Here is a 43,477-nt window from a genome sequence, read left to right as displayed (position 1 = left end):
GGGATCAGCCAAAGGTTTTTACCTTGTGGCTTCAGACCGGTGCCAGGCACCCATCTGTTACTGAAAAATGGCGCAGCGGACGGGACTCGAACCCGCGACCCCCGGCGTGACAGGCCGGTATTCTAACCGACTGAACTACCGCTGCGCAGTGCGCTCCTCTCTGGCTTTCGGTTTCTTGCGAAACCTGAAGCGTCAGGAACATCTCAGGAAGTGGTGGGTGATGACGGGATCGAACCGCCGACCCTCTGCTTGTAAGGCAGATGCTCTCCCGGCTGAGCTAATCACCCTCGCGATGTTGCTTGTTGCGTTTGCTTCGCTGAGGCCGCGAAATTTACGCAGATGGCGAAGCTAAGTCAATAGCCCCATTGAATTTTTTTTCAAAGCAGCTGCAAGCCTCAAGCTTCAAGCCGCAAGAAAAAGTCAGCTGTGGTCTGTTCGATTTTGGAACCTTCAAAATGACGAAGGGGCCTCGCGGTCCCTTCTTGCAGCTTGCAGCTTGCAGCTAGAAGCTTGCCGCTCAGGTGTAGATCATCTTGCGAGTCATGCCGCCATGGACCACAAACTCCTGGCCGGTGACGAAGGCAGCCTGACGCGACAGCAGCCAAGCCACCATCGCCGCCACATCCTCCACCGTCCCTACCCTGCCCGTCGGGTGCTGGGCATGGTCGGCTTCGGTCAGCGGTTCGGCACGGCGCTGCGACGGGTCACGGGCATCGATCCAGCCCGGGCTCACCGCATTGACGCGAATCTCCGGGCCCAGGCTCATCGCCAGGGCATGGGTCAAGGCCACCAGGCCACCCTTGCTCGCGGCGTAGGCCTCGGTATCGGGCTCGGACTGCCGCGCCCGGGTAGAGGTGAGGTTGACGATCGCTCCATTGTGCGCACGCAAGTACGGCGCGCAATGCTTGGCCAGCAGCATCGGCCCGTTGAGGTTGACCGCCAGTACCCGATTCCACTGCGCCAGGCTCAGGCTTTCCAGCGTCTGGTTGTGCGGATTGGCAATCGCCGCATTGCACACCAACGCGTCCAGCCGACCAAACTGCCCCAACACCTCGGACACCCCGGCACTGACCTGAGCCTCGTCGGCAACGTCCATGGTGATGAACCAGGCGTTGTCACCCAGGGCCTTGGCCACCTTTGCACCGCGCTGGCGGTCAAGGTCGCTGAGTACCACCTGCCAACCTTCGCAGATCAGCCAGGCGGCAATGCCCAGGCCGATGCCGCGCGCGGCACCGGTTACCAGGGCTACCCGGCCGTTGTGGCCTGGCACACTGCCGCCGATTTCGATCACAGTGCCGCCAGCCCGCGTGCCAGGTCTGCCTGCAGGTCGGCCACGTCTTCCAGGCCCACGGCAACGCGGATCAGGCTGTCGCGGATGCCTGCAGCTTCACGCTCCTGCGGCGACAGGCGGCCGTGGGAGGTGGTGGCCGGATGGGCGATGGTGGTCTTGCTGTCCCCCAGGTTGGTGGTGATGGAAATCACCCGGGTCGCATCGATGAAGCGCCAAGCGCCCTCTTTGCCGCCCTTGACCTCGAAGCTGACCACCGCACCAAAGCCGCTCATCTGACGCTTGGCCAGTGCGTGCTGCGGGTGGCTAGGCAGACCGGCGTAATGCACCTTCTCCACGCCATCCTGCTGCTCCAGCCACTCGGCCAGGGCCTGGGCGCTTTCACAGTGCGCACGCATACGCAGGCGCAGCGTTTCCAGGCCCTTGGTGAAGATCCAGGCGTTGAACGGGCTGAGGGTCGGGCCTGCGGTCCGCAGGAAGCCCACCACTTCCTTCATCTGCTCGGCACGGCCGGCAACCACGCCGCCCATGCAGCGGCCCTGGCCGTCGATGAACTTGGTGGCCGAGTGGAACACGATGTCGGCACCCAGCTTCAGCGGCTGCTGCAGCGCGGGTGTGCTGAAGCAGTTGTCCACCACCAGCATGGCACCGTGGGCATGGGCGATTTCACTGAGCGCAGTGATGTCGACCAGCTCGGCCAGCGGGTTGGACGGCGACTCGACGATCAGCAGCTTGGTGTTGGCCTTGATGGCCTTTTCCCAGCCAGCAAGGTCGACCAGTGGCACGTAGTCCACCTGCACGCCAAAGCGTTTGAAGTACTTCTCGAACAAGCTGATGGTCGAGCCGAATACGCTCTGCGACACCAGCACATGGTCACCGGCGCTGCACAGCGACATCACCACGGCCAGGATCGCCGCCATGCCGGTGGACGTGCCCACGGCCTGCTCGGCACCTTCCATCGCCGCCAGGCGCTCCTCGAAGGCACGTACCGACGGGTTGGTGTAGCGCGAGTAAACGTTACCCGGCGTTTCACCGGCAAAGCGCGCAGCAGCATCGGCCGCCGTGCGGAACACGTAGCTGGAGGTCAGGAACAGCGCTTCGCTGTGCTCGCCCTCGGGTGTACGGTGTTGACCGGCGCGCACCGCCAGGGTGTCGAAACCGACACCCTCGAGGTCACTGTCCAGTCGTCCGGCATCCCATTGATCCGTCATGCCGTCGCTCCCGAAATCAGTTGTTGTAGAGGTCGATGATCGCGCTGACGGCCTGGTTCTTGACCTTGGCCAGGTCGTTACGGGCCTGCTCGATGCGGTCGAGGTAGGCTTCGTCGATATCCCCGGTGACGTACTCACCGTTGAATACCGCGCAATCGAAGTGGTCGATCTTGATCTTGCCGCCACCGACCGAGTCGATCAGGTCCGGCAGGTCCTGGTAGACCAGCCAGTCGGCGCCAATCAACTCGGCCACTTGTTCGGTGGTACGGTTGTGGGCGATCAGTTCGTGAACACTCGGCATGTCGATGCCGTAGACGTTGGGGTAGCGCACCGCAGGGGCTGCGGAGCAGAAGTAGACGTTCTTGGCGCCGGCTTCGCGGGCCATCTGGATGATCTGCTTGCAGGTGGTGCCGCGCACGATCGAGTCGTCCACCAGCATCACGTTCTTGCCGCGGAACTCCAGCTCGATGGCATTGAGCTTTTGGCGTACCGATTTCTTGCGCGCGGCCTGGCCGGGCATGATGAAGGTACGGCCGATGTAGCGGTTCTTGACGAAACCTTCGCGGAACTTGACGCCCAGGCGGTTGGCCAGTTCCAGGGCCGCGGTGCGGCTGGTGTCCGGGATCGGGATGACCACGTCGATGTCGTGCTCGGGGCGCTCGCGCATGATCTTGTCGGCCAGTTTTTCACCCATGCGCAGACGGGCCTTGTACACCGACACGCCATCCATGATCGAGTCCGGGCGGGCCAGGTAGACATGCTCGAAGATGCACGGTTGCAACTTCGGTGCTTCGGCGCACTGCTTGGTGTACAGCTGGCCTTCTTCGGTGATGTATACCGCTTCACCCGGCGCCAGGTCGCGGATCAGGGTAAAGCCTAGCACGTCCAGGGCCACGCTTTCCGAGGCGATCATGTATTCCACGCCTTCGTCGGTGTGACGCTGGCCGAATACCACCGGGCGGATGCCATGGGGGTCGCGGAAGCCGACGATACCGTAGCCGGTGATCATCGCCACCACGGCATAACCGCCGACACAGCGACTGTGCACGTGGGAAACCGCAGCGAACACGTCTTCTTCGGTCGGTTGCAGCTTGCCGCGTACCGCCAGCTCATGGGCGAAGACGTTCAGCAGCACTTCCGAGTCGGAGTTGGTGTTGACGTGGCGCAGGTCAGACTCGTAGATCTCCTTGGCCAGCTGCTCGACGTTGGTCAGGTTGCCGTTGTGTGCCAGGGTGATGCCATACGGCGAGTTGACGTAGAACGGCTGGGCCTCGGCCGAGGTCGAGCTGCCCGCTGTCGGGTAACGCACGTGGCCAATGCCGATGCTGCCCACCAGGCGCTGCATGTGGCGCTGCTGGAACACATCGCGCACCAGGCCATTATCCTTGCGCAGGAACAACCGGCCGTCATGGCTGGTCACGATACCGGCAGCGTCCTGGCCGCGGTGCTGGAGGACCGTAAGCGCGTCATACAGCGCCTGATTGACGTTCGACTTACCGACGATACCGACGATGCCACACATGCGACGCAACCCCTACTTTGACGAAACTTGAGTGAATAGCGCTCAGGGCTTGGACGGCCTGAGCAACTGTTCCTTGAACGGAAGATCAGCCGGAGCGCTGATCAGCCCACTGGGCGTCCACTGGCCGGTGAAACCCAGAATCAGGTTTTTCGACCAGTCGGCGACCAAGAGAAATTGTGGTATCAGGCGTGATTCCTGCCACCAGGTGTCTTGTTGAACCGGCCCCAGGCTGATCAGGCCTATGGCCACCACTACCAGCAAGGCCCCGCGCGCGGCCCCGAAGGCCATGCCCAGGAAACGATCGGTGCCGGACAGCCCGGTGACACGGATCAGCTCGCCGACCAGGAAGTTGACCATGGCCCCCACCAGCAAGGTGGCGACGAAAAGAATGGCGCAGCCCGCAATGACGCGCATCGATGGCGTCTGGATATAGCTTTCAAGATACACCGAGAGCGAACCGCCGAACATCCAGGCAACCGCACCGGCAATGATCCAGATGAGCAAGGACAAGGCTTCCTTGACGAAGCCGCGCTTGAGACTGATCAGTGTGGAGACGGCGATGATCGCGATGATCGCCCAATCAACCAAGGTAAATGCCACGGTGCTGCCTGCAGACGTTTGAGGCGGCGCATTTTACCAGAGCGGCGGGCTGGGAGTAAGCGGAATGTCAGGTGGATTAGCGTTAAGCCATTCGCGGGCAAGCCCGCTCCCACAGGGACTGCGCCACGGCATGGGTCACGCTTCACTGTGGGAGCGGGCTTGCCCGCGAATGGCTTGTTCAGCTGCGTTCTGGCTGGAAACGCACCACAAAGCCCTTGAGGCTGTTCTGGCGATTGATAGCATCACGCGTGCGCTCGGCTTCGGCCCGCTCGATCAGCGGCCCCACGTACACCCGGTTCATCCCACCCGCCGAACGGATATAGGCGTTATAGCCCTGGCTACGCAGGGTTTGCTGCAACTTCTCGGCACCCGCGCGGTTGGACAGGCTGGCCAACTGGATCGACCAGCTAACTGGCAGGCCATTGACGTCGATTTTCGATGGCGCAGCAGGCTTGGCCACCGGTGCGGCCGGCTCAGGGGTAGCGGCAGGCTTCGGTTCGACCTTGGGCGCCTGTGGCTTGACAGGCTGAACCTGCGCCTGGGTCTGCGGCGATGGCGTGATCGGCTGGCTTGGCGTGCTGGCTGGCGCCGTGGACTCGTCAACCACCACCGGTGGTTGCTGCGGGTCTTCCGGGATGGCCTGCGGCTCCGGCACGGCGACAGGCTCCACTTTCACTTCCGGCAGGCTTGGCATGGCCGGTGCCTGCGGGGCTTCTACATGCACCTGGCGCATCTCGTCCTCGCGGGTGAACAGCATCGGCAGGAAAATCACCGCCAACGCCACCAGCACCAGCGCACCCACCATGCGCTGTTTAATCCCTTTATCCAGCACTGCCATCTACTTCACCCTCCTGGGTGTGCCGCTGCAGCCATTCCAGCGCCTGGGCGACACAGAAAAACGAACCGAACAGCAGGATCTGGTCATCCGCCGTCGCCTGCGCGCATTGCCCCTCAAGGGCCGCGTCGACGCTGGCATAAGACTTCACCGCAGCGCCGAGGTTCGTCAAGGCCGTGGCCAGTTCTGCAGCCGGGCGGCTACGTGGCGTATCCAACGGCGCCACGGCCCAGTCATCGACCAAGCCCTTCAGCGGCGCGACAACGCCGTCTAGGTCCTTGTCGGCGAGCAGGCCGAACACTGCCAGACGGCGCCCCTTGAGCGGGCGAGCCGCCAGCCGACGGGCCAGATACTCTGCTGCATGGGGGTTATGACCGACATCCAGCAGCAGTTCTACCGACTTACCCTGCCACTGCAGCACACGGCGGTCGAGACGGCCAGTGATGCGGGTCGCCAGCAACGCCTGGCGCACCTGCCCTGCATCCCAGGGCAGGCCCATCAGCAGGTAGGCCTGCAGGGCCAGCGTGGCGTTCTCCATGGGCAGGTCGAGCAATGGCAAGTCACGCAACTCTACCTGCGCGCCATCTGCTGCGGTACCCCGCCAGTTCCACGCGCTATCGGTAGTGGTCAGGTCGAAATCACGACCGCGCAGGAACAGAGGCGCAGCCAATTCGGCGGCCTTGTCCAGCAATGGCTGTGGCGGATCCACGTCGCCGCACAGAGCCGGCTTGCCCGGGCGGAAGATGCCGGCCTTTTCGAAAGCCACCAACTCACGGGTATCACCCAGGTAGTCGACATGGTCGACACCGATGCTGGTCACCAGGGCCAGGTCGGCATCTACCACGTTCACGGTGTCCAGGCGGCCACCAAGGCCCACTTCCAGCACCACGGCATCCAGTTGCGACTGGTAGAACAACCAGAACGCAGCCAGCGTGCCCATCTCGAAGTAGGTCAGGGAAATGTCGCCCCGCGCCGCCTCGACGGAGGCGAAGGCGTCGCACAGGCGCTCATCGCTGGCCTCTTGGCCGTCGATCAGCACCCGCTCGTTGTAACGCAACAGGTGCGGCGAGCTGTACACGCCGACCTTGAGCCCCTGGGCGCGCAGCAGCGAGGCCACGAAGGCGCAGGTGGAACCCTTGCCGTTGGTGCCGGTTACCGTCACCACGCGTGGCGCCAGCTTGCCCAGCGCCAGCCGGGCAAGCACCTTCTGCGACCGCTCCAGGCCCATGTCGATGGCCGAGGGGTGCAACTGCTCGAGGTAGGCGAGCCACTCGCCCAGGGATCGCTGTTTCATCACGCGACGGCTGCCGCCTCACGCGCTTGCTCCGGGGTGTCCTGGCCGGTCATCTGCGCCAGCAGGCGGGCCAGACGCGGGCGCAGTTCGCCACGGGAGATGATCAGGTCGATGGCACCGTGTTCCAGCAGGAACTCGCTGCGCTGGAAGCCTTCTGGCAGCTTCTCGCGTACGGTCTGCTCGATCACGCGTGGGCCGGCGAAGCCGATCAGGGCTTTTGGCTCACCGACAATGACGTCGCCGAGCATCGCCAGGCTGGCGGAAACGCCGCCGTACACCGGGTCGGTCAGTACCGAGATGAACGGGATGCCTTCTTCGCGCAGGCGCGCCAGCACGGCCGAGGTCTTGGCCATCTGCATCAGCGAGATCAGCGCTTCCTGCATACGTGCACCGCCCGAAGCGGAGAAGCAGACCATCGGGCAGCGGTGCTCCAGGGCGTAGTTGGCCGCACGCACGAAGCGTTCGCCGACGATGGCACCCATGGAACCGCCCATGAACGAGAACTCGAAGGCGCTGACCACGATCGGCATACCCATCAGGGTGCCGCTCATGGAGATCAGGGCGTCTTTTTCGCCGGTTTGCTTCTGGGCGCCGGCCAGGCGGTCCTTGTACTTCTTGCCGTCACGGAACTTCAGGCGGTCGACCGGCTCCAGGTCGGCACCCAGCTCGGCACGGCCTTCGGCGTCGAGGAAGATGTCGATGCGCGCACGTGCGCCGATGCGCATGTGGTGGTTGCACTTGGGGCAGACATCCAGGGTCTTTTCCAGCTCCGGACGATACAGCACGGCCTCGCAAGCCGGGCACTTGTGCCACAGGCCTTCAGGCACCGAGCTCTTCTTCACCTCGGAACGCATGATCGAAGGGATCAGTTTGTCGACTAACCAGTTGCTCATGCTTTCTTTCTCCAGTATTGGCAGGCGGGGGCCGGTGTCGCCGGCCCTGCCCTGCCCTTGAGCTCAAAATCTTTTATCAAACGATGATGGACCGGCCGCCGGGGCTTCCAGCGCACCGCTCCACCGCTAATTTGTTGTTCTGCCACCTGTGCAGGCAGCTGCCCAGCAGGGCTGCGAAAGTTATGGACGATGGCGCGCAGCCAGCCGTCACATCTGCCATCACGCCTGTTTAACGGCCCGCATGAACGCCTCGATCTTCGCGGCATCCTTGATGCCCTTGGCCTGCTCGACGCCACCGCTGACATCCACCGCGTAAGGCCGCACCTCGGCAATGGCCTGGCCGACGTTATCGGCCGACAGCCCGCCCGCCAGGATGATCGGTTTGCTCAGGCGCTCCGGCACCAGAGACCAGTCGAACGCCTCTCCGGTTCCCCCCGGCACTCCCGCCACGTAGGTATCCAGCAAAATGCCGCGCGCGCCCGCGTACTGCTGGCAGGCCGCCTCCAGGTCGTCCCCCGGACGAACACGCAGGGCCTTGATCCAGGGGCGGTGGTAGCCTTCGCAGTCCTGTGGCGTTTCGTCGCCGTGGAACTGTAGCAGGTCCAGCGGAACCACTTCGAGGATCTCGTTCAGCTCGCAACGCGAGGCGTTGACGAACAACCCGACCGTGGTCACGAACGGTGGCAGTTCTGCAATGATCGCACGCGCCTGGCGCACGTCCACGGCGCGAGGGCTCTTGGCATAGAAGACGAAACCGATGGCATCGGCCCCCGCTTCGGCAGCGGCCAGTGCGTCTTCGATACGGGTGATCCCACAGATCTTGCTGCGAACATTGCTCATGGACAGCGAACCCTGGTTATTCCGGTGAAAGGCCGGATGTTAGCAAATGACTTTTCGCCCGTCAGTCTGCCAACGCCTCATAGCCGGTCAAAAAGTGTGGACCGATGTAACGCTGGGGCAGTGCATATTCCTCGGGGTACTCGACCTGCACCAGGTACAGCCCGTATGGATGGGCCGTGACCCCGGCTTCACGGCGGTCGCGCCCTTCCAGCACTTCACGCGCCCAGGTAACGGGGCGCTCGCCGGCACCGATGGCCATCAACACACCGGCAATGTTGCGCACCATGTGGTGCAGGAACGCGGTGGCGCGCACGTCCAGCACAATCATCTGGCCATGGCGGGTAACGCGCAGGTGGTAGATGTGCTTGACCGGCGACTTGGCCTGGCACTGGCTGGCGCGGAAGGCACTGAAGTCGTGAGTGCCGAGCAGGAACTGCGCAGCCTCGGCCATGCGCTCGACATCCAGCGGGCGGTGGTTCCAGGTGACTTCCTCGGCCAGGTGCGCCGGGCGGATCGGGTCGTTGTAGATGACGTAGCGATAACGCCGGGCACAAGCCTTGAAGCGTGCATGGAAATCGGCCGGCATCGGCCGCGACCAGACCACACTGATGTCGTGCGGCAAGTTGAAGTTGGTGCCCATGGTCCAGGCGCGCTCGTCGCGCACAGCGCGGGTGTCGAAGTGCACGATCTGCCCGCAGCCGTGGACACCGGCGTCGGTACGCCCGGCGCAGATCACCGAAATCGGCTCGTTCGCGACTTTGGACAATGCTTGCTCCAGGGCCTGCTGGACACTTGGCACGCCGCTGGCCTGGCGCTGCCAGCCGCGGTAGCGCGCGCCTTTGTATTCGACGCCCAGGGCGATGCGGGAGTAGCCTTCGGCCGCGGATTCGGTGGTGGCGGTGTCGATAATGTCCAAGCGTTTGAAACCTGTGGGGTGTACGGAATGGCGGGGAGTATAACGACAACGGCAGCCGTGTAGGGCTGCCGTTGATGTGCACTTCATTTGAGGACGATATCAAACCAGGCGAGAGAGCATGTCCTCGGCTTCCTGGCGCTGACCGTCGTCGCCGTCCTTGACCACTTCATCAAGGATGTCGCGCGCACCCTGGCTGTCGCCCATGTCGATGTAGGCGCGGGCCAGGTCGAGCTTGGTGGCCACTTCGTCACTGCCGGAGAAGAAGTCGAAGTCCAGGTCGTCCAGTGGCGGCTCGGGATCCGGCTGCGCAACCGCGTCTTCTGCAGTGAAATGCGGCTCCAGAGAGGGCGATTCCAGGCTCTGCGACAGCTTGTCCAACTCGGCGTTGACGTCGTCGAGCTCCGAGGCAAAGCGCTTGGCCGCCGGCGAATCATCTTCCAGCGACAACGACAGGTCAAAGTCCGACGGTAGGTCGAAATCGGAGACTGGTTCGAATGCCGGCTCACTGTCGAAGGCAGCCAGTTCGGCGGCAACATCCACCGGGGCCGCTTCAACGGCATCTGGCGCGGCCGGGGCAACCGGCTCACTGACATCAAGGTCGAAGTCAGACAGGTCCACGGCTGGCTGCGGCTCGGCCTGGTCCAGCATGGCCTCGAAATCGGCGTCAGCGTCGGCTTGCAGTTCGGCATCTACGGCAAACGGCGGTTCTTCTGGCTGAGCCTCTTCAAACGCAGGCTCATCCAGCACAGGCTCGGCAATGACCAACTCGTCAGGTACTGGCTCCTGCTGCACGGACTCGTCCAGCAGCGGCGCGGCCAGCGGGTCTTCTTCGGGCAGGTCTTCACCCAGGCTCAAGTCGAAGGCACTGTCCAGATCCTGCTCATCGAGGCCATGCGCTTCCAGGCCCGACACATCAAGGGTCGGCACATCATCGAAGGCATCCAGCTCGGTTTCTGGCTCGAACACGGCTTCAGGCTCCGCTTGCGCGACGACCTCTGGCTCAGCCTCCACTTGCGGCTCGAATTCAGGCACTTCTTCAGGCACCACGTCGGCAACCACTGGTGCCTCGGCCTCATCGTGCAGCAACTCCTGCACGTACTGCTCATCCATCTCGGCAGCCAGTGCCGCCGCGCCCAGCCCGGCAGCGGCCAGGCCAAGCATGGCGGGGTAACGTTCTTTCAACCCGGCGACTTCGGCAATGTTCTGCTCGCTGGCCGGCAGCTTGCGCTCCTGCTCGGCGAACGCGCTCTGGTCACCCTGGCGGGCGTACACGTCCATCAGCTTCAGGCGCAGGTCGTCACGTTCCGGCGCACCAGCCACGGCGGGCTCAAGCAGGTCAGTAGCGCGGTTCAGGCGGCCTTCGGCCAGGCATTGGTCAACCTCCGCCAACAGCGCGGCATGCGGGTCGGCTTGCGGCTCAGCTTCCGGCGCCGACTCGGCAGAAGGCTCAGCCACTTTTTCCGCAGCAACGGCAGCGGCGGCTGAAGCGGCGACCACGGCTGGCGACAGGATAACGCTCGGCTCCGAAACTTCGACACCATCGAGGCTCTCGGTATCGGTGTCGAAGCCTGTGCCCTGCTCTTCCTCCAGCGCCCGTGCCATACGCAGGTGCTTTTCAGCTTCTTGCTGGGCTTTACGCTTGCGCGCCAGCAGCCACAGCAGCAGTGCCAGCACCAGCAGGCTGGAACCGGCAATTATCCCGATCAGCCATGGGTTGCCCAGGATCTGGTCGAGCGCGCCATTCGGCTGCCCGACAGGCGCAGGCTTGGCTGCCGGCACCGGCTTGGGCGCGGTATCGACGGCAGCCGGTGCGGGCTTAGCCGCCGGCTGGGCAGTTGCCGCCGGCTGAGCCGGCTTGGCGGCAGCGGCAGCCGTAGCCGGCGCTGCCACACCCTGGGCCTGAAGGCGGGCCAACTGGTCATTCTTCAGGTCGATCAGACGCTGCAGCTTGTCCAGCTGGCTCTGCAGGTCGGACATGCGGCTTTTCAGTTCTTCGTTGTCGCGCCGGCTGGTATCCAGGCTTTCCTGGGCCACCGCCAGCTTGTCATTCAACGCCTTGGTCTGACCGGCCTGGTTGCCCGGGCTGACCAGGCGCAAGTTGTCGCCCTGGGCGATGCGCGCCGGCGCAGCCTCGGCGGCACCACGGCGGGTAGCGTCGAGCTGGCGGGCACGCGGCCCCAGGCGCCGGCCTTCACGCCAGGCGGCATACTGCTCGGCCACTTCGCTGTTGGCCTCGCCCTTCGGAATGTTCTGGATCTGCTGCTGGTCGGGCAGGCGCAGTACCTGGCCCACCTTCAGCTGGTTGATGTTGTTGCCGATGAAGGCATCCGGGTTCAGCGCCTGGATTGCGATCATGGTCTGCTGGATCGAGCCACCTTGCGTGTTGCGCGCGGCAATCTGCCACAAGGTGTCGCGGCGCTGGGTGGTGTAGCTGCTGGCACCGGTTGTGGCCGGTGTCACATTGCCTGCAGCCGGCTTGTCGCCCTGGGCCTTGGCCTGGTCAAGCAGCACGCTGTAGTCGCGCAGCAGGCGGCCTTGCGGCCACATCACCTGAACCAGGAACTTGACCACCGGCCCCGGCAGCGGCTGGCTGGAGGTAACCCGCAGCACACTTTTACCGTTGGGGTTGATCACCGGTGTGAAGGTCAGGTCTTCGAGGTAGGTCGGAAACGCCACCCCGGCCTTGCTGAACTCTTCCGGTGGCGCCAGGCTAGGCGCCACTTCGGCGGCTTTGAGGTCGCGCACATCGAGCAATTCGATCTCGGCGTCCAGCGGCTGATTCTGTGCCGACTTCAGGGTCAGCTCCCCCAGGCCCAGCGCATTCGCCATGCCAGACGACAGCGCCGATGCTGCAGCCATGGCCAGAACCAGTTTGCGAATTCGAAGCATGACCTCTTCCCTTGTATGAATCGTCCCGAAACCTGCATGCGGAGCAGGACAAAAGTGCTCGCCAGTATCTTTTACGGCATGTGTTTAATCAACAATTGCGCCACTTGCACGGCATTGAGCGCGGCGCCTTTGCGCACGTTGTCGGTGGTCAGCCAGAGATTGAGCTGCTGGTCTTCATCAACACCGTGACGTACACGACCAACATAGACCACGTCTTGGCCTACTGCGTCACCAACCGGGGTCGGATAATCATCACGTTCCACCCGCTCTACGCTGTCGGCTGCGTCCAGGGCCTGGTTGACCGCTTCAAGGTCGACCGGGCGACGGCTCTGCACGGCCACACTGAAGCTATCGCCGAAAAACACCGGGACTTGAACGCAGCTCACGGAAATCTTCAGCTCAGGCATGCCAAGCAGCACGCGCAACTCGTTGACCAGCCGGCGTTCCAGCGCCGTGTGGCCTTGTTCGTCGGCCGCGCCAACCTGGGCCAGCAGGTTGAAAGCCACCTGGCGGTCGAAGAAGCGCGGCTCCAGCGGCCGGGCATTGAGCAGCTCTGCCGTTTGACGGGCCAGCTCGCTGACCGCCTCACGGCCTTGTGCAGACACCGCCAGCGATGCCATTACCTGCACCCGGTCTATGTCCAGCAGGCCCTTGAGCGGTGCCAGCGCGACAGCCACGGCAACGGCGGCCGAGCACGGACTGACAATGCGTGCCGGCAGCGCCAGGCCAGCCAGCCGTTCGGCGTTGGCTTCGGGTACCAGGGCCAGGGCGTCGTCCAGGCCGCCGGACAGGTCAATGACGGTGCAACCTGCTTGCAGTGCCTTGCCGGCAAAGCTGCGGCTGACTGCGGCACCTGTGGCGAAGAAGGCCAGCTTGACCTGGGCGAAGTCGAAGCTGTCCACCTCGCGCACCTTGAGCTTCTTGCCGGCGAACATCACGCTGCTGCCCGCCGACTCCATGCTGGCCAGCAGGTGCAAGGTGCCGACCGGGAACGCCAGTTCTTCGAGCACCTGTACCAGGGTTTCACCGACGCTGCCGGTGGCGCCGACGACGGCGATATCGAATGTAGGGTTCATTGTTGCAGGCTGCCTCTGGCGAAACGGGAGCGGCACTTTACTCGCATTGCCCGGGCGAGGCCAATATCGCCTGCATCCCTGCACAGTACCTGAGGGGCCGGCTTGACGGCAAACGGCCAATGGCAAAAGCACAAAACCTTCAGGCAAAAAAAACCGCGCTGTTGCGAGCGCGGTTTTCTGCTCAAACCAGAACGATCAACGCTCCAGCAGGATCCGCAGCATGCGGCGCAGCGGTTCTGCCGCACCCCACAGCAGCTGGTCACCCACGGTGAACGCGCCCAGGTACTGCGAACCCATGTTCAGCTTGCGCAGGCGGCCAACCGGGATGTTCAGGGTGCCGGTGACCTTGGTCGGGGTCAGTTCCTGCATGCTGATTTCACGCTGGTTCGGCACCAGCTTCACCCAAGGGTTGTGCTGGCTGATCATGCCTTCGATGTCGGCGATCGGTACGTCTTTGTTCAGCTTGATGGTCAGCGCCTGGCTGTGGCAGCGCATGGCGCCGATGCGCACGCAGATGCCGTCGACCGGGATCGGGCTCTTGAAGCGACCGAGGATCTTGTTGGTTTCGGCCTGGGCCTTCCACTCTTCGCGGCTCTGGCCGTTCGGCAGTTCCTTGTCGATCCACGGGATCAGGCTGCCCGCCAGTGGCACACCGAAGTTCTCGGTCGGGAATGCATCACCGCGCATGGTCTCGGCAACCTTGCGGTCGATATCGAGGATGGCGCTGGCCGGGTTGGCCAGGTCATCGGCCACGGCGGCGTGGGTGGCACCCATCTGCTTGATCAGCTCGCGCATGTTCTGCGCGCCGGCACCCGAGGCTGCCTGGTAGGTCATGGCGCTCATCCATTCCACCAGGCCGGCTTCGAACAGGCCGCCCAGGCCCATCAGCATCAGACTGACGGTGCAGTTGCCGCCGATGTAGTTCTTGGTGCCCGCGTCCAGCTGCTGGTCAATGACCTTGCGGTTGACCGGGTCGAGGATGATGACCGCGTCATCCTGCATGCGCAGGGACGATGCGGCGTCGATCCAGTAACCCTGCCAGCCGGCTTCACGCAGCTTGGGGAAGACCTCGTTGGTGTAGTCGCCGCCCTGGCAGGTCAGGATCACGTCGAGGGTCTTGAGTTCTTCAATCGAATAAGCGTCCTTGAGCGGCGCTGTATCCTTGCCCACGTTCGGGCCCTGGCCGCCAACATTGGAGGTAGTGAAGAACACCGGCTCGATAAGGTCGAAGTCCTGCTCCTCCAGCATCCGCTGCATGAGCACGGAACCGACCATACCGCGCCAACCGATCAGACCTACACGTTTCATCGCAACTACACCTTTGCTAAAAGTGGGCCGCCACCGGAAATTTGGGGTGGCGGGCCAGAGAGATTACAGATTCCGCAGCGCTGCGACTACTGCGTCGCCCATTTCCTGCGTACCAACTTTGCGGCAACCTTGCGAATAGATGTCGCCGGTGCGCAGGCCCTGGTCCAGCACCAGGCTCACGGCCTTCTCGATCGCTTCGGCGGCAGCCGACTGATTGAAGCTGTAACGCAGCATCATCGACACCGACAGAATGGTCGCCAGCGGGTTGGCAATGCCCTGGCCTGCGATGTCCGGCGCCGAGCCGTGGCACGGCTCGTACATACCCTTGTTGTCGGCATCCAGCGACGCCGAAGGCAGCATGCCGATGGAACCGGTGAGCATGGAAGCTTCATCCGACAGAATGTCACCGAACATGTTGTCGGTCACCATCACGTCGAACTGCTTGGGTGCACGCACCAGTTGCATGGCGGCGTTGTCGACGTACATGTGGCTCAGTTCCACATCCGGGTAGTCCTTGGCCACGTCTTCGACCACTTCACGCCACAGCTGGCTGGAAGCCAGTACGTTGGCTTTGTCTACCGAGCACAGCTTCTTGCCACGCACGCGGGCCATGTCGAAGCCGACACGGGCAATGCGGCGCACTTCGCTTTCGCTGTACGGCAGGGTGTCGTAGGCCTGGCGCTCGCCACCTTCCAGCTCGCGCTGGCCACGCGGGGCACCGAAGTAGATGCCGCCGGTCAGCTCACGGACGATGAGGATGTCCAGGCCCGAGACGATTTCCGGCTTCAGCGACGAGGCATCGGCCAGTTGCGGGTAGAGGATGGCCGGGCGCAGGTTGGCGAACAGGCCCAGCTGCGAACGGATTTTCAGCAGGCCACGCTCCGGGCGGATGTCGCGCTCGATCTTGTCCCACTTCGGCCCGCCCACGGCGCCCAGCAGCACGGCATCGGCCTTGCGCGCACGCTCCAGGGTTTCGTCGGCCAGCGGCACGCCGTGCTTGTCGATGGCGGCGCCACCGATCACGTCGTGCTCCAGGCTGAAGCCAAGCTGGAACTTGTCGTTGGCCAGCTCCAGCACCTTGACCGCTTCGGCCATGATTTCCGGGCCGATACCGTCACCTGGGAGAATCAGAATCTGCTTGCTCATGCTTTCCTCTATCCATTCACGCGGTGCGACCAAACGGGCCCCACCGAAAAGTGCTTAACGCTCGGCCCACAGCACCAGCACATCGGTGCTGAACGAGCCATCGGCCTCGATCTGGTAATACTGCCGTACTTCTTCGCCCATGGCTTGCTGCAATTGGCGGATGGCCACGCGCATTGGCTCGGGAGTGCGCATGCGCTCCACCCAGCTGCCGAACTCCAGGCGCAAGGGCTGGCGGGTGTGACTGCGCACATGCAGGCCAGCCTCGCTGACCTGACGCTGCCATTCGGCGGCGGAGTAGTCACGCACATGGCTGGTGTCGCGCAGCACTTCGACCGTTTGCAGGTAGGTGTCGAGCAGCGGGCTGCCCGGTGACATCACATCAATGAACGCTGCCACGCCACCCGGCTTTAGTACCCGGCGCACCTCGCGCAGGGCCAGGCCCAGGTCGCTCCAGTGGTGGGCCGAGTAGCGGCTGAAGACGAATTCGAACGAGGCATCGGCGAACGGCAGGCGTTCGGCGGCACCGCGCTCGGTGGTGATATTGGCCAGGCCGCGCTCGGCGGCGGCGCTGGCGACCACGTCAAGCATGGATTGCGACAGGTCGTAGGCGACCACTTCGCTCACCAGCGGGGCAACGTGAAAACTGACATGACCGGCACCACAGCCCAGGTCCAGCACGCGGGCATTGCCCTGCCCTGCCAGCTCGGCCTGCAGCAGGGCGAATTCACTGCCCTGGGCATGCACGGCACTGCTGAGGTAGGCGCTGGCCTGTTCGCCGAACTGGCGTTGGACCACGTCGGTATGGTTGGTGCTGGTCATGTCTCAATCCTTTTGGATTTGTTTCGCCTGTTCCGGCCCTTTCGCGGGCAAGCCCGCGAAGAGGCCGGTACTGCCATCTACCAATAATCAGGCATCCCGGAACAGCCAAGGCTGCCCGGCACGGTGCTTGCCTTCGAAGGCCTTGATCGCATCGCTGTCCTGCAGGGTCAGGCCGATGTCGTCCAGGCCGTTGAGCAGGCAGTGCTTGCGGAACGCATCGATCTCGAAGTGCAGCACCTTGCCGTCCGGCCGGGTCACCGCCTGCGCTTGCAGGTCGATGGTCAGCTGGTAGCCCGGGTTGGCTTCGACCTGCTTGAACAACTCGTCCACTTCTTCATCGCTGAGGATGATCGGCAGCAAGCCGTTCTTAAAGCTGTTGTTGAAGAAGATGTCGGCAAAACTCGGCGCGATGATGCTGCGGAAACCGTACTCGTCCAACGCCCAAGGGGCGTGCTCACGGCTGGAGCCGCAACCGAAGTTTTCCCGCGCCAGCAGCACGCTGGCACCTTGGTAGCGTTCGTGGTTGAGCACGAACTCCTGGTTCACCGGGCGCTTGCTGTTGTCCTGGTAGGGCTGGCCCACGTCCAGGTAACGCCATTCGTCGAACAGGTTAGGACCAAAGCCGGTGCGCTTGATCGACTTCAAAAACTGCTTGGGGATGATCTGGTCGGTGTCGACGTTGGCACGGTCCAACGGCGCGACGAGGCCAGTGTGCTGGGTAAAGGCTTTCATGCTGCGCTCCCTTGGATCAACTCGCGGACATCGATGAAGTGGCCGGTTACCGCAGCAGCGGCGGCCATGGCCGGGCTGACCAGGTGGGTACGGCCACCGGCGCCCTGACGGCCTTCGAAGTTGCGGTTGGAGGTGGACGCGCAATGCTCGCCGCTCTCCAGGCGGTCAGGGTTCATCGCCAGGCACATCGAGCAGCCTGGTTCACGCCATTCGAAACCGGCTTCGAGGAAGATCTTGTCCAGGCCTTCACGCTCGGCCTGTGCCTTGACCAGGCCCGAACCCGGCACGACGATGGCTTGCTTGACGGTCGCGGCCACCTTGCGGCCCTTGGCGATCTCTGCCGCGGCACGCAGGTCTTCGATACGCGAGTTGGTGCACGAGCCGATGAACACGCGGTCCAGCTGGATGTCGGTGATCGCCTGGTTGGCGGTCAGGCCCATGTACTTCAAGGCGCGCTCGATCGAACCACGCTTGACCAGGTCGGCTTCGGCGGCCGGGTCCGGTACGCGCTGGTCTACGGCCAACACCATCTCGGGCGAGGTGCCCCAGCTGACTTGCGGCTTGATCTGGCTGGCATCCAGCTCGACCACGGTGTCGAACACGGCGTCGTCATCCGACACCAGGTCTTTCCACGATTCGACTGCCTGCTTCCATTGCTCGCCCTTCGGCGCGTACGGGCGGCCTTCGACATAGGCAACGGTGGTGGCGTCGGTCGCCACCAGGCCCACACGGGCACCGGCTTCGATGGACATGTTGCAGATGGTCATGCGGCCTTCCATCGACAACCCACGGATGGCGCTGCCCGCGAACTCCATGGCGTGGCCGTTGCCACCGGCGGTGCCGATCTTGCCGATCACGGCCAGCACGATGTCCTTGGCGGTTACGCCGGCCGGCAATTGGCCTTCCACGCGTACCAGCATGTTCTTCATCTTCTTGGCGACCAGGCACTGGGTGGCGAGCACGTGCTCGACCTCGGAGGTGCCGATGCCATGGGCCAGGGCACCGAAAGCGCCGTGGGTGGAGGTGTGCGAGTCGCCGCAGACCACAGTCATGCCGGGCAAGGTGGCCCCCTGCTCCGGGCTGATGACGTGTACGATGCCCTGGCGCTCGTCGTTCATCTTGAATTCGACGATGCCGTATTCGTCACAGTTTTCGTCGAGGGTCTGCACCTGCAGGCGCGACACCTGGTCGACGATGGCCTCGATACCGCCCTTGCGCTCTGGCGTGGTCGGCACGTTGTGGTCGGGCGTGGCGATGTTGGCGTCGATGCGCCACGGTTTGCGGTTAGCCAGGCGCAGGCCTTCGAAGGCCTGGGGCGACGTCACTTCGTGAATGATGTGGCGGTCGATGTAGATCAAGGACGAGCCGTCATCACGGCGCTTGACCTCATGGGCTTCCCAGAGTTTGTCGTAGAGCGTTTTGCCAGCCATCAGACTGTTCCTCATCAGCGTCTTTCTATGCCAAAGACCCCTTGGCTTGTACGGACGATGCTATGGGGTTAGATTGAATAACTCAAATTCATAATTTTTATCCTTTGCATAACCAAGAGGAATGCAACCCTTGGACCTGGCCAACCTCAGCGCCTTCATCGCCATTGCCGAAACCGGCAGCTTCTCCGGGGCGGCTGAACGCCTGTTCCTGACCCAGCCCGCCATCAGCAAGCGCATCGCCGGGCTGGAGCAGCAGCTGGATGTGCGCCTGTTCGACCGCCTGGGCCGCGAGGTGACCCTGACCGAGGCCGGACGCGCCCTGCTGCCCCGGGCCTACCAGATCCTCAACGTCCTTGATGATACCCGACGTGCGCTGACCAATTTGTCGGGGGAAGTGAGCGGTCGCCTCACCCTGGCCACCAGCCACCACATCGGCCTGCACCGCCTGCCCCCGCTATTACGGGCGTTCACCCGCCAGTACCCGGCCGTGGCGCTGGATATTCAGTTTCTCGATTCAGAACAGGCCTACGACGAGATTCTGCATGGTCGCGCCGAAATCGCCGTGATCACCCTGGCGCCCGAGCCGCATCACTTGGTCAAGGCGGTGCCCGTGTGGGACGACGCCCTGGATTTTGTCGCCGCCCCCGAGCACCCGCTAGCCAACAATGCGGTCGGCCTGGCCGATGTGGCCCGTCACCCGGCGGTTTTCCCCGGCGGCAACACCTTTACCCACCACATCGTCCAGCGCCTGTTCGAAAGCCAGGGCCTCACGCCGAACATCGCCATGAGCACCAACTACCTGGAAACCATCAAGATGATGGTGTCGATCGGCCTGGCCTGGAGCGTGCTGCCGCGCACCATGCTCGACGAACAGGTTGCACCCATCGCTTTGCCCGGCATACAGCTGTCGCGCCAGCTAGGCTACATTTTGCACACCGAGCGTACGCTATCGAACGCGGCCAGGGCATTCATGGCCCTGCTCGACAGCCACGCAGGGTCCGCCTGACCGGCCGTCAGCCAGGTATTTCCGAATCCAAGGACGCGTCATACGCCAAAGGTCTGGTACCGATGCCCAAATCAGCAAACCGCTTTTTGCGCCTGCCGCGTATTTCTGCGGCCGACCCCCAGGAGTCCGAACAGGCCTGGCAGAACGCCCCACAACTGCTGGCCGCGCTGAACGGCGCCCGGTTGGGGGCATGGCTGTGGGATATTGAAAGCGGCCGTGTCAGCTGGTCACGGGGCACCCAGGCCCTGTTCGGCTTCGACCCGCAGCGCCCACTGCCTGCCGATGTCGACTACCTCGACCTGCTGCCCGAAGAAGACCGCGCCCGCACGCGCCAGGTGTTCCAGGCGGTGTTCAACGGCGAGCCGGTGGAACAGGCCATGCGTCATCGCATCCGCTGGCCGGACGGCAGCCTGCACTGGCTGGAGATCAACGGCAGCCTGACCCACGACCCGCATGGCCGGCCGCAGATGATCGGGGTAATCCGCGAAATCACCCGCCAGCGCGAGCGGGAAACCGCCCTGATCAATTCGGAAAAGCGCTTCGCCACGCTGTTCCACCTCAGCCCCAACGCCATTTTGCTCACCCGCCGCCACGACGGCATGATTTTCGAGGTCAACCAGCACTTCGAAGACATGTTCGGCTGGCCTGGCAGCCAGGTGATCGGCAAGACCAGCCTGGAGCTGGGCCTGTGGGTCAACCCCGAACAACGCCACCAGGTGATGGAGTCGACCCGTGCCAACGGCGGCCCGTTGATCATGGAGGTGCAGTTCCGCGCCACCAGCGGCAAGGTGCATGACGGCATCCTCTGCACCCAGGGCATCGAACTGGAAGGCGTGACCTTTCTGATCAGCACCTTCGTCGACACCACCGAGCGCAAGCGCGCCGAGCAGGCCCTGAAGGACAGCCAGGAGCGCCTGGACCTGGCCCTGGATTCGGCGCAGCTGGGCACCTGGGACTGGCATATCCCCAGCGGCATGCTCTACGGCTCCGCCCGGGCCGCGCAGTTGCACGGCCTACCGCCCATCCCCTTTCATGAATCGTTCGATGCTTTTTTCGAGGGGGTACCGGAGCAGGAGCGCAACTCGATGCGCCAGGCCTACCGCAGCCTGCGCGAAGGGCCCGCCGGCAACTACCAGATCACTTACCGGGTGCAACTGGAAAACGGCATTTCGCGCTATATCGAAAGCCGCGCACGCCTGTACCGCGACGAACAAGGCAACCCGCTGCGCATGGCCGGCACCCTGCTCGACATCACCGACCAGGTGGAGCGCGAGCAGCGCCTGAGCGCCTCGGAAGAGAAGTTCGCCAGCCTGTTCCAGGTCAGCCCCGACCCGATCTGCGTCACTCGCCAGGACACCGGTCAGTTCATCGAGATCAACCCGGCGTTCACCCAGACCTTCGGTTGGGGCAGCGAGCAGGTGCTTGGCCGCACCGCAGAGGAAATCGGCCTGTGGGCCGAGTCCATCGAGCGTGCGCAACGCATCGAGCGGGTGATCCGCGAACAGGCCCTGAGCAACGTCGCCGTGGTGGTCAACCACCGCAATGGCGCCCCCCTGACGTGCGTGATTTCCAGCCGCCTGATCACCGTCGATGACCAGCCGTGCAGCGTGACCACCCTGCGCGACATTACCCAGCAGCAACGCGCCGAAGCCGCACTGAAGTCCAGCGAGGAGAAGTTCGCCAAGGCCTTCCACTCCAGCCCCGACGCCATCACCATCACCGAACGCCATAGCGGCCGCTACCTGGAAATCAACGATGGCTTCTGCCGCCTGACGGGTTACAGCGCAGCCGAGGTGGTCGGCCACACGGTGTACGAGATCGGTATCTGGGCGGACGACAAGCAGCGCAGCGCGCTGCTGGCCGAGTTACGCGAGCGCGGCCGCGTGCATCACCGGGAAATGCTCGGGCGCAACAAGCGCGGCGATATCCTTACCGTGGAAGTCTCGGTCGAGCCGATCACCCTCAACGAGGTGGACTGCCTGCTGCTGACCGCCCGTGACGTCAGCCAGCTGAAGAATGCCCAGGCGCAGATTCGCCACCTGGCCTACCACGACCCGCTGACCAACCTGCCCAACCGCGCCCTGCTGATGGACCGCCTGAGCCAGCAGATCGCCCTGCTCAAGCGTCACAACCTGCGCGGCGCCCTGCTGTTCCTCGACCTCGACCACTTCAAGCACATCAACGACTCGCTGGGCCATCCGGTGGGCGACACGGTGCTGAAGATCATCACCGCCCGCCTGGAGGCCAGCGTGCGCCTGGAAGACACCGTGGCGCGGCTGGGGGGCGACGAGTTCGTGGTCCTGCTCAGCGGCCTGGAAGGCAGCCGCGAACAGGTCGAGGAAAAAGTGCGCGAACTGGCCGACACCCTGCGCGAACTACTGGCCGAACCGATGTCGCTGGATGGCCAGCGGCTGCAGGTAACGCCCAGTATCGGCGTGGCGCTGATCCCTGACCACGGCGCTACCCCGGCCGATTTGCTCAAGCGTGCCGACATTGCCCTGTACCGGGCCAAGGACTCCGGGCGCAACACCACCCAGCTGTTCCACACCACCATGCAGAAGGCCGCCAGCGAGCGCTTGCGCATGGAAAACGACCTGCGCCTGGCCTTGGCCCGTGGTGAACTGGCCCTGCACTTCCAGCCCCAGGTGGATGCCCGCGACAACCGCATCGTCGGGGCTGAAGTGCTGCTGCGCTGGCACCACCCGCAACTGGGTCAGCAACCACCCGGGCAGTTCATCCAGGTGCTGGAGGAAAGCGGCCTGATACTGGAAGTTGGCAGCTGGATTCTCGATGAAGCGTGCGATGCTTGCGCACGCATGCTGACCGACGGGCTGATCGACGCGGATGATTTCAGCCTGTGCGTGAACATCAGCCCGCGCCAGTTCCGCCAGAACGATTTTGTCGGCCGGGTACTGCGCAGCCTGGACGACTATCGCCTGCCTCGGCACATGCTAAAGCTGGAAATCACCGAAGGCATCGTGATCCAGAACCTGGAAGACACCATCAGCAAAATGCGCGAACTCAAGCGTTTCGGGGTGAGCTTTGCCATGGATGACTTCGGCACCGGTTATTCCTCACTCACCTACCTCAAGCGCCTGCCGGTGGATGCGCTGAAGATCGACCAGACCTTCGTGCGCGACGCGCCGGTCGACCCCAACGACGCGGAAATCGTGCGCGCCATCGTTGCCATGGCCCGCAGCCTGGACCTGGCCGTGATTGCCGAAGGGGTAGAACTGACCGAACAACTGGAGTTCCTCGAACGGCTGGGCTGCCACTTGTACCAGGGATACCTGCACAGCCGGCCATTGCCGTTGCCAGAGTTTCGGCAGATGTTGCTGGAGGCGCCGGCGGGTTACTGATCCGGCCTGCAAACGCAAGAAGGGCACCCGAGGGTGCCCTTCTTCACTGCGGCGCGATCAATTAAGCGCTGGCTTGTCGCCATTGATCGGGATGCGCTTGGCCTTGGCTTCTTCAGGCACGATGCGCAGCAGGTCGATGCTGAGCAGGCCATTAGCCAGGCCGGCGGCCTTCACTTCGATATGGTCGGCCAGGCGGAACGACAGCTTGAAGGCGCGTTGCGCGATACCCTGGTGCAGGTAGGTCACTTCAGCGGCGCCATTGTCGTGCTTGCCACCGGTCACCGTCAGGACGCCTTTTTCGACTTGCAGGTCGAGGTCCTGCTCCTGGAAACCGGCTGCGGCAACCACGATGCGGTAGTGGTCATCGCCATGCTTTTCCACGTTGTAGGGCGGGTAGCTGCTACCGGCCTCGTTACGTGCCGCAGATTCGAACAGGTCGTTGAAACGGTCGAAACCTACGGAATGGCGGAACAGGGGTGCGAGAGAGAAAGCGGTGGTCATGGTCATAAACTCCTGAGATTCAGCAAGTAAGTCATTACGCGACCCGACTTCGGCATCGCGTACTCAAGAGATATGGTCTGGGGAAATGCTTTCAAGGGGAAAATAGAAAAAATCTGAAATCAGTGCCGCCCTTTTCGCGGGCACGCCCGCTCCCACAGGATCGCCACAGGCCTCAAGACCGGCGCAAGACTTGTGGGACGGGCGTGCCCGCGAAAGAGCCGAATCAGGCAACGCAAGCCTCGAAGGGCGCAGCCTCAACCCCCAGCAACCGGCTGATCCGCGCGCAATCATCCTCCCGCCGCAGCTCGGCAAACAGCACCACCGCCTCGGGATAACTGCGCGTCAGCATCGCCATCCACTGCTTCATCCGCCCCGGCGCATAGCGCGGCGACAGCTTGTGCTGAGCCTGGCGCCAGAACTCACGCAGCAACGGCAGCAAATCGTTCCAGCTCATCGGCTGATAGTCGCGCCCGTCACGCGCGGCCGCAATCTGCAATCCCAGGTCGGGTCGCGACACCAGCCCACGGCCCAGCATGATGTCTTCGGCCCCACTGACCTCCCGGCAACGTCGCCAGTCGTCGACAGTCCAGATCTCGCCATTGGCGAACACCGGCACCTTCACCACATCCTGCACCCGCGCCACCCACTCCCAGTGCGCCGGCGGTTTGTAGCCTTCGACCTTGGTCCGTGCATGCACCACCAGGTGCGCCGAGCCGCCTTCGGCCAGCGCCGTGGCACACTCCAGTGCACCATCAGGGCTGTCGAAGCCCAGGCGCATCTTCGAGGTCACCGGGATATCTGCCGGCACGGCACGGCGCACTTCGCGCACGATGGCGTGCAGCAGTTCCGGCTCTTTGAGCAGCACGGCACCACCCCGCGACTTGTTCACGGTCTTGGCCGGGCAGCCAAAGTTCAGGTCGATCACCGGCGCGCCCAGCTCGCAGGCCAGCGCGGCGTTTTCCGCCAGACATACCGGGTCCGAACCCAGCAACTGCACACGCATGGGCACCCCGGCAGCCGTGCGCGCGCCCTGGCGCAGCTCGGGCGCCAGCTTGTCGAACGAAGAAGGCGGCAGCAGGCGGTCGCACACACGAATGAACTCGGTGACGCACCAGTCGATGCCGCCCACGCGGGTCAGTACGTCGCGCAGGATGTTGTCGACCAGCCCCTCCATGGGGGCCAGGGCAATTTGCATGTCGGGGTCTCGGCGGAAAAAGCCGGCAGTCTAACAAAAATTGCCGGGGTTTCAGGCGCCGATCAGCGCCGGGCCGTAACCGTCAAGGAATTCTGCCGGCATGCGTTTGGGCTTACCGCTGGACAGCTCGATGCAGGCGAAGGTGGTTTGCGCACGCAGCAAGGTCACGCCGTCACGCGGGCGCTTGAGCTGGAAACGGCGGGTCATGCGCAGGCGCTGGTCCCAATCGATGATCCAGGTGGCCAGTTGCAGTTCATCGTCCTCGTAGGCAGCGGCCAGGTAGTCGATTTCGTGACGCACTACCGCCATGGCGCGGTCTAGCCGACGGTATTCGGCCAGGTCCAGGCCCAGGCGCTGGGAGTGGCGCCAGGCGCAGCGCTCCAGCCAGGTGACGTACACCGCGTTATTGGCGTGGCCGAGGCCATCAATATCCTCGCTGCCGACACGCAGGTCGATGACGAAGGGTGTTGCCAGGTCCCAGCTCATGTTCGCTTCCTTGGCGGAAAAAGTGAATTTAGCCGTGACCGGTGAGGGAATGTCCAGCCCTGCTGCCCGTCAGGCGCTTTGACGCGCCGGTGCAGCAGCGCGGGCGAGCAATTCGAGCACTGCCTCACCCAGCCGCGGGTCGGACAGTACACGCTGATGCCCACCCGCCTCCAGCAGCATCAGGCGGCTGTCGAACCACGCTTTATGGATAACCTGAGCCTCATCGGCAGCCACCAAGGCGTCATCAGCGGCATGCACCACCAACCCCGGCAGTTCCAGCTGATAACCCGTCACATCCAACCGCGCAATCTGCATGCCCACATCTCGCTCAATCTGCCGAATGAACGCCGCCCGCGCCCGTGCTGGCAGCCCCAGGCGATGGGCAAAACCACGCAACACACCCAACAGCCGTGCCGGGGCCGCAATGCTGACAGCAGCCTCTGTACGCAGCCCCATCTGCAAGGCCAGCAACACACTGGCACCACCCATGGAATGGCCAATGACCGCACGCAGCGGCGGCAGCTCGGCGGCGGCCTCCAGCAGGGCCCGGGCAAACAGCACCACATTGGCCTGCTCGCCAGGCGAACGCCCATGCCCCGGCCCCTCCAGTGACACCACCGTGTGCCCGGCCTGGACCAAGGTTTCGATCAACGCAGCAAACTGGGTCGGGCGCCCTTCCCAGCCGTGCATCAGCAGCACGGTCGGCCCATTACCCCAGCGCAGGGCCGACAAGCCGAAGCGCAGGGTAATGCGCTCGGCACGGGCCAGCACGGGCAGCTCCCAATCCCGCGGCGGCAAGTTGCGCGGTGTCATGAAGGCACGGCGCATCTTGCCCGCGACATGCTCGGGGGCCAGGCGGCCCAGGGTGCCATTGACACCACGAATCCAGCTCAGGGTAGTCATTGCCATGCTCCAGGGTTAAAGCACCGCCGATTTGGCGGCGCGCAGAATACGGTCTGACAACTCGCTGGTACCCAGGGCGCGGGCCAGGGCCAGGCCACCGACCATCAACGCCAGATCGGCCAAGGCTTTGTCGGCATCCTCGGGGCGATCGACCATGGCAGCGGTCATCAGCTCGATGTGTTCGGCCAATACCTCACGGAAGACTTCCGGCAAGCGCTGCATCTCGCCCAGCGAATTAGGCAGCGGGCAGGCGTGCACTTCGGCATCCCGGTGTTTGCGCGACAGGTAGAAGGCACTGGCCAGCGCACGCCGCCCCGCACCATCGAGACTGGGGTCGATCTGGGCGAGCAAGGCGCGGCGCTCACCCAACAGCTGGCGGAACGCCTCTAGCATCAGCTCGTCCTTGCTGTCGAAGTGGGCATAAAAACCACCGACGGTCAGGCCTGCGGCGCCCATTACCTGGCTAACGCTAGGCTCGGCCGGGCCGTGCTGGATCAGCGCACTGCGTGCGGCTTCCAGGATGCGTTCGCGGGTTTTGCTCTTCTTGTCGCTCATCTGAACATTCGCCGGACAAAATATGATGACCAAAATATTATTCTCATCATATTTTTTGGCAAGCAGAATTTCTTGCCGCCTGTCGGTTGCGAATTTTTCGGGAGAGTGAAAAACAAAAGGCCCATTCAATAATCGAATGAGCCTTAAAGGTCCCGCAAAACGCGGGTAAAAATGGCGTCCCCTAGGGGACTCGAACCCCTGTTACCGCCGTGAAAGGGCGGTGTCCTAGGCCACTAGACGAAGGGGACGTAACCTTCGCGAAGATCCACTTGCGTGAACCCTGGCAGAAATGGTGGAGCTAAGCGGGATCGAACCGCTGACCTCCTGCATGCCATGCAGGCGCTCTCCCAGCTGAGCTATAGCCCCGAAACAAAAGACTCATCAATATACGACGAGCCTTTTTAAGCCCTGCAAAACGCAGGAAAAAGTGGCGTCCCCTAGGGGACTCGAACCCCTGTTACCGCCGTGAAAGGGCGGTGTCCTAGGCCACTAGACGAAGGGGACGTAACCTTCGTGCCGATCCGCTTACGCGAACCGCGGCAAAATTGGTGGAGCTAAGCGGGATCGAACCGCTGACCTCCTGCATGCCATGCAGGCGCTCTCCCAGCTGAGCTATAGCCCCGGATTTCTAGCCTCTCGGCCCAGCGACATCGTGAAACATCGCTTGTGCAAAACTGGCGTCCCCTAGGGGACTCGAACCCCTGTTACCGCCGTGAAAGGGCGGTGTCCTAGGCCACTAGACGAAGGGGACGAACCTTCTTACCTTCAAGACCCGGTTGCTGGACCCGGTCTTGCTCGACAGCCTTGACTGCCAAGCGGAATTTGGTGGAGCTAAGCGGGATCGAACCGCTGACCTCCTGCATGCCATGCAGGCGCTCTCCCAGCTGAGCTATAGCCCCACAATGTCGCTCTGAACAGAATCGCTTGCTGGGTGGCTGGCGTTTCGTTTTCGTTCATCGCTGTGGACGGGGCGCATATTAAGATCGGATTGCAGGGCTGTCAAACTAATTTTTTAAAATAATCAAAAAAATTTTCACAGATAACAATCACTTACCGCCCTGCCCGAGCAAAACCTCGGCATCGAACCCTGTGGGAGCGGGTTTAACCGCGAATGCGGCAGTGCAAGCGCCATCGTATTCGCGGGTGAACCCGCTCCCACAGGTTTCAGCTACAGGCTGGGAAACACTGTCAGGCGATCGAGGCCAGCAGCTTTTCCCACTCTTTGTTTTCTTTCTTCGACACGCCACCCAGCAAGTCCAGGGCCTGGCGCAGGCGGTAGCGGGTCAGGTCCGGGCCAAGGATTTCCATGGCATCCAGTACCGAAACCGAGCTGGCCTGGCCAGTGATGGCGGCGAACATCAGCGGCATGGCGTCACGCAGCTTCAGCTCCAGCGCCTCGACCACGGCCTGGATGCAGCCGGTGATGCGCTCTTTTTCCCACTGACGCAGGCTTTCGAGCTTCCACAGGATCAGCTGAATCACCTGACGCACCTGGTCGGCCGACAGCTTCTTGCTTTCGAACAGCTTGGCATCCAGCTTCAGCGCGCCTTCGAAGAAGAACCCGCCCAGCGGAGCAACCTGGCTGAAGGTTTCGACGCGGCCCTGCACGTGCGGGGCGATCTTCATCATGTAGTCGCTGTTGAATGCCCACTTCTGCAGGCGTGCCGCGAATTCCTCGACCGGCAGCTCGCGCAGCCACTGGCCGTTGAGCCAGGACAGCTTCTCGATGTCGAAGATCGGCCCTCCGAGCGAGATGCGCGACAGGTCGAAGTGTTCGACCATTTCAGCCAGCGAGAACTTCTCGCGCTCGTCCGGCATCGACCAGCCCATGCGGCCCAGGTAGTTGAGCATCGCCTCGGGCATGAAGCCCATGCGCTCGTAGAAGGTGACCGAGGTCGGGTTCTTGCGCTTGGACAGCTTGGATTTGTCCGGGTTACGCAGCAGCGGCATGTAGCACAGCTTTGGCTGTTCCCAGCCGAAGTACTCATACAGCTTGATCAGCTTGGGCGCCGACGGCAGCCACTCTTCGCCACGCAGCACGTGGGTGATGCCCATCAGGTGGTCGTCGACCACGTTGGCCAGGAAGTACGTCGGCAGGCCGTCGTTCTTCATCAGCACCTGCATGTCCATACGGTCCCACGGGATTTCAACATCGCCGCGCAGCATGTCCGGGACCACGCACATGCCTTCGCTCGGCACCTTCATGCGGATCACATGCGGCTCGCCAGCGGCCAGGCGGCGCTCTACTTCCTCGGCGCTCAGCAGCAGTGCGCGACCGTCGTAGCGCGGGGTCTCGCCACGGGCTTGCTGCTCGGCACGCATCTGGTCCAGCTCTTCAGCGGTACAGAAGCAGTAGAAGGCGTGACCGGCGTCGACCAGTTCCTTGGCGTACTTGGCGTAGATCTCGCCACGCTCGCTCTGCCGGTACGGGCCGTGCGGGCCGCCGACGTCCGGGCCTTCGTTCCATTCGATGCCGAGCCAGCGCAGGGCGTCGAAGATCTGCTGTTCCGACTCGCGCGTGGAGCGCAGCTGGTCGGTGTCTTCGATGCGCAGGATGAACTCACCGCCGTGCTGCTTGGCAAAGCAGTAGTTGAACAGGGCGATGTAGGCAGTGCCGACATGGGGGTCGCCGGTAGGCGATGGCGCGATACGCGTGCGTACGGTGGTCATGGAAGGTCTCGAACGAAAGATGAAACAAAGGCGGGATGTTAGCAGGAGGCAGGCACCGGGCTCCAGCAATGGCGCGAACGTCACTTGTCGACAGACCCTGTGGCGCTGTTAAATTTATTTACATTTCTGGAACGATAGTCCCCATGCCCGCCCAACTCAAACGCCGCCTGCTGGTCTTTTTCACCCTCGTGGCCCTCATCGCCCTCGCCTTCCTGGCCCACTGGTACTTCAAAGGCCGCTTCTACGAGAGCACTGACAACGCCTACGTGCAGGGCGAAATCACGCGCATTTCCAGCCAGCTGGGCGCCCGCATCGACACGGTGCCGGTCGAGGACAACCAGCACGTCAACAAGGGCGACCTGCTGGTGCGCCTGGAAGCCGACGACTTCGAGCTGGCGGTTGAGCGCGCCCACGCCGCCCTCGCCACCCGCGAAGCCGAGTACGCACAGGCGCAAAGCCGCCTGACCCAGCAAGGCAGCCTGATTGCTGCCGGCCAGGCCCAGGTGGCGGCCAACCAGGCCACTTTCGACCGTTCACGGCTGGACCTGAGCCGCGCCGAGAAGCTGCGCAAGCCTGGCTTTGTATCCGAAGAACGGGTCACCACCCTGTCGGCAGACAGCCACGTCGCCGGCTCCCAGGTCGACAAGGCCCGCGCCGACCTGCAAAGCCAGCGCCAGCAAGTCAACGCGCTGAACGCCGACCTCAAACGCCTCGATGCGCAAATCGCCAATGCCCGCGCCGACCTGGCCCAGGCTGAGCTGAACCTGACCCGCTGCGAGATCCGCGCACCGATCAGCGGCACCATCGGCCAGCGCAATGCGCGCAATGGGCAGGTGGTGCAGGCCGGCGCCTACCTGCTGTCGATCGTGCCAGACGAAGACATCTGGGTGCAGGCCAACTTCAAGGAAACGCAGATTGGCCACATGCAGCCCGGCCAGCGCGCTGAACTGCTGTTCGACAGCTACCCGACACGCCCATCGAAGGCCGGGTCGACAGCCTGTTCGCCGCGTCGGGCGCGCAATTCAGCCTGCTGCCGCCCGACAACGCCACCGGCAACTTCACCAAGGTGGTGCAGCGCATCCCGGTAAAACTCACCTTCCGCGCCGACAACCCACTGCACGGGCGCATCCGCCCCGGCATGTCGGTAACCGCCACCGTCGACCTGCGCAGCGAAAACGAAGGCCACGATGGCCGGTGATCAACTGCTCAGGCCTACAGCCGAGCCCACCCGACGCGACTGGATCGCAGTGATGAGCGTGATGCTCGGCGCCTTCATGGCGGTGCTCGACATCCAGATCACCAACTCGTCGCTCAAAGACATCCAGGGGGCACTGTCGGCCACGCTGGAAGAAGGGTCATGGATTTCCACCTCCTACCTGGTGGCGGAAATCATCATGATCCCGCTGACCGCCTGGCTGGTGCAGCTATTGTCCGCCCGTCGCCTGGCGGTGTGGGTATCCGCAGGCTTCCTGCTGTCGTCACTGCTGTGCTCGATGGCCTGGAACCTGGAGAGCATGATCCTGTTCCGGGCCCTGCAAGGCTTTACTGGCGGCGCGCTGATCCCACTGGCCTTCACCCTGACCCTGATCAAACTGCCTGAGCACCACCGCGCCAAAGGCATGGCCATGTTTGCCATGACGGCCACCTTCGCCCCCTCCATCGGCCCCACGCTGGGTGGTTGGCTGACTGAAAACTGGGGCTGGGAGTACATCTTCTACATCAACATCCCACCGGGGCTGGTGATGATCGCCGGCCTGCTGTACGGGCTGGAAAAGAAGGAAGCGCACTGGGAACTGCTGAAAAGCACCGATTACGCCGGCATCGTCACCCTGGGCCTGGGGCTGGGTTGCCTACAGGTGTTTCTGGAGGAAGGCCACCGCAAGGACTGGCTGGAATCGCACCTTATCGTGGGCCTGGGCAGCATCGCCCTGGTCAGCCTGATCACCTTCGTCATCCTGCAGTTTTCCAAGCCACACCCGCTGATCAACCTGCGCATCCTGGGCAACCGCAATTTCGGCCTGTCGAGCATTGCCAGCCTGGGCATGGGCGTGGGGCTGTACGGGTCGATCTACCTGTTGCCGCTGTACCTGGCGCAGGTGCAGGGCTACAACGCCTTGCAGATTGGTGAAGTGATCATGTGGATGGGCGTACCGCAGCTGTTCCTGATTCCGCTGGTGCCGCAATTGATGAAGGTGGTGTCACCCAAGGTGCTGTGCGCGCTGGGGTTCTGCCTGTTCGGTGCGGCCAGTTTCGGCTCGGGGGTGCTCAACCCGGATTTTGCCGGGCCGCAGTTCAACCATATCCAGATCATCCGCGCCTTGGGCCAACCGATGATCATGGTGACCATTTCGCTGATTGCCACGGCCTACATCCAGCCGCAGGATGCCGGGTCGGCTTCGAGCCTGTTCAATATCCTGCGCAATCTGGGCGGAGCGATTGGTATCGCCTTGCTGGCCACCCTGCTGGATGCGCGGACCAAGGTGTACTTCGATTACCTGCGGGAGGCGGTAGTGCCGAGCAACCCGCAGGTGGCAGAGCGGCTGGCGCAACTGGCCGAAAGGCTGGGGAATGACAATGCGGCGCTGGGGAAGCTGAGCGAGATTACCCACCAGCAGGCGTTGATCATGGCATACAACGATGCGTTCCACTTTGTCGGGATCGGGTTGGCGGTGAGCATGGTGGCGGTGTTGCTGACCCGGAAGTTGCCGGCGGGGTTGAAGGCTGGGGAGGCCCATTGATTTAGTTGTTGCCTGTACTGGCCTCTTCGCGGGTAAACCCGCGAAGAGGCCAGTACAGTTGATAGAAAATCAGCTGGTAATCAACCGCTCGCGCAGCTGAGCAATTTCATCGCGCAACTGCGCCGCCGCCTCGAACTCCAGATCGCGGGCAAACTGCATCATCTTCTCTTCCAGTTGCTTGATACGCTTGGTGATCTCGCCCGGTGTGCGCAGTTCGGCTTCATAACGGGCGCTCTCCTCAGCCGCCTTGGCCATGCCCTTGCGTTTCTTGCTGCGTGCGCCCGGGACGGTGGCACCTTCCATGATGTCGGTAATGTCTTTGACCACGCCCTTGGGCACAATGCCGTTGGCTTCGTTGAACGCGATTTGCTTCTCGCGGCGGCGCTCGGTTTCGTCTATCGCTCGCTGCATCGAGCCCGTGACGTTATCAGCGTAAAGGATTGCCCGGCCATTCAGGTTTCGCGCAGCACGCCCAATGGTCTGGATCAGTGAGCGCTCGGAACGCAGGAACCCTTCCTTGTCGGCATCGAGGATCGCCACCAGCGACACCTCCGGCATGTCCAGGCCCTCACGCAGCAGGTTGATACCGACCAGCACATCGAAAGTACCCAGCCGCAGGTCGCGGATGATTTCCACCCGCTCCACGGTGTCGATGTCCGAGTGCAGGTAGCGCACCCGCACGTCATGGTCGGCCAGGTAGTCGGTCAGGTCTTCGGCCATGCGCTTGGTCAGCGTGGTGGCCAGCACCCGCTCGCTCAGGGCCACACGCTTGCGGATTTCCGACAACAGGTCATCCACCTGGGTCAGTGCCGGGCGCACCTCGACCTGCGGGTCGACGAGGCCGGTCGGGCGCACCACCTGCTCCACCACGCGTCCGGCGTGCTCAGCCTCGTAGGGGCCAGGGGTAGCGGACACAAAGATGGTTTGCGGGCTGACGTCCTCCCATTCATCGAAACGCATGGGGCGGTTGTCCAGCGCCGAGGGCATACGGAAGCCATATTCGACCAGGGTTTCCTTGCGCGAGCGGTCGCCTTTGTACATGGCGCCGACCTGCGGCACACTCACGTGGGATTCGTCGATCACCAGCAGCGCATCCGGCGGCAGATAGTCGTACAAGGTGGGCGGCGGCGCGCCGGCCGGGCGGCCAGACAGGTAGCGCGAGTAGTTCTCGATGCCGTTGCAGTAGCCCAGCTCCAGGATCATCTCCAGGTCGAAGCGGGTGCGCTGCTCCAGACGCTGCGCCTCCACCAGCTTGTTGGCCTTGTGCAGGTACTCCAGGCGTTCTTTCAACTCTTCCTTGATACCCTCCACCGCCTCCAGCAGGGTTTCCCGCGGCGTGACGTAGTGGCTCTTGGGGTAGAAGGTAAAACGCGGCAGCTTGCGGAAGACCTCGCCGGTGAGCGGGTCAAAGGCGGCGATATTTTCCACCTCGTCATCGAACAGCTCGATACGGATGGCTTCAAGGTCCGATTCCGCCGGGAAAATGTCGATCACATCACCGCGCACGCGGAACGTGGCGCGGGCAAAGTCCATTTCGTTGCGGGTGTATTGCAGGTCCGCCAGACGGCGCAGCAATGCGCGCTGGTCGAGCTTGTCACCACGGTCTACGTGCAGGACCATTTTCAGGTAGGACTCGGGGCTACCCAAACCATAAATGCACGAAACAGTGGTCACGATGATCGCATCGCGCCGCTCCAGCAGCGCCTTGGTCGCCGACAGGCGCATCTGCTCGATATGGTCGTTGATCGAGGCGTCCTTCTCGATGAAGGTGTCCGAAGACGGCACATAGGCTTCCGGCTGGTAGTAGTCGTAGTAGGAAACGAAATACTCCACCGCATTGTTGGGGAAAAACGCCTTGAATTCGCCGTACAGCTGCGCGGCCAGGGTCTTGTTCGGCGCCAGCACCAAGGTCGGGCGCTGCACCTGCTGGATGACATTGGCAATGCTGAAGGTCTTGCCCGACCCGGTCACCCCGAGCAACGTCTGGTGCGACAGCCCCGCCTCGATGCCTTCGACCATCTGGCGAATGGCCTCGGGCTGGTCGCCGGCCGGCTGGAAACGGGTGACGAGCTGGAACTCGGACATGACGGACCTCGCGGTGCTGCAGCAACTGTAAATTTAGCCAGTAGTCTATACCCAAATGCGCCCGCCCGGGGGCTCTTTCAAGGCGTAGCTGTGAGCGCGTGTAACGGTGGACCCGGCAATTCGACCAATGGTCGAAAAATATTTGCGCAAATAGCCGGAAAAGCTGTGCCAGAGTGTCGCAGTGACCGGTCGGTATCACTATACTGACTCCCCGTTTGTGCACCGCTTCAGTGCATTCGGCTGGAGGGTGTACGTCCTATCACTCTCCAATCAGAGCCAAGGTAACAATGAGCCTGTTTTCCGCTGTCGAGCTGGCACCCCGCGACCCTATTCTGGGCCTCAACGAAGCATTCAACGCCGACCCACGTACCGACAAGGTCAACCTGGGCGTAGGCGTGTACTGCAATGAGGAAGGCCGCATTCCGCTGCTGCGCGCCGTGATCGAAGCCGAGACCCAGCGTGCCGCCCAGCACGCCTCGCGCGGCTACCTGCCGATCGACGGTATCGCCACCTACGACCAGGCTGTGCAAAAACTGATCTTCGGCGCCGAGTCGCCACTGCTGGCCGCTGGCCGCGTGGTTACCGTGCAGGCCGTCGGCGGTACCGGCGCACTGAAGATTGGCGCCGATTTCCTCAAGCGTATCTCGCCGAACGCCGTGGTTGCCATCAGCGACCCAAGCTGGGAAAACCACCGCGCCCTGTTCGAATCGGCCGGCTTCCCGGTGCAGAACTACCGCTATTACGACGCGCCGACCCACGACGTCAACCGCGCCGGCATGCTCGAAGACCTGAACAACCTGCCATCCGGCTCGATCGTGGTGCTGCACGCCTGCTGCCACAACCCGACCGGCGTCGACCTGAGCCTGGATGACTGGAAAAACGTCCTGGAAGTGGTCAAGGCCAAAGGCCACGTACCGTTCCTCGACATGGCCTACCAGGGCTTTGGTGACGGCATCGCCGAAGACGCCTTTGCCGTGCGCCTGTTCGCCGAGTCGGGCCTGGAGTTCTTCGTTTCCAGCTCGTTCTCCAAATCGTTCTCGCTGTACGGCGAGCGCGTGGGTGCACTGTCGATCGTCACCGCGTCCAAGGACGAGAGCACCCGCGTGCTGTCGCAGGTCAAGCGCGTGATCCGCACCACCTACTCCAACCCGCCAACCCACGGCGCCACCATCGTGGCCACCGTGCTGAACAGCGCCGAACTGCGCCAGATGTGGGAAACCGAACTGGCCGAAATGCGCGAGCGTATCCACGGCATGCGCAAGCAGATGGTTTCGCTGCTGGCCGAGTATGGCGCCAACCGCGATTTCAGCTTCGTTGGCCGTCAGGTTGGCATGTTCTCCTACTCGGGCCTGACCGTTGAACAGGTTGCCCGCCTGAAGAACGACTTTGGCATCTACGCCTTGGACACCGGCCGCATCGCAGTGGCCGCGCTGAACCAGAGCAACATCCACGTGGTCACCAAGGCTATCGTGGAAGTGCTGTAACTCATTGTTTTGCCAAGGGGTAGCTTGACATCCTGTTGGCAATCAGTAAGATACGCGCAGATTCCGCGATAGCTCAGTCGGTAGAGCAAATGACTGTTAATCATTGGGTCCCTGGTTCGAGTCCAGGTCGCGGAGCCAAACACTGAAAAGCCCCCGGTTGCGCAAGCAACCGGGGGCTTTTTTGTTGTTCGGCGGAAGTATGTCTCCGCCTGGTGGATCGAGCGCCGCCCGTGCGGCGCTCGATCTGCTGGGCGGCACAAAGCTCAAGACATGCGCCTTCCAGCCCCAGAGATCTCAGCTACTACGGCCAATCGGGTAGAACTCGCACTGGCTCCAGACACCCAACCACTCCTCGCCCTCGATCACACGCGGCACCGCCAGCTCCACCAGCTGGTAGAACACGTTGCGATGAATCAACGCTTCAAGGTTGCTGCGCATCAGCACATAGGGCGACGGTTCCTGCGTCACCGGGTCGATCACCACACGCAGCGGGCTGTCCGGCCCAGCATCCACCTGGTCCTCGACATTGCTGGTAAAGCGCAGCACCTGCTGTTCGCCCTCCCCCAGCACCTCCAGCGCCACCGCCACGAACGGCGCGTCATCCACGCGGATGCCAACCTTCTCTACCGGGGTAACCAAGAAGTAGTCATCGCCATCGCGGCGGATGATGGTGGAGAACAGCCGCACCATCGGTTTGCGCCCGATCGGCGTACCCAGGTAGTACCAGGTGCCATCGCGAGCGATCCGCATGTCGATGTCGCCGCAGAAGTCCGGGTTCCACAGATGCACCGGCGGCAATCCCTTGGCCTTGGGGATCTGCGCCAGAAGATCATTGGCCTTGCCGGAATCGCTCATCACGCCTGCCTCATTCGCTCATGCCCAGAAGGCTACGAGCGTACTCGCGCATCGGGGCGCCAAGCAAATCCTCGGGGGTATTGTCGTGGAACGTCAACAAACCGCCACGGCTCTTGATGCGTGCGGTATCGATCAGGTAGCGGGTATTGGTTTCGATCAGCATCATCTGCACCACGCCACTGTCCCAACCCAAGCGGTCGACCGCCTGTTCGTCATACCATTCGTCGCCATTGCCGATACGGTCGTCGGTACGGGCGAAGCGGGTGTACAACACGTAGTCCGCACCTACCGAACGCGCCTGGGCAACGGCTTCTTCCAGGCCCAGCGGGCCTTGGGCGCGGCGCACCAGCGGGAAATATTCGACGAAGCTCTTGAAGGCCTGCTCGGCCACCACGTTCTGCCGTGGCACCGGCCCCTTGCCTGGTGGCACGAACGCGCCTTGACCGATAAAGATGAACGAATCGGGCTGCAGACGGATCGACAGGGTGCGACGGGTATCACTGTGGTCCAGCAGACCGGCATCGCTCATGTGATAACGAACGCCCTCGCCCATATCGCTGACATTCATGCAACCGCCCAGCGCCATCAGCGCCAGCAGCAAGACCAGGCTACGCATCTTTCCTCCAGTGGCCGGTGACGAAAAACCGGCGAATAGCCGGCGGATGCAGCTTTTGCGCCAGCTTCAGCCGCCGATCACTTTCATCACCATCACATCCCCGGAAAACGCTTGCTCTTGCTTGTCAGCCAAGGCCTTGACCAGCAAGCGCTGCAGGGCCGGCAATGCCTGATGGCGTGGCTTATCCAGCAGATCGCCGACGAAGTGGCGATTGCTGGACGAAAGGCAGCCATGCAACCAGCCTGTCGAGGACAAGCGCAAACGCGAGCAGGTGCGGCAGAACGGCAGGCTTTCGTTGGCAATGACGCCGAAGTGCCCACGTCCTGGTATTTCATAACGCAAAGCCGTGGCATCCAATGGCGCATCGACCTGGGTATAGGTGTGCCTGCTGCCAATCAGCGAGAGCAGTAGGTCAAGGCCGACGAACTGTTGCAGGAAGGTATTACGGTCACGCGCCAGGTGGCCCATGCGCATGAGCTCTATGAAGCGAAGCTCAAAGCCGCGTTCAAGGCAGTAATCCAGTAGCGGCACTACCTGGTCGAGGTTCTGCCCGCGCATCGGCACCATGTTCACCTTGATGCGCATCCCCATCGCACTGGCCTGTTCCATGCCTGCCAGCACATTGGCCAGGTCACCACCCCGCGCAATGCGGCGGAAGGCTTGAGGGTCAAGGGTGTCGAGTGAAACATTCAGGCGGCGGATGCCAGCTGCCTGCAACTGAGGCAACTTGCGCGCCAACAGCTGGCCATTGGTGGTCAACGAAATATCATCGAGGCTTAGTTTGGCCACAGCGGCCAGAAAGGCATCCAGGCGTGGGCTGACCAGCGGCTCACCGCCCGTGATGCGCAGCCGCTCGATACCGGCCGCTTCGATCAAGTAGGCCACGCCACGGGCCAGGGCATCCGCCGACAATTCGTCCTGCGCCGCCACCAGACGCTTGCCGTCTGGTACGCAGTAGGTGCAGGCGTAATTGCAGGCAGCCGTCAGGCTGACGCGCAGGTTGCGGAAACGCCTGCCTTGACGATCGACAATCATGAATGACTCCGGCATGGATGATGAGGGCTGGCAAAACCTGACTCATAAATCAGGTTTTTGCAAGCCCCCGCTTCATACCGGGTACCAGCAGCGAACGAAGCTGCGCTTCAGTTCGAGGGTTCCGGGTCGCGCTTGCGCTTGTTACCCATGCGCACGCCAATGTCCATCAGGAACTGGAAGAAGCCTTCCTGATCCTCAAGCACATTGCTCCAGAACGGCGAGTGGTACAGCGCCACGGCGCCATGCACCAGTGCCCAGGCGGCGCAGTAGTGGAAATAGGGCGGTACGTCTTCAAGCTTGCCTTCGCTGATGCGGCCTTTGATCAACTGGGTCAGGCGGTCAAAGTTGGAGGCCCGAATGCTGTGCAGTTGCTCGACCATTTCCGGCACCTGATTGCCCTTGACCACCTTTTCTTCCAGGCGGTCGAACAGCCGGTAACGTTGCGGGTCGCGCATGCGGAACTCGAAGTAGGCACGCGACAGGGCTTCCTTGTCGCGGTCGACGTCGGCCGAGTGCAACAGCGCGTTCAGGTCACGCTCATAGTCGAGCATCAGGCGCAGGTAGATCTCCGCCTTGGACTTGAAGTGCTTGTAGATCGTGCCTTTGCCGATGCCCACGGCGTCGGCGATCATCTCGACGGTGACGCTGTCTTCACCCTGTTCGAGAAACAGCTTGAGCGCGGTGTCGAGGATTTCCTGTTCGCGACGGCGAAACTCACGGACCTTACGAGGTTCTTTCTGCATGGGAAGGACTGGATGACAATCGAAGCGGTTTATTATGCCTAACTTGCGGGAAATTGCACGGATCATCCAAGCATGTCTGTGTTTCACGATGCATATGGCCATGCGCTGCGGGAGGAATGGAACCTCGGCGTATTCCAAATCTGTTTAAAAAACGACCAATATGCACTGGCACTGCGCCAAACCTGACCAATACTTGAAGTGTTGGCGCGGCGCATCCCCCCCCAAGTGGCGCGCCGATAAAGGTGCTCAGGGACCGCGTACCTTTGTTTTACTCCTAATGGTCTTAACCCGGATTCCCCCCCCAGAACCCGGGTTTTTTTTGCGCACCCCGCAGGGTGGACTGGCCAGGGGATAAAGTTCGAGCGATCAGCGCACTCGCGCCAACGGGAACAACCGCTTGAAGTTCGCCGTGGTTTGCTCCGCCAGTTGCTCATAACTGGCCCCCCGCAACGAGGCCACATACTCCGCCACCTCGCGCACATACTGCGGCAAATTCGGCTTGCCCCGGTGCGGAATCGGCGCCAGGTACGGCGAATCGGTTTCCACCAGCAGCCGATCGACCGGCACCTGTCGCGCCACTTCGCGCAGGGCGTCGGCATTGCGGAACGTCACGATGCCAGACAGGGAAATGTAATACCCCAAATCCAGCGCCGCCCTGGCCATGTCCCAGTCTTCGGTAAAGCAATGCAGCACGCCGGCCTGTGGCAGGTTGGCCTCGCGTAACAACGCCAGGGTATCGGCGCGTGCCGCCCGGGTGTGTACGATCACCGGCTTTCCAGTCTGCCGCGAGGCTTCCAGGTGCAGGCGGAACGAGGCCTGCTGCAGTTCGGCAGCTTCGGGCTCATAGTGATAATCCAGCCCGGTTTCGCCAATCGCCACCACATGCGGGTGAGCCAGTTCGCGCAGCAGCCACTCCAGCGCAGGGGTTTCACCCGGCGCCAGGTCCAGCGGGTGCACACCTACCGAGCAATCAACATCGGCATATTGCTCGCTCAGGGCTTTCACCGCGCCGGCGTTCTCGGCACTGACACCGATACAGAGGAAGTGCCCCACCCCACGTTCACGTGCCGCCTGCAAGGCAGCATCGAGGGAGCCCTGATGGGCGCTCAGGTCAAGACGGTCGAGGTGGCAATGGGAATCTACGAGCATGGGATAACAGCACACATGAAAAATGGGAAGTCAGCGGGCGCCCGGCAATTGCAGCCAGTGAGCCAGCAGCGACTCTAGCAACAGGGCACGGTTGAGGTTGGCCTTGCCCAGCACCTTCTGGCGCTGCTCCAGGATCCACGCCTGCACCTCGAGCACCTTGGCCTGGCGGCTCTTCTGCGCCAGGTATTGCACCACCTTGCGCATATCGGCCAAGCCTAAACCTTCCTCGTCCTGGGTCAACTGGTAGCGCAGGATCAGGTGCGACCAATCGCAAAACCAGTCGAACAGCAACAACAATGGTACACCGTTCCAGGCATCGGCCAACTGACTGGGCGATTGCTGCTGTTTGAGCAGCTTCTTCACCCCGTCGGTAACCAGCGCACGCTGCTCTCGCACGCCTTGGGCCTGCAGGCTGACTGCCATCAATGGCGAACCGGCCGCCAACGTCAGCAGCTCGTCACGTTCGGCCTGGTCACTGTCGGGCAACGCTTCGGCCAGCCACGCCTGGCTCTGGGCCACGCCGGGCTGCGGGCAGGCGACCTGCTGACAGCGGCTCTTGATGGTGGGCAGCAGGCGGCTAGGCTGGTGCGTGACCAACAGCAACACGGTATCGCCAGAGGGCTCTTCAAGGCTTTTGAGCAGTGCGTTGGAGGCATTTACGTTCATCGCCTCCACCGGTTCGATCAAGACGACCTTGCGCCCGCCCAGCTGGGCCGTCTGCACCACGAAGGCTACCAGCTCGCGCACCTGGTCGACCTTGATCGGCTTATCGGCCTCTTCAGGTTCAAGGACGAAGTTGTCCGGGTGGCTACCCGCTTTGAGCAGCAGGCAAGACTTGCACCCACCGCAGGCGTTCAGCCCTTGAGGCTGCTGACACAGCAGACGGGCCATCAGCCGCTCTGCCAAAGCCCGTTTGCCGATACCCTGTGGCCCATGCAACAGATAGGCATGGGCGTGTTGGCTTCGGCCGGCCAGTTGCTGCCAGAGGGCCTGCTGCCAAGGGTAGGCCTCAGCCACGGCAACGCTCCACGATGCGGGGCAGCAGCACGTCAATGGCCCGCTGCACAGCCTCAAGGGATTGCGCGGCGTCCAGCAGGCTGTAACGCTGCGGCTCGCGCTGGGCGCGCTGCAGATACGCCTGGCGCACGGCTTCGAAGAAGGCCTGGCCTTCCTGCTCGAAACGGTCCAGGCGACCGCGGGCGGCGGCGCGGGCAAGGCCTACTTCGACCGGCAGGTCGAACACCAGGGTAAGGTCCGGGCGCAGGTCGCCCTGAACAAATTGCTCCAGGGCAGCGATACGCTCGACAGACAAGCCACGGCCACCCCCTTGATAGGCATAGGTGGCGTCTTGTTTTCGGTTTTCACCAAATGTAAACACGGTAGGGTTATAATCCTTTTCTGGAAACGTAAACGCCCTGCAAGCCATGAAATCCGGGGCCTAGGCGCCGAAAACAAGGAGTACCAAATGAGAACGATCATCGGCCTAGCTGCCCTGGCGCGGTCAGGAAAAGACACCGTGGCGTCGATGCTGCTGAGCTACCCGGGTGTAGCCGCCTATGCTCTCGCTGATCCGTTGAAGCTCGGTTGCCAGGCTCTGTTCGGTCTGAGCGAAGACGAAACCTGGTGCGACGACATCAAGGAACAAACGATCGAGCTGTGGGGCCGCTCGCCTAGAGAGTTCTTCCAAACGGTGGGTACCGAATGGATGCGCAATCATAACCCAGACCACTGGTTGATCCGAGCAGAACGCGAAATCAATCCACCTGTCGCCTCGTTGACCGGTGCGGCCAAAGCCACTCATTCAAAAGCTGAGGACACTCCGTTCACCCTCGCCGCCCAAGCCATCTTCGACTTGACGCTCGACCAACTGACCGACCCAGGACTGCTCGCCACCCAAGACATCACTTGGGGCCTGTCGCCTGCAGAAGCGATCGAACTGCTCAAAAGCCACACCTACGACCTGTACCCCGACTACGACACCCGACGCGCCCAACGCCCTGTCGAGCCTTTGAAGCCACGTAGCAAGATCCCTGCGGACGCCACGACGGTGATTTTCAAGGATATCCGCTTCGAAAACGAAGCTGCCTTTCTCCGTTCGCACAACGGCCAGATCTGGCACATCGTCCGCCCAAATCTCCAGAAGGTGAATGCGCACTCATCCGAGCATGGCATCGCCCGAGCCCTCGATGACCTGTTGATCACTAACGACGGTTCTCTGAGCGATTTGCAGACAGTCGTTCAAGAAGCGTGGCAACAATACAAAACCATCCAGCACAGCAACACCACTCAACATAGAAATACAACCAAAAAGAACAATAACAAAGAATAACAACAAGAATAAGAAGACTACCAATGACAGCCTTTGAGAACAAACCAAGCTCTCACATCGAAGCCAACCTAAACTCCTCGGAAATTGAACAAGCAGAGTTGGAGCCTATCGAGCCGCCGGCAACCTTCATTGACGATGGTCAATCTCTCCCTCGTGTCGTTGCATCAAATGACGTAGAGATTCCATGCCGGTACATGCTCAGCCCGCATTACGATGCAGACTCTGACCTGTGTCAGAAGCTGCACTTCATTTTTACCTACTACGCTCCAGACAGGGCGCATTCCAACGGCTACCTCTTGCGCTCCTCTATCGAGCACATGCTTGATTATATCAAGAAGCATAATGATCGAAACCCACCAGCGCTACACATCAATAAATATGTAGATATTACGAGTGAAGTCTTTCAGGGTTACATGAATTACCTGGATGACAATCAGATCCCGATGGCGACAGCTGAACGGTTCAAGACGGCGGTAAAAGTTACGGCTGAAGAGACGGGAAATATTCCACGACTCCTACTCCCAAGCGTTCCAATGCCTAGGAAGAAAGGCAGCCCTCCCCTTACTCCTGATGGTTTTGAAAGCTTTGAAAAAGCATTCCGCCAACACATGTTGACGCTCTATGCCAAGTTCAGGTTTCGGGAGGAAGTTGAAGCGGCCCTGCCCTACACAGCGACTGAGGTATTGGACACGGTAAAGCCTATGACAACAAAGGAAAGGCTTTTCGAATGGCAGTGCTTCATTGTCCGAAATGGAAAAGCTGAGCCGAGGCGGCCCGTCTATGCCGCGCGTTTCTTACGTTCTGATGACCCAGAGATCCGCGCCTTAGCCGAGGACAGATATTGCATTAACAAATTCAAACGCATTTATGAACGCGACAAGGATAGCTACACCCTTACTGGTACAGAAGATCCCTTCGATACCGGTGGCTTCGGGCGCTGGAATCTGGATTACGCACGTACAATCAAAA

The 43,477-nt window shown here is 62.4% G+C and carries 35 protein-coding genes, 9 tRNA genes and 2 pseudogenes (1 of these 46 cut by a window edge); 8 read left to right on the top strand and 38 right to left on the bottom strand.

The window, feature by feature from the left end; all coding sequences use genetic code 11:
• Positions 1-68: 68 nt before the first annotated feature.
• The 18 genes from ACF8MI_RS01565 to leuC all read right to left on the bottom strand — a co-directional run bounded on the left by ACF8MI_RS01565 (position 69) and on the right by leuC (position 18,799).
• A tRNA-Asp gene (locus ACF8MI_RS01565) sits at positions 69-145 on the bottom strand.
• A 66-nt stretch (positions 146-211) separates the two neighbouring features.
• Positions 212-287 (bottom strand) — tRNA-Val (locus ACF8MI_RS01560).
• A gap of 230 nt (positions 288-517) precedes the next feature.
• Positions 518-1,291, bottom strand: a complete 774-nt coding sequence (locus tag ACF8MI_RS01555) for an SDR family oxidoreductase (protein ID WP_200929186.1) — start codon at positions 1,289-1,291, stop codon at positions 518-520.
• Positions 1,288-2,499 carry an O-succinylhomoserine sulfhydrylase gene (locus ACF8MI_RS01550; RefSeq protein WP_060498788.1) on the bottom strand — a complete coding sequence of 404 codons (1,212 nt, stop codon included), beginning with the start codon at positions 2,497-2,499 and terminating at the stop codon, positions 1,288-1,290. The genes ACF8MI_RS01555 and ACF8MI_RS01550 overlap by 4 nt, the downstream gene beginning before the upstream one ends.
• Positions 2,500-2,515: 16 nt before the next feature.
• The gene (gene purF / locus ACF8MI_RS01545) at positions 2,516-4,021 is read right to left on the bottom strand and encodes an amidophosphoribosyltransferase (RefSeq protein ID WP_060498787.1); all 1,506 of its coding nucleotides are present in this window, start codon (positions 4,019-4,021) and stop codon (positions 2,516-2,518) included.
• Between the two features lie 42 nt (positions 4,022-4,063).
• On the bottom strand, positions 4,064-4,621 hold the full coding sequence (locus ACF8MI_RS01540) for a CvpA family protein (RefSeq protein WP_060498786.1): 558 nt from the start codon (positions 4,619-4,621) through the stop codon (positions 4,064-4,066).
• A 178-nt stretch (positions 4,622-4,799) separates the two neighbouring features.
• Positions 4,800-5,459: an SPOR domain-containing protein gene (locus tag ACF8MI_RS01535; protein ID WP_104835287.1), complete on the bottom strand. Its 660-nt coding sequence runs from the start codon at positions 5,457-5,459 to the stop codon at positions 4,800-4,802.
• Positions 5,443-6,750 (bottom strand): bifunctional tetrahydrofolate synthase/dihydrofolate synthase, encoded by a 1,308-nt coding sequence (gene folC, locus ACF8MI_RS01530; RefSeq protein ID WP_060498784.1) that lies wholly within the window; start codon positions 6,748-6,750, stop codon positions 5,443-5,445. Before folC ends, ACF8MI_RS01535 begins: the two co-directional genes overlap by 17 nt.
• Positions 6,750-7,643 carry an acetyl-CoA carboxylase, carboxyltransferase subunit beta gene (gene accD / locus ACF8MI_RS01525; protein ID WP_060498783.1) on the bottom strand — a complete coding sequence of 298 codons (894 nt, stop codon included), beginning with the start codon at positions 7,641-7,643 and terminating at the stop codon, positions 6,750-6,752. The genes folC and accD overlap by 1 nt, the downstream gene beginning before the upstream one ends.
• A gap of 219 nt (positions 7,644-7,862) precedes the next feature.
• The gene (locus ACF8MI_RS01520; RefSeq protein WP_200929185.1) at positions 7,863-8,483 is read right to left on the bottom strand and encodes a phosphoribosylanthranilate isomerase; all 621 of its coding nucleotides are present in this window, start codon (positions 8,481-8,483) and stop codon (positions 7,863-7,865) included.
• Between the two features lie 61 nt (positions 8,484-8,544).
• Positions 8,545-9,399 carry a tRNA pseudouridine(38-40) synthase TruA gene (truA, locus tag ACF8MI_RS01515; RefSeq protein WP_060498781.1) on the bottom strand — a complete coding sequence of 285 codons (855 nt, stop codon included), beginning with the start codon at positions 9,397-9,399 and terminating at the stop codon, positions 8,545-8,547.
• 99 nt (positions 9,400-9,498) lie between these two features.
• Positions 9,499-12,288, bottom strand: coding sequence for a FimV/HubP family polar landmark protein (locus ACF8MI_RS01510; RefSeq protein WP_060498780.1), 2,790 nt, complete (start codon positions 12,286-12,288; stop codon positions 9,499-9,501).
• Between the two features lie 71 nt (positions 12,289-12,359).
• Positions 12,360-13,364 (bottom strand): aspartate-semialdehyde dehydrogenase, encoded by a 1,005-nt coding sequence (locus tag ACF8MI_RS01505; RefSeq protein WP_060498779.1) that lies wholly within the window; start codon positions 13,362-13,364, stop codon positions 12,360-12,362.
• A gap of 195 nt (positions 13,365-13,559) precedes the next feature.
• Positions 13,560-14,672, bottom strand: coding sequence for an aspartate-semialdehyde dehydrogenase (asd, locus tag ACF8MI_RS01500; protein ID WP_060498778.1), 1,113 nt, complete (start codon positions 14,670-14,672; stop codon positions 13,560-13,562).
• Between the two features lie 63 nt (positions 14,673-14,735).
• A complete protein-coding gene (leuB, locus tag ACF8MI_RS01495; RefSeq protein ID WP_104835290.1) occupies positions 14,736-15,818 on the bottom strand; it encodes a 3-isopropylmalate dehydrogenase in 1,083 nt (360 codons plus the stop codon).
• 54 nt (positions 15,819-15,872) lie between these two features.
• Positions 15,873-16,637: a class I SAM-dependent methyltransferase gene (locus ACF8MI_RS01490; RefSeq protein WP_060498774.1), complete on the bottom strand. Its 765-nt coding sequence runs from the start codon at positions 16,635-16,637 to the stop codon at positions 15,873-15,875.
• Positions 16,638-16,724: 87 nt separating this feature from the next.
• Positions 16,725-17,369, bottom strand: coding sequence for a 3-isopropylmalate dehydratase small subunit (leuD, locus tag ACF8MI_RS01485; protein ID WP_104835291.1), 645 nt, complete (start codon positions 17,367-17,369; stop codon positions 16,725-16,727).
• The gene (leuC, locus tag ACF8MI_RS01480; RefSeq protein WP_060498772.1) at positions 17,366-18,799 is read right to left on the bottom strand and encodes a 3-isopropylmalate dehydratase large subunit; all 1,434 of its coding nucleotides are present in this window, start codon (positions 18,797-18,799) and stop codon (positions 17,366-17,368) included. The genes leuD and leuC overlap by 4 nt, the downstream gene beginning before the upstream one ends.
• A gap of 130 nt (positions 18,800-18,929) precedes the next feature.
• Between leuC and ACF8MI_RS01475 the strand changes: the two genes are divergently transcribed.
• Positions 18,930-19,805, top strand: coding sequence for a LysR family transcriptional regulator (locus tag ACF8MI_RS01475; protein WP_060498777.1), 876 nt, complete (start codon positions 18,930-18,932; stop codon positions 19,803-19,805).
• Between the two features lie 62 nt (positions 19,806-19,867).
• Positions 19,868-23,164 (top strand): PAS domain S-box protein, encoded by a 3,297-nt coding sequence (locus ACF8MI_RS01470; RefSeq protein WP_104835292.1) that lies wholly within the window; start codon positions 19,868-19,870, stop codon positions 23,162-23,164.
• Positions 23,165-23,221: 57 nt separating this feature from the next.
• On the opposite strand, the gene ACF8MI_RS01465 is transcribed toward ACF8MI_RS01470, so the two are convergent.
• From ACF8MI_RS01465 to gltX, 12 genes are all read right to left on the bottom strand, one after another.
• The gene (locus tag ACF8MI_RS01465; protein ID WP_060498770.1) at positions 23,222-23,665 is read right to left on the bottom strand and encodes an Hsp20 family protein; all 444 of its coding nucleotides are present in this window, start codon (positions 23,663-23,665) and stop codon (positions 23,222-23,224) included.
• Between the two features lie 223 nt (positions 23,666-23,888).
• Complete coding sequence (locus ACF8MI_RS01460) at positions 23,889-24,860, bottom strand: tRNA-dihydrouridine synthase (RefSeq protein ID WP_060498769.1); 972 nt, start codon at positions 24,858-24,860, stop codon at positions 23,889-23,891.
• 51 nt (positions 24,861-24,911) lie between these two features.
• Positions 24,912-25,346, bottom strand: coding sequence for a thioesterase family protein (locus ACF8MI_RS01455; protein ID WP_015269427.1), 435 nt, complete (start codon positions 25,344-25,346; stop codon positions 24,912-24,914).
• A gap of 69 nt (positions 25,347-25,415) precedes the next feature.
• Positions 25,416-26,249, bottom strand: coding sequence for an alpha/beta hydrolase (locus ACF8MI_RS01450; RefSeq protein WP_060498768.1), 834 nt, complete (start codon positions 26,247-26,249; stop codon positions 25,416-25,418).
• Between the two features lie 15 nt (positions 26,250-26,264).
• The gene (locus ACF8MI_RS01445) at positions 26,265-26,804 is read right to left on the bottom strand and encodes a TetR/AcrR family transcriptional regulator (protein ID WP_016715158.1); all 540 of its coding nucleotides are present in this window, start codon (positions 26,802-26,804) and stop codon (positions 26,265-26,267) included.
• Positions 26,805-26,976: 172 nt separating this feature from the next.
• Positions 26,977-27,052, bottom strand: a tRNA-Glu gene (locus tag ACF8MI_RS01440).
• Positions 27,053-27,094: 42 nt separating this feature from the next.
• Positions 27,095-27,170, bottom strand: a tRNA-Ala gene (locus tag ACF8MI_RS01435).
• A gap of 62 nt (positions 27,171-27,232) precedes the next feature.
• Positions 27,233-27,308 (bottom strand) — tRNA-Glu (locus ACF8MI_RS01430).
• A gap of 42 nt (positions 27,309-27,350) precedes the next feature.
• Positions 27,351-27,426, bottom strand: a tRNA-Ala gene (locus ACF8MI_RS01425).
• 53 nt (positions 27,427-27,479) lie between these two features.
• Positions 27,480-27,555 (bottom strand) — tRNA-Glu (locus tag ACF8MI_RS01420).
• A gap of 72 nt (positions 27,556-27,627) precedes the next feature.
• Positions 27,628-27,703: transfer RNA gene (locus tag ACF8MI_RS01415), tRNA-Ala, on the bottom strand.
• Positions 27,704-27,992: 289 nt separating this feature from the next.
• A complete protein-coding gene (gene gltX / locus ACF8MI_RS01410; RefSeq protein WP_060498767.1) occupies positions 27,993-29,474 on the bottom strand; it encodes a glutamate--tRNA ligase in 1,482 nt (493 codons plus the stop codon).
• Positions 29,475-29,617: 143 nt separating this feature from the next.
• Here gltX and ACF8MI_RS01405 point away from each other — a divergent pair.
• Positions 29,618-30,672 (top strand): annotated as a pseudogene (locus tag ACF8MI_RS01405) (HlyD family secretion protein).
• A gap of 49 nt (positions 30,673-30,721) precedes the next feature.
• Positions 30,722-32,212 carry an MDR family MFS transporter gene (locus tag ACF8MI_RS01400; RefSeq protein WP_177337100.1) on the top strand — a complete coding sequence of 497 codons (1,491 nt, stop codon included), beginning with the start codon at positions 30,722-30,724 and terminating at the stop codon, positions 32,210-32,212.
• A 69-nt stretch (positions 32,213-32,281) separates the two neighbouring features.
• Here the strand turns inward: ACF8MI_RS01400 and uvrB are convergent, their stop codons facing one another.
• Complete coding sequence (uvrB, locus tag ACF8MI_RS01395) at positions 32,282-34,297, bottom strand: excinuclease ABC subunit UvrB (RefSeq protein ID WP_060498764.1); 2,016 nt, start codon at positions 34,295-34,297, stop codon at positions 32,282-32,284.
• A 287-nt stretch (positions 34,298-34,584) separates the two neighbouring features.
• On the opposite strand from uvrB, the gene ACF8MI_RS01390 reads away from it, so the two are divergent.
• The gene (locus tag ACF8MI_RS01390) at positions 34,585-35,781 is read left to right on the top strand and encodes an amino acid aminotransferase (RefSeq protein WP_016715151.1); all 1,197 of its coding nucleotides are present in this window, start codon (positions 34,585-34,587) and stop codon (positions 35,779-35,781) included.
• A 62-nt stretch (positions 35,782-35,843) separates the two neighbouring features.
• Positions 35,844-35,919, top strand: a tRNA-Asn gene (locus tag ACF8MI_RS01385).
• A 156-nt stretch (positions 35,920-36,075) separates the two neighbouring features.
• Here the strand turns inward: ACF8MI_RS01385 and ACF8MI_RS01380 are convergent.
• The 7 genes and pseudogenes from ACF8MI_RS01380 to ACF8MI_RS01350 all read right to left on the bottom strand — a co-directional run.
• Positions 36,076-36,636 carry a DUF1285 domain-containing protein gene (locus ACF8MI_RS01380; RefSeq protein WP_060498762.1) on the bottom strand — a complete coding sequence of 187 codons (561 nt, stop codon included), beginning with the start codon at positions 36,634-36,636 and terminating at the stop codon, positions 36,076-36,078.
• Between the two features lie 10 nt (positions 36,637-36,646).
• Entirely contained in the window at positions 36,647-37,252 is a 606-nt protein-coding gene (locus ACF8MI_RS01375) for a DUF4823 domain-containing protein (RefSeq protein WP_019098587.1), read from the bottom strand.
• 66 nt (positions 37,253-37,318) lie between these two features.
• Positions 37,319-38,287 carry a GTP 3',8-cyclase MoaA gene (locus tag ACF8MI_RS01370; protein WP_060498761.1) on the bottom strand — a complete coding sequence of 323 codons (969 nt, stop codon included), beginning with the start codon at positions 38,285-38,287 and terminating at the stop codon, positions 37,319-37,321.
• Between the two features lie 107 nt (positions 38,288-38,394).
• Positions 38,395-39,030: a TetR/AcrR family transcriptional regulator gene (locus ACF8MI_RS01365; protein WP_003260720.1), complete on the bottom strand. Its 636-nt coding sequence runs from the start codon at positions 39,028-39,030 to the stop codon at positions 38,395-38,397.
• A 366-nt stretch (positions 39,031-39,396) separates the two neighbouring features.
• Positions 39,397-40,179 (bottom strand): TatD family hydrolase, encoded by a 783-nt coding sequence (locus ACF8MI_RS01360; protein WP_104835296.1) that lies wholly within the window; start codon positions 40,177-40,179, stop codon positions 39,397-39,399.
• Between the two features lie 30 nt (positions 40,180-40,209).
• Positions 40,210-41,196: a DNA polymerase III subunit delta' gene (locus ACF8MI_RS01355; RefSeq protein ID WP_104835297.1), complete on the bottom strand. Its 987-nt coding sequence runs from the start codon at positions 41,194-41,196 to the stop codon at positions 40,210-40,212.
• Positions 41,189-41,539 (bottom strand): annotated as a pseudogene (locus ACF8MI_RS01350) (dTMP kinase); the annotation flags it as partial. The gene ACF8MI_RS01355 and the pseudogene ACF8MI_RS01350, both read right to left, overlap by 8 nt.
• Before the next feature lie 105 nt (positions 41,540-41,644).
• Here ACF8MI_RS01350 and ACF8MI_RS01345 point away from each other — a divergent pair.
• Together ACF8MI_RS01345 and ACF8MI_RS01340 are read left to right on the top strand one after the other, a co-directional pair.
• Entirely contained in the window at positions 41,645-42,508 is an 864-nt protein-coding gene (locus ACF8MI_RS01345; protein ID WP_392517346.1) for a deoxynucleotide monophosphate kinase, read from the top strand.
• A gap of 23 nt (positions 42,509-42,531) precedes the next feature.
• Positions 42,532-43,477 carry the beginning of a hypothetical protein gene (locus tag ACF8MI_RS01340; protein ID WP_392517345.1) on the top strand. The gene runs 1,343 nt beyond the window's last position, so 946 of the gene's 2,289 nt are visible here — the first part of the coding sequence; its start codon is at positions 42,532-42,534; its stop codon lies beyond the right edge, outside the window.

The organism is Pseudomonas sp. yb_9 (assembly GCF_043103635.1).
GTDB lineage: Bacteria > Pseudomonadota > Gammaproteobacteria > Pseudomonadales > Pseudomonadaceae > Aquipseudomonas > Aquipseudomonas monteilii.
Note: the sequence above shows the minus strand (reverse complement) of the source record. Positions and strands in the feature narration are given on the sequence as shown.

Excerpts from the sequence above, each read along its gene's own strand:
- ACF8MI_RS01550 (WP_060498788.1), bottom strand. The coding sequence starts at position 2,499 with ATGACGGATCAATGGGATGCCGGACGACTGGACAGTGACCTCGAGGGT.
- purF (WP_060498787.1), bottom strand. The coding sequence starts at position 4,021 with ATGTGTGGCATCGTCGGTATCGTCGGTAAGTCGAACGTCAATCAGGCG.
- ACF8MI_RS01535 (WP_104835287.1), bottom strand. The coding sequence starts at position 5,459 with ATGGCAGTGCTGGATAAAGGGATTAAACAGCGCATGGTGGGTGCGCTG.
- folC (WP_060498784.1), bottom strand. The coding sequence starts at position 6,750 with ATGAAACAGCGATCCCTGGGCGAGTGGCTCGCCTACCTCGAGCAGTTG.
- accD (WP_060498783.1), bottom strand. The coding sequence starts at position 7,643 with ATGAGCAACTGGTTAGTCGACAAACTGATCCCTTCGATCATGCGTTCC.
- ACF8MI_RS01520 (WP_200929185.1), bottom strand. The coding sequence starts at position 8,483 with ATGAGCAATGTTCGCAGCAAGATCTGTGGGATCACCCGTATCGAAGAC.
- ACF8MI_RS01510 (WP_060498780.1), bottom strand. The coding sequence starts at position 12,288 with ATGCTTCGAATTCGCAAACTGGTTCTGGCCATGGCTGCAGCATCGGCG.
- ACF8MI_RS01505 (WP_060498779.1), bottom strand. The coding sequence starts at position 13,364 with ATGAACCCTACATTCGATATCGCCGTCGTCGGCGCCACCGGCAGCGTC.
- asd (WP_060498778.1), bottom strand. The coding sequence starts at position 14,672 with ATGAAACGTGTAGGTCTGATCGGTTGGCGCGGTATGGTCGGTTCCGTG.
- leuB (WP_104835290.1), bottom strand. The coding sequence starts at position 15,818 with ATGAGCAAGCAGATTCTGATTCTCCCAGGTGACGGTATCGGCCCGGAA.
- ACF8MI_RS01490 (WP_060498774.1), bottom strand. The coding sequence starts at position 16,637 with ATGACCAGCACCAACCATACCGACGTGGTCCAACGCCAGTTCGGCGAA.
- leuD (WP_104835291.1), bottom strand. The coding sequence starts at position 17,369 with ATGAAAGCCTTTACCCAGCACACTGGCCTCGTCGCGCCGTTGGACCGT.
- leuC (WP_060498772.1), bottom strand. The coding sequence starts at position 18,799 with ATGGCTGGCAAAACGCTCTACGACAAACTCTGGGAAGCCCATGAGGTC.
- ACF8MI_RS01470 (WP_104835292.1), top strand. The coding sequence starts at position 19,868 with ATGCCCAAATCAGCAAACCGCTTTTTGCGCCTGCCGCGTATTTCTGCG.
- ACF8MI_RS01465 (WP_060498770.1), bottom strand. The coding sequence starts at position 23,665 with ATGACCACCGCTTTCTCTCTCGCACCCCTGTTCCGCCATTCCGTAGGT.
- ACF8MI_RS01460 (WP_060498769.1), bottom strand. The coding sequence starts at position 24,860 with ATGCAAATTGCCCTGGCCCCCATGGAGGGGCTGGTCGACAACATCCTG.
- ACF8MI_RS01455 (WP_015269427.1), bottom strand. The coding sequence starts at position 25,346 with ATGAGCTGGGACCTGGCAACACCCTTCGTCATCGACCTGCGTGTCGGC.
- ACF8MI_RS01450 (WP_060498768.1), bottom strand. The coding sequence starts at position 26,249 with ATGACTACCCTGAGCTGGATTCGTGGTGTCAATGGCACCCTGGGCCGC.
- ACF8MI_RS01445 (WP_016715158.1), bottom strand. The coding sequence starts at position 26,804 with ATGAGCGACAAGAAGAGCAAAACCCGCGAACGCATCCTGGAAGCCGCA.
- gltX (WP_060498767.1), bottom strand. The coding sequence starts at position 29,474 with ATGACCACCGTACGCACGCGTATCGCGCCATCGCCTACCGGCGACCCC.
- uvrB (WP_060498764.1), bottom strand. The coding sequence starts at position 34,297 with ATGTCCGAGTTCCAGCTCGTCACCCGTTTCCAGCCGGCCGGCGACCAG.
- ACF8MI_RS01390 (WP_016715151.1), top strand. The coding sequence starts at position 34,585 with ATGAGCCTGTTTTCCGCTGTCGAGCTGGCACCCCGCGACCCTATTCTG.
- ACF8MI_RS01380 (WP_060498762.1), bottom strand. The coding sequence starts at position 36,636 with ATGAGCGATTCCGGCAAGGCCAATGATCTTCTGGCGCAGATCCCCAAG.
- ACF8MI_RS01375 (WP_019098587.1), bottom strand. The coding sequence starts at position 37,252 with ATGCGTAGCCTGGTCTTGCTGCTGGCGCTGATGGCGCTGGGCGGTTGC.
- ACF8MI_RS01370 (WP_060498761.1), bottom strand. The coding sequence starts at position 38,287 with ATGATTGTCGATCGTCAAGGCAGGCGTTTCCGCAACCTGCGCGTCAGC.
- ACF8MI_RS01365 (WP_003260720.1), bottom strand. The coding sequence starts at position 39,030 with ATGCAGAAAGAACCTCGTAAGGTCCGTGAGTTTCGCCGTCGCGAACAG.
- ACF8MI_RS01360 (WP_104835296.1), bottom strand. The coding sequence starts at position 40,179 with ATGCTCGTAGATTCCCATTGCCACCTCGACCGTCTTGACCTGAGCGCC.
- ACF8MI_RS01345 (WP_392517346.1), top strand. The coding sequence starts at position 41,645 with ATGAGAACGATCATCGGCCTAGCTGCCCTGGCGCGGTCAGGAAAAGAC.